The sequence below is a fragment of the Pseudanabaena sp. lw0831 genome (assembly GCF_016584665.1).
In the GTDB taxonomy this organism is placed as follows: Bacteria; Cyanobacteriota; Cyanobacteriia; order Pseudanabaenales; family Pseudanabaenaceae; genus Pseudanabaena.
Map to the genome: position 1 here is coordinate 1 of NZ_BBJB01000077.1, position 57,671 is coordinate 57,671.

A 57,671-nucleotide genomic window follows, 5' to 3' on the forward strand; every position below is an offset into this window, starting at 1 on the left:
TTGAACCTCATTTTAAGGATTACAAGTCTGGGGCTTTTGATATTGTTAGCTCTCATCTCCGCGATGCTCAAGCTCTCACTTGTTTATTTATGCTCCTTGCCACGGCTTCCTTGATTGCTCTGATTCTCGGTATCATGTTGGTGCGTTTGGGGCAAAGGGCTTGGATTGATTGGCATGACCACAGAGGCTTGAGTTTTCTGCAACTCGGTCTCCGTCATCTTCACAGTCTTCTTTACCAGCAAAAACTACTTCCTCAATTGCAGGTTTTGCCTAAAAGTAACCCTCCTCCTGCCTGTGCTTCTATTACCAAACGAGAAATGTTAGATTTTCGTATTGAATTTTCTCGTGTTACCACTGTCTCAGGATGAGACTCGCCTAAGTTTTCTGCACCACTAAGGATAATATCTTACATATCATCCAAAATCGGATTCACATCAAACCAACTAATCCCCTGATACTCATATTCAAAAACAAACTGACTCTTAATCAAAGTCTGATACTCCACCTCACCACGTACTTTCTTATCTTGTTTTACCTTTGTAATTAGTTCCCATTCATCTTCAGTAATTGTTTTAACCATCTTATTCCGTTCCTTGGCGATGATACTCTCGACCAACTTAGCCGTAATCGGCGGATCGTCCTGCTCCAAACAACCATACAACAATCGAAATAAATTACGAACATGACCACCACTAGCTTGACATAAGCGATCGAGAGTTTGGGGCGTATCAAATACTTTATTCACAAACTCATCGCCAATCCGCTGCACCGCACTTATATTCGGGAACGCCCTCGCCATCACGATCTGTCGCAATAGCGCCATCCCCGCCTCGCACGCACTGCCATCCTGCAACCGAGCAGGAACCATCGGCAAAGTCTTAATATCCGTACCAAATCGACTCGTCACGATCGCAGCATCATTAGAAAAAGTCAACAACAACGGAACCGTATATACCACATGACAATCCATTCCCCGTAACTGATCGCCCCGCTCCACAAACAAATATCCCGCCCGTGACTGCTCCTTAGGATCGATACGATTTTCAATGCGATCGAGGTTATCAACAATTACTACTAATCCATTCAGCCCTTTGGCTTTCAGTTTTTCCTTCGCAGGAGCCAGTAACTCCTTATTAATCGAATTGATAATGCTACTTGTCCGTGACTCCAAACGTTCGCGCATCTGCCGCCGCAATGACGGACTATTCTTCGCCTGCGCTGTAATCTCGGCAATCCCCACGGATAGTTTAAAATTGGCGCTTAAATCAAGCTTTGTTTGCAAAATATCCTTCAGTTCACCAAACAATTTCTTGAAATATTCTGGGATGATGTTGATCCCTTCCTTTTCCAATCCTTTGCTGAGTTGTCCTGCGATCGCTAACAAAATATCACTAGCATCAACATCGCTCAGTTCCAACTGGCGATCGCATTCAAAATAAGCCACATGGAACTTTTTCTCCGTCAGCTCATGCTTTAGTCGTAAAAGCTCCGTCGATTTGCCGCAACCGATATGCCCGGTAAATAATTGACAGGTCGCCTCGTCAGGCGAAATCCGCACAATCTTGCGCGACAAACTTTCAATCAGCTTTTCGCCGCGCACTGTTGAAAGATCGACGTAATAGCTACGATCCTCTTCATTACTGGAATCAAGCGGATGTGTAGGATTGCAAGCTTTGTAAAATCGAGAAAGTTCAAGATCCATATTTGAATTAATCGACGACTGCGGATGTCCTGATTATTCGTTATTGTAAGTCATCATCTACCAAAAACTAATCAGTTGCCCTGCATGGCGCGGCTCAATGCAAATAAGCCCTGCGAACTTGCTAATGCTATGATGCGAACTCAGATTTTGGTTTTATGGTCGAGGAGTCGTAGTTTGTGTGGTCGATCGCAGAGCGATTGATCCTTGCAACAAAGGTTATTTAATCAAATCGCTTAGATAACTATTTCTCTTTTTGAGAAACTCATCTAATAAATCGTAATAATTTTCGGGAACTGCTTGTTGCACAGATGGTCTTTCCAGCAAGGCTTTCCGCCAAGCATTAATCTTGGGAGTCCGATCGCTAAAGCCAAAATTTTGATAGCGATCGAAGGCGACAAAGTATCGAAAGATGGGCGCATAGACTGCATCGATCAGTGAAAATTTTTCACCAACAAAATATGGAGATGCATCTAATTGAGCGTCGAGGATTTCTAGATTTGCGATTAGATCCAAACGTTTTGTTTCAAAAGTCTCTTGGTCTTTAGCCGCATAGAATCCCGCAATTTTTGCAAGTAGATTTGATCCAAACTCAATCCAAGAGCGATGTTTAGCTTTTGTTAAAGGATCTAGTGGATGTAGAGAATCTGGGGTGATTTCATCAAGATATTCACAAATTACAGCAGATTCAAATAGGACTTCGCCATCAACGAGTAGAAGAGGAACTTTGCCTAGTGGCGAAATTTTAAGAAACCAGTCTGGTTTATTGCCAAGGTCAATATATTCGCGATCGCAAGGTATTTGCTTTTCGATGACGGTGATTAGCGATCGCTGTACATAGGGACAAAGAATATGGCTAATCAGTTTGAGTTTAGGCAACATGGCAAGAGTGTTATTAATATTTGAATATAGTTGCATTTACATTAATTGCAATTGCAACTAATATTAATCTAGCATATTTAATTGCAATTGCAATGACTTTTTCTCATACTGTTAACATGTCAACTAATTTAGCCTTAGATCCTTTACGAAATTCAGCTTGGCGAGCGCTTTTGACCGTCCATAGCAAGCTGCTCGATCGCATTGCCGAAAAACTCACCCAAGCCGATCTGCCGCCGTTGGAATGGTATGACGTAATGCTCACACTCAAAGAAGCTACTGATTACTCCTTGCGATTGAGTGAGTTAGCCGAAAAAGTTCTATTAAGTCGCAGCAATCTAACCCGCCTTGTCGATCGCCTTGAAAATGCAGGCTTTCTCTATCGCAAGTCCTGTCCTAACGATCGACGGGGGACTTATGCCGTCTTAACGGAATCAGGTTTAGCAATGCAACAAAAAATGTGGATGGTATATGCGGAGGGGATTTCTGAATATTTTGCTAACCATATCTCAGATGATGAAGCGAGAACTTTACAGCAAATCTGCGATCGCTTATTATGCCAATTCTCGAAAGCGTGACTACATTTTCCTATAGCAAATTAAAAACCAAAATAGAGTTGCGGCGCTTTGCGCCGCAAAAATTTCAAAGAAAAAACCCTACCAAAAGGTAGGGTCGAATAATCGTTTTTACTTTGTCTCAAAACATTTTGATTGGGAACGGTCAGTGCTTATACGTTAGCAAGCCACCAAATCAACCCATGCCCCGTAGAAAATTCAAGGATTAGCAAAGATACAAAACCAATCATCGCCAATCTGCCATTCAACAATTCTGCGTAAGGTGTAAAACCAGCTTTTTGGGTTTCTTCAACATACATCTTAGGTTCAACTGCGAAATTGTTGAGAACACCGCGCTCATCGACTCTATAACTGTTGCTCATTGCTTTGTCCTGTGTGTGACTTCCTTATGTAAAGAAATATAACAAAGTATTTCAATATATGAATCTAGCTAAAGGTATGCTTAGAAGCTTTGCCTTGCCTATACAAAGAGGTACGCCAAGAATAAGTGGTGCGGGGCGAAGCCCCGCACCACTTATTCTTGGCTTGAAAACTATTGGCGGGGCAAAGCACCGCCAATAGATTCTTGGGTTCATGATTTTTGAATTGTGTTTACCACACGGCGGCGTGTTTCTAAGATCTGACTGATTTCACGGGCAAAACTAGGCTGGCGATCGATCATTTGATTAACAGCATTAGCAGACAGCATCATCACTTCTAAATCCTCGATCGCTGTTACTGATATCGGACTATGCTCACCAGAAAAAAGCGTCATCTCACCAAAAAATTCGCCAGTCTTGATTGTTAAAAGCTCATGTTCGATATGCTCACGATCGCAGACGGACATAATCGCAGTACCAGCGATCACAATATACAGCGCATTATTACTGACTCCTTGCCAGATTACTTTCTCACCCGCGCCATAATGTTGCAAATCAATACCATCGGCAACAGAATCAGGGTTTTGTAATGGCACAAAAGCCGGAACAGATTGCAGGCTCTCGGTAAATTTCTTGGAAGTTCCCTGAGCCTGTAAGGTAGGACCATTAAAATGATAAAGAGTGCGAATGGGAAAAGGAATCGTCAGGTTATTGCGTTGGGCGGCATACCAGATCCGACTCATAAAGCGATCGCGAATACTTTCAATGTTGCTGTAGTCATCGATATAAAACTTCACCTCGTAGGTAATCGCAAAGTCATCGTAGGAAATTGTAAAAATCTCTGGCTCTGGATCTTTTAAAATGCCTTCAGTCTCAAGAGCCGTAGTCAGCAAAACATGTTTGGCCAAATTGGGCGGATCGTTATAAGAGAATCCATGACGAATCCGTTCCGCATGAATAGCGATCGGGCGGCTAAAGTTGCGAATAATCGCATTGCCAATGAGCTTGTGTGGAATAATCACCATTTCGCGCTCGAAGGTTTGTAAACGCACGGCTCGCCAATTGATATCAATCACTTGTCCAGTCAAATCACCGACTTCCAGCCAATCACCGACGGAGAAAGGTCGCTCAAATATCAGTGCAATTCCTGACATAACGCTGCCGAGGGTATCTTGGAGCGCTAAACCAATCACAATCGAGCTAACACCTAGAGCAGTAACTAATCCAGCGAGATCGGCATTCCAGACTGTAGCAAGGACGATCGCCACACCCAAAAGCACTAAAAACAGACGAAAGAGATCGATTAAGAGCTTAGGAACTCGCGCTCGCCAAGTATCGGCTTTTGCTTGCTCAAAAATGATCGCATTCAGTAGCGATAACGCCGCGTGCAATACGAAAATCCAAAATAGAGTTTGGACACTTTTAACAAGGTCGTCACTAGCAGGACGTTGCAGCACATACTGGATAAACAACATGAAGGCGAGCATTGGTAGCACCAAATTTCGCACTACTTGCAATGTGGCGACGAGGGGGCGGCGGCGATGTTGTAAGCGATAGATAACTTCGCCAAGAATAATTACCGACAGTGCTAGTCCGACAATTAAGGCGATCGCCCAAATAAACAGATGATTGGCAGTAGGTTGCAGCATATTGTGATTTCCAAATGAAGTTAAGAACATGGGTTTGCCATGTTCTTAACTTGGCTTAATTTTGCTCGTGCTTTTCAGTTGCCATGCTTCTAAAGTGGTTTCACCATCCTCAATTTTGGTGGCTAGGGGTGCAAACTCGTAGAGGTCGCATAGGCGACTGTAAATTTCGTGAGACACTAAAATTGATCCTTCGGGACAGGCCGACTTTAAGGCGCTAGCAATATTGATCGTGTCGCCCCATACATCGTAGATAAATTTATTTCTGCCGACAATGCCAGCCACGATATCACCTGAGTTAATCCCTAAGCTGATATTCAATTTGAATCCACGCTCTTGGCTAAACCGTCGCACGATCGCTTGCATCTCCAGCGCAAAATCGATTGCCCTTTTGTCATGGTCGAGATAGGGCACTGATAGCCCACAAACTGCCATATAGCTGTCACCAATGGTTTTGATTTTTTCCATACCAAAGCGATCGGCGGTTTCATCAAAGCTCGTGACCAGATCGTTGAGAATGCTGACAATTTCGTAAGCAGTAAGAGAATCTGATAACTTCGAGAATCCCGTCAAATCCGAAAATAGCACCGTCACATTAGAAGCACTCTCGGCAATATTCTTTTCACCTTGCTTAAGACGTTTAGCGATCGCCGCAGGAAAGATGCTCAGCAATAATTGCTCATTTTCGCGATTTTTTTCTTCGACTAAGTTTGTCTGATCGTGCAAGCTCGATACCATTAAGTTAAAAGACTGCGCGAGTTCGCCAAATTCATCTTGAGTTTCTAAAACCGCGATCGCATCTAATTGACCAGAGGCCACTTTACGAGCGCTGGCAATTAATTGATTAATCGGTTTCACAAATAAAGAAGCCATCACCATCGCCAATAAAACAACTAACAACATTAATAGAGTTGCCGAAATTACTAACTGGCGCTCAAAATCATTAATTGGCGCATAGGCTTCTGCTAAGTTGATCTCCGATAGAATGGCCCATTTTAATCCTTCTATTTGTAAAAGTGAGTAGGAACTGAGAACAGGAATATCACGATAATCACGGATGATTTTAATACCTTGCTTACCCATCATGGATTCCTCAACGGCGGTAGTCCGAACAACTTGCGCCAAAACCGAGGTCTTGTATTGACGAATTCTATTAATCGTTTCGTTATTAACGCCTAAAGCAACTAGCGTTTGAATGTATTCTTCAGGAGTTTCGATCAAAAATCGCGAAACCGATCGCATTAAAAAATCTTGACCGACTAAATAGGTTTCACCACTTTTGCCCAAGCCATCACTTTCCCACTTGCGATTGCCCGTCATCACATTATTAATCTCATCGACGGGAACTTGAATTGCGAGAACGCCAATAAATTTATCTTGATTATAGATAGGTGCAGCAATAAAGGCGGCCGGAGCGCCATAGGAAGGAGAATAGGCTTCAAAATCGATAATTCGCGCATAGTCCTTTTCTTTAGAACGGCGCACTGATACGAATAGACGGGCAAGATTACTTTCGTTATATGCGCCAACGGTGAGGCTAGAAGCAAAATCTGTCTCTTTATAAACTGTATAAACTATTCTGCCATCAGGATCAATTAGGAACAAATCATAGTAACCAAATTTCTCAATAATATTCCGAAAGATCGGATGATAACGACTATGGAGGCGACTGTATTCGCTACTATCATTGGCTTTGTCTAAGAGATGCTTTTTGCCAATAGAATTAGAATTATTGGCGATGTAATGATATTGCAGATAATTACTAGCGATCGCTTCTGGTAAAAATGAATTCAAAACAGGAGAACCTTGCTCTGTTTGCGCCAACTTGGGCAGAAATTCATTTTGATAATATGCATTAATTTTGGGGGATGCATCGGCTGGTAAAGGTACATTCTCAAGCTGTCTGTATGCGTTCGTGAATTCGGCGATCGCTGTTCCCACTGAAGGATCGTTACTCAACGTTTGAATATGATTGCGAATTGTTTTGAAATAGGATTCGATTTGATAAGCCTTGGAAGCCCGCACGCTGGTTAGCTGATTAAACACGCGATCGGTCAAATTGGACTTCCCGCTTTGATAACCAAGATATGCAGTCACGAGGATCGAGCTACTGCTAACCGTGAGCAGCATCACAATCAGTTTCGACTTAATACTCAGCCAATTAAATTTTAACCATTGCATATAAAAAATTTATAAGCTTATAGATAAAAAGTGCCACGCACTTTTTATCTATAAGTTCACTATTAAGAGCAATGTATTTTAGGTTAGAAATTTATAGAAAAATGTTAGTAGATAACTCATGTCAGTGTCTAGCAGTAAAATAAACAACCAGTTTTTTGTGGCGCGGCGAAGCCGTGCCACAAAAAACTGGTTGTTTATTAAAAGAAAGGCAGCACATCGTGCTGCCTTTCAACTAAGAATAAGCTTCAATCAAGCCATGTTGTAACGCATAACGCACCAATTCAGTGCGGCTGCTAGTACCAGTTTTGCTAAAGAGCCGACTGACATATTTCTCAACATTACGAATAGTTGTGCCAAGACGCTTAGCGATTTCTTTATTCATTAAGCCTTCAACTACAAGCTCTAAAACACTCTGTTCACGAGGTGTAAACTCAATCTTGATCGGTGGTGGGGTTACCTTAACCTTGATTGCTGCCTTCTCTTTCAGCAATTCCTTGATTTCTGCAAGTTGACCCGCCAGATCCGTTATTTCTGAAGTATTACTATTTGCTGTAACTGCTTGGATCGCTCGACGGGCAATCAAATTTTCCGCGATCGCGACTAGCTCATCAGGATCAAAAGGCTTGGACAAATAGGCATCACAACCCGCGTTATATCCCTCGATCCGATCCTTGGTCATGCCCTTTGCTGTCAAAAACACCACAGGCAAATTTAAAAAACGCACATCTTCGCGCATTTGCTTCAGAAATTCATACCCACTCACCTGTGGCATCATGATGTCCGAGATCACGAGATCGGGTGTGGTTTGCTCTAGCATTTGCCATGCATCGCGTGCATTGTTGGCAACTTGCACAGCAAAGCCACTATCTTCGAGATAGGCTTGCACCGCCTCTCTCAGACTTGGTTCATCATCCACAAGCAGGATATGTCCTGACATAGTTATCCTTATAGTTATGCAGTTATTTTGCGATCGCAATAGTTAGCTAATCTCAAAATCTGTACCGCCTGCGTAGCGGGCGGTACAGATTTTGGTTCTGGTTTTGTAATTATGCTGAGTTACTCATCTACCAATATATATCAATCCTAAATCATTTATGCCGTTACCATAAAACCGCAAAAAAGCGAGTGGTGGCGCTTAGCGCCACCACTCGCTTTTTTGCGGTTTTATGCACTAACTAATACTTGTCCATTCTCAATTTTGGCAGCATAGCGTTGCAGGGGTTTGTCTGCTGGCCCTTGGCGCACAGCACCGTCAGCCGCAAACTTGGCATCATGGCAAGGACAAACAAATTCTTTGTTTGCCGACTTCCACGCTACCGTGCAGCCTTTATGGGTACAAGTCGCATTAACAGCCAATACCTTTGTTGCATCATTAGGATTACGTACTACAGCAATTTTTTTGTCTGAGGAGACCAAAGCACCGTCTTTGTCCAGTTGAGCAACTGTACCGATCTCTTTAAAATTACCACTAGGTGCAGCAGCTACACTTTCAGGTGCTGATGTTGATGTAGGCGCTGATGCAGTAGGGGTATTAGCTTCACTACATCCAATTAAAGATGAGGGAAGAAGGCTAGCCAACCAGCCTAAACCAAACCAAGAAAGTAACTTACGGCGATTCAGATTCATATGTGTTCTCTGTGCGTCAGCTAAATATTTAGTGCAAACATTAACTCATTCTAGATAACCAGTATAGCGATCGCTATTCAAGACTTGCCATTTTAGGATGCTTTATGATGCATATAGCAATGAGGAACATACTTCATTCCCAGTGAATAGGTGGGGCGCAGCGAAGCCGCGCACCACCTATTCACTTTTAACGCTTATTAACTGAAAAATGGGGACGCAAGCAGCCATAATGCTGTATACAAACGATTACCCTGATCGCTATACATGATTAATGTTTACTAAGGTCGACATATGTCCATGCAAACACTTACACAGAGTGTCGATCGCATCCAAGAAGGAAAGATGAGCGTACAGCAAGATACAGGGCTTGATACTTGTCTAAAGTTTGTGATCGATCCTCAAACTGTCGGCTTACTTGAAAGTGAATTTACTCAAGAAGTTTTGACGATCAGAGCCTCTCACATTATGCCCGTACCGAATAAACCATCTTGTATTTTAGGTATATTAAGCCGTCGTCGCCGAGTTTATTGGGCGATCGATTTAGCAATGCTATTGGGTTTGCAACCTCTAGATCAAAATATTGGACTCTATGAAGTAATTTTGATATCAGTGCAACAACTTTCACTGGCGATGATCGTGCCTAAAATTTGGGGGGTTGTCCATATTCCAAATGACACCCTTGACCAAAATATTAGCTCTGTGCCAGCGACATTGAGACCATATCTTAAAGGGTATATTAACGATAAGGGAGAATGTTCTTATTTACTAAAAGCTGAAAATATTGTGCAATCGACAATTCTACATTCATAATTATATCTATCCCCAAAATGGAATCCTGCCGCAATGTTCTGCTTGAATTTGTTTCTAGAGAAGCTAATGCTCAAATTCAGAGCTTAGGCAGTGGGATTAGACATAAATACAATATTGACGAGGTGATTGCCTATACATTAAATCGTCTGCCATCTATGTTTGCATCGACGGATGTTGGCTTGCAGACAAAGAGACAAGAATGTACTGCTATGCAAGCCGATATTACGAAGGTAACTCGTCAAGCATTGTTAGCAGTGCGTCGCGATCCTTTGCGGGAGCCTCAGCCACTGGAAGCTATAGAAGTAGCCAATGCACCCCATGCTTTGCTAGATGCCCAAGACAGACTAGGTCGGACAAATCTCATGTGGTGTGACTTGCCCAGAGCCTTAGAAGACAATTTAGAAAATGCGATCGCTAAATATAATTCTGGTAACTTATCGCCGCGTGTCAGTAAATATGGCTCTTTGGGGCAGCGACAGATGAATTCGCAAATGTATCTTGGTAAGTCTAAGTCTACGCAAAAATGCAGCGTTGCCCCTGATTCTAAACAGAAAGAATATGACGTTTATATGATGGAATCTCATCAGCTAGTCCATTCTTTGGAGCGACTGGTGATTAGAATGGCGCAAAACCGAGCACAAAGTTTTCCCCCATCCGATCTGAGGTTCATTCGGCTAGAAGATGTACTAGCACGAACTTTAAATCGTCTACCGTCCTTGTATGCCACGTCAGCAAAGGGACTTGCTCATTTGCGTTATTACGCACAAATGAATATCGGTTCGGAAGTTGCCATCATTGTGCATGAGTCGATGCTAGAAGCTCGTAATGCCAGTTATCAAAAAATCGATCCCCTGATGTTCTCTAAAATTCGTCATGAGAGAGTACAAGCTTTAGCTAAAGTCAGTAAGTTACTGTTTGATCGGCAAGTAACATGGCAAAATTTGAGCGAATCTATATCAAAATCCCTAGAGCTTGCTAAAGCTGGAAAGGTTTGTTGGGTGCGATCGCAGCATAATGCGCCTAAACAATAAAGGTGGTGCAAAGCACCACCTTTATTGTTTAAGCATCGTAAACAATTTCAACTACTTCTAGTTCTTGTTTTGTACCAACAAAAGGATTATCTTCAGTCAGAAACAACATACAGTGACATTCTTTGCGTTCGCGCATTGGCACACAAGGGCAGTTCCAGTAGGTATCTTTGACTTCAGCTTCCTTGTCTTCATAATAGCGACAGGGACATAGAGGAGAGCCTAAATCATCTTTGTGTTTAGCTAAGCCCTCAATAACGGCATTAGTTACGCTAGGATCGACACAAAAGAATGTGCCTGTATTTTTTGCGTACCTTTCGGAGAATTTTCGCATTGCCTCAAAACTTTTAGAGGATGCTTTATTTTCCCCACGATCTGACTCTGACTCTGGGTTAAGGGACATGATCTAACAAAATACCAAGAAACTATTAGTTACTACCTATAGCATGAAATCGCTACACCACTTTATCTTAAAACCCTAAGAGGTAGAGGTAATCCAAAGCGTTAACTCTATCTCTTAGGTTTAATTTGTCTTACTTTTGTCACAACAAACAAGAATTTTTGCTAAAGTAGAAACAGAAGAAACAAGCCATTTCCAGTAATGCTGTATTAGGTGCATGTATGGCAACTAGAGTTAACTTTTGTATATCAATTGGTAGCGCGATCGCGGCAAGCTTTTTCAGTGCGATCGCCTTTGCTCCTGCCGCCCGATCAAATGATACTAGCAATCAAAAATTAGGCACAATAAGAACATTACCCAGTCTCCAGACAAGAGCACATCCACCTTTACAGCCTGATACTTTACATTTGGGCATGTTAGAACCGCAGTTTTTTAAGTATGCTCAGGACAATAACTGGGCTGCGATCGCGACGATTCATCGCGATGCATATACGATGCACCAGTTACAACCAGGCGGCGAGGGCTTGTATGCCTTGCCCGATCGCAAACTGGTTTATGTTAGGGGCTTTACTGCCAATATTTATTTTGAAAGCGATCGCTTAGTGGGGATTAGATTAACTCCTGATAACCGCGATCGCGCTCTGACAGCACCAGAGTTACTTATGCTTGTTCGGGCTTGGTTTCCTGATGATGTGCTAAGTGTGATCTATCAAGTCGCGCCATCCGATCCGCGCAAGAGTATAGTCGAAACGCTAATTGGTACAATACCAAAAGCTTTTGAGCAGGATCTGGGGAATGTCAGCTTGCCTTTTTGTCGAGCGATCGTTTTCCCCTCGCCTGTTCCTGTAAATACCTTGTCAACCTGTAACCTAAATATATAGAATCAGCGCTTCGCGCTGATTCTATGATGTTATACATTATCAACCTTTCAAATATCAAGTGAGCGCAAAGCGCTCACTTGCATGATCTTAAAAATCCCATGCAAAAACGAGTTTTATCTGGCGTACAACCGACTGGCAACCTTCACATTGGCAATTATTTGGGGGCAATTCGCAACTGGGTAGAGACTCAGGCTGATTACGAAAATTTCTTTTGTGTTGTCGATCTACATGCGATCACGGTTCCCCACGATCCGAAGACTCTAGCTAGCAACACTCGCGATATTGCCGCTCTATATATTGCTTGTGGCATTGATCCCAGTATTTCCACAATTTTTGTGCAGTCCCATGTTTCGGCACATGCCGAGTTAACTTGGCTGCTCAACTGCATCACACCGCTTAATTGGTTGGAGCGAATGATCCAATTTAAAGAGAAGGCGATCAAGCAAGGCGAAAATGTGGGCGTAGGGCTGCTGGACTATCCTGTGCTTATGGCGGCGGATATTTTGCTGTATCAAGCCGATCTAGTGCCTGTTGGTGAAGATCAAAAACAGCATTTGGAATTAACGCGGGATGTGGCAGGAAGGTTTAACGATCAATTTGCGCCAGTTTTGAAAGTGCCTGAGCCATTAATTCGTAAGGAAGGAGCACGAGTGATGAGCCTCACCGATGGCACAAAAAAAATGTCCAAGTCCGATCCTTCGGAAATGAGTCGGATTCATGTGTTAGATAAGCCTGATGAGATTGCTAAAAAAATCAAGAAATGTAAAACCGATGCAGTACGCGAGTTAGCTTTTGATGATAGCGATCGCCCTGAGGCAAATAATTTACTTGGGCTATACGCAATTTTTGCCAATAAAACTAAGGAACAGGTTCAAGCTGAGGCGGCGACATGGCGCGGTTGGGGTGATTTTAAGACTGTGTTGACTGATGCTGCGATCGCGCATCTTGAGCCGATTCAAACTAAGTATGATGAAGTGGTAAAGGAGTCAGGCTACCTTGATCGCGTATTACATGATGGGCGCGAAAAAGCTGCCGAGACTGCTTTTAAAACTCTGAATGCAGTCAAAGATGCAATGGGTTATTTACCACCGTTGTAAGTTTGCCAAACCACATTCAAAATCATTGTAAATCTAGGCTAAATATAGAGTTCAGAAACTATCAAAAAACTTATTTACTCACCAAAATAATGTCAAATTCTAAACGAAATATATTAGGACTATGGATACTAACTAATACATTTGGATTTGTCTTGGGTATGATATTCGCGGTATTGAGTATAAGTGTATCTTGGGCTCTTTATTCTAGTAGTATTCCTTACTATAATGTATTTCATTCTTTTGTTTCTGTACTGCCAGCTTCAAGTGTTGCATTTGCTGCTCAGTGGCTAGTACTAAGAAGATTTTTTACTGGATTAAGATGGTGGATACCAGCATCTGTTGGAGGCGCAATCCTCGGTTGGATTATTTTAACTAATCCTGAGAATAGCCTTCTTAAGATTTTTGTTACTCTTCCCGTTGGATGTATGCAATACCTGTGCATTTATCAGAGTTTTGAAAAGAAAATCTTGTGGGTGCTAGCTTCCACAATTGGCTTATTCTCAATTTTCATCACAGGTCCTGTCGGCGTGGCAATTTATGTAGTATTAACGGGAACCTGTCTAACTAAGTGGGAGCGTCAAACTATTGAAAAAAATAATGGTTAGAAAGTATTTATTTACAAAAATGTAATAACTCATGAACTCATTTGAAGATGTGCCATTCTCAAGTCTTTATTGAAAATAAACCCCAAGATTAGTAGGGTGAACAATGCCCACCCTACTAATTTCTTTTGGGAATTGATATGAGCTACGATTAGAGAAGTAACTTTGAGATGAAAGTATGGCTACCGTATCAATCTTGCCAATTTCTGATCCTAAAGGTGAAAAATCATATCGCGCCCTTGCGGGTGACAAACACTCTGAGGGTAAAACTGCGGGGCAGGCCTTAGATGCATTAACTACTCAACTAGGTGAAATAGAATTTAGTGCGATTGTTCTTATTCAAAGCTTTCAGCCTGACTCAATTTTTGGGGCTGAGCAACAAAAACGCTTATCAGAATTAATGGACTTGTGGAGACTTGCACGAGATCAAGACCAAGAATTACCAATCAATCAACAACAAGAGTTAGATCAATTAGTTGAAGCTGAGTTAAAAGCAGCAACAGCACGTACAGCCATCTTGATGCCGCAACAGAATTAATGAATCCTTACTATGTTGCGATCGCTAAACGTGCAAACCATCGCTGTGAGTACTGCCAAGCACCTGAGATCGTTTTTAATTTTCCCTTTGAAGTTGAGCATATCATTCCAATTTCTCGACAAGGTATAAATGCGCCAGATAATCTAGCTCTTTCATGTCGTTCTTGCAATCTTCGCAAAGGAAGCCGTATTACTGGAAATCTAGCTGCTCTCAATAGTAATGTCGCTGTCTTTCATCCGAGAAACGAAAAATGGCATGAACACTTTTATGTCAATACCGAAATCGGCGCGATCATAGGAATCACTCAAACTGGAGAAGTTACAGTCAAGTATCTCGAAATGAATAGTCCTGCTCAGGTGGGAGCAAGGCAACTATCGATTCGTCTAGGTTTGTTTCCGTAGTTAAAACTCAACCAAACCTATTTCCGTTTGAAATAAGCACGATACACGGGTAAACCTTGAGAAATGACTGAACTTTCGCGCTCGGTGGGAATATGTTCAGGGAAAATCGAATCATCGGCAAAGTTTCCTGTCCCAGCGAGATTAATAAAATTTTCATTTGCATCAAAATGTTGGCGCATATCTTCAGCTACTTCCAAAACATCTGACTGCAAGAATACATCGGCATTAGGCACAAGTAACTCAGCTAAAGTCGCCACTAATTCGGGTTGGACGGCGCGGCGTTTTTGTTGGCGACGCTTAAACCAAGGATCGGGAAATTGGACTGTGACTTCATGCAATGATTCTTTAGTTAATAATCCTGCTAGCGACACATTGGCATTGCAAAAAATGTAATGCAGATTTTTTAAACCTAGTTCATCACGGACTTCATTGCAGCGATCTACTAGCGGCTCCCGAATTTCTAAACCCAAAAAATTCCAATCTGGCTTGAGTTGCGCCGTCTGCAAAATATAGCGTCCTCTTGCCGAGCCAATATCCAAACTGAGTGGCTTTGAGCAATCAGCATAAACTTCTGTCCAGACTGGCGGCGCGATCGCAACGCTGTATTTTTTGGCTAAAGGGTTAACGTGTTCACGTACACGCGCCCGCGGCGACACATTTTCATTGCTAATGTTGACAATGATTTCGTTTGCGGATCGATTGGATTGGGACGTTGAGGAGTTTTGCATATTATTTAAGAATACCTCAGATAGAAGCTGTGGCGCTTTGCGCCGCAGCTTCTATCTTGTCCAAGCAACTGACAAAAAACGACTTTTGGTTTTTGGCAAACACTTTTGATCCCTGCTCTGCGATATATCTGGATAGAGCTAAAAATTAATCAATTTATCGATCGCTATGCCTGTCGCAGATTGGTCTCTAAAGCATGTCCCCAATATGTCTGACCATCTTTTTCCCATAACCTATTCCACCCTTGCAACGCAAGCATTGGTAGATCGAGTGTTATGCCGATATGCCGTGGGCGAAATTACCAGTTGTGTCTTCTGGATGCGGGGACTGAGCGACATCTATCTCGTAGAAGCAGGCGATCGCCGCTATGTACTGAGAGTTTCCCATGCCCATTGGCGCTCTAAAGCAGAAATCGAATTTGAATTAGAATTATTAGCGTTTTTGCACAAAAATTATATTCCTGTTGCCCATCCCCTCACAACTAATGATGGACAACTAGCGATCGAGATTCCTGCCCTTGAAGGTAAACGCTATGCTGCTTTATTTACTTATGCCGCAGGTCAAGTTGCTATTGGGGATCTGAATAAAGCACAAGCGCAAAAATTAGGTGAAACTTTAGCTAATCTCCACGGCGCTGCTCAAAATTTTTACTGTCGGATCGATCGCCCCCATTTGACGATCGAATATTTACTAGATGACTCACTACATGACTTGTCACCGTTTTTGCATGGTTCAGCGCGATCGTATATGAATGATGCGATCGCCCAAATCAAAGAACAAATCTGTCATCTTCCACAAACTTTCCCGATCTGGAGTGTCTGCTGGGGCGATCCCCACAGTGGCAATGTCCATTTTACTGACACCAACGAGATCACCCTATTTGATTTTGATCAATGCGGCTATGGCTGGCGATCATTTGACATTGCCAAGTTTCTGCAAGTGACTTTGCAAGCAGGGATCAGTCCTAGCGTCCGCAAAGCTTTTTTGCAAGGCTATCAGTCATCACAGCCACTTGAAGACATTGAGTTAAGTTGTATGCAACCCTTAATCCAAGTCGCGCAGATCTGGTCATGGGCGATCAGTGTCAAATCTGCGATCGTGCATAATCACAGCAAGCTCGATGCTAGTTACTTCCACCAACGTCTTGAGCATTTTAAGATGTTGCGATCGCCCGACTGGAAACCTTTTTAAAATTAAAGCCAAAAAAGCAGATGGGGCGCAAAGTGCTCCATCTGCTTTTTTGGCCTTACAAGAAATGCTATAACAAAAGAACTTTTGATCTAAATAATTCTAAATAATTCTCAATAAATCATGAAATATTGGCGATTCATCACCAGCATCATCTTAGCCACAATCATCTTTTTAAGTCCATGCCCAGTCCAAGCTGCTAGCTCCTCCAGCGTTACTCGCTCCATCTTGAACGAAGCAGGAAGCGAAGACTTCTCTGGAAAAAACTTAATTCGGGCCGAATTTACTAGCATCACTTTAAAGGATGCAAATTTTACAAATGCTGATTTACGAGGCGCACTCTTCAATGGCGTTTTATTAGATGGAGCCAATCTACATGGCAGCGATTTTAGTTCGGGAATAGCTTATGTTACGAGGTTTAAGAATGTTGATTTGAGTGATGCAATCTTAGCTGATACCAATATGTTGCGATCGACCTTTGATAATGTGGATGTCACAGGTGCTGATTTCACCAATGCACTGCTAGATGTTCAGCAATTAAAAAAACTTTGTGTTAATGCATCTGGCACAAACTCTAAAACAGGCACTGATACTCGCGAATCTCTAGGCTGTTAATAAAAAAAGGAGCGCAACGCGCTCCTTTTTTTATTCTAAAGGTTCAACTGATACGCCTCGAATGATCCGCGATAATTCTGATTTTTCATCCACAGATACCCTCGTTGGCGATCCACTCAAAATCCGCTCGAATCCTTGGAATGAATCCTTAATTTGTGCGCCTTCATCGGTAATGACATATTCACGAATACGGCTGTCATGGCGCGATCCCCGCATCTTAAACACATTGACCGCACGCGACATTTGCCCGCGAATTTCTACATATTGCAACAGAATAATCGTGTCTGTAATTGTCGAAATATGTGACTCTGTAATCGAATGTGAACCCATGAATTGATCGGTGGTGTTTGTAAATAAGCCTGTGATTTCTTCTTGCTTGACATAGCCTGTTAAGCCGATCACAAATTGGCGGAAGGTGTTGTTACTTACGCCTCTCGCCAATGCTGAGAGGGAGTCGATCGCAATACGAGAGGGCTTGAATGTTTCGATTTCCGACTTAATTACCTGTAAATGATCCTCCAATCCTGATGACTCAGGGTAAACACAGATAATTTTTAATAAGCCAGAACTTTCCCATTTATCGAAATCGGTTCCCCAAGATGAAGCATTGCGCGTAAGCTGTTGGCGGGACTCCTCATAGGCAAACAAAATCGCCCGTTCGCCATTTTCACAACCATTTTCAATAAACTTACTAACCATCAGGGTTTTGCCCGTACCAGTTGCCCCAGTTGTAAGAATAATCGAATCCTTAAAATAGCCACCACCACACATTTCATCAAGTGTAGTAATACCCGAAGAGACTCTGGTATTAGATGATTTTTGGGTAAGGCGCATTGCGCCCAAGGGAAATATATTAATGCCTTTGCTGGTCATCGTAAATGGAAATTCGCCCTTCATATGGGTTGTACCCCGCAGCTTTAGAATCTCGGCGGTGCGATGGCGACGCTCCCCATCAAGGACATTTCTTAAAATAATTACATTATCGGAAACGAATTCTTCTACCCCAAATCTTGCCACAGGGCCATATTCTAATTCGCGCTCAGTGGTCATGACTGTGGTTACGCCCAGAGACTTAAGTCGAGCGATAATCCGAAATATTTCGCGTCGGACTAGGCCAAGCGAGTCGTATTGCTGAAAGATAGCGGTCATCGAATCAATGGAGATCCGTTTCGCTTTGTATTTGATAATTGCGTATTGAATGCGCTCGATCAGTGCTGACAGGTCAAAATCGCCAACTACTTCTTGACCTTCAGGATCTGGAGAAGCATCAAGGATAAATAAGCGCCCTTCATCGATCAGTTTTTGCAGATCCCAATTAAAGCTATGGGCATTTTTAATAATGTCAGACGGCGATTCTTCAAAAGTAACAAATACGCCATGCTCGTCTAAGCCCGTAATGCCGTTATAGAGAAACTGCATTGACAAAAGAGTTTTTCCAGTACCTGATGTCCCACTAACAAGAGTCGATCTCCCTTTGGGTAGTCCTCCATGAGTGATGTCATCTAACCCCTCGATCATGGTGCGTAACTTCTGCACACCTAGCTCTTGTCTTTTGGTATCGCTGCTATCGTTATTTATTTCAATTGATGGGCTAGTCATTGCCAATTAATTCCTCATATAGTAGATCTAGTCCGATTAAAACTTTTTCGCGATCAGACAGGTCACCAATAATTTTCCTAACTGGCGGCGGTAAAACCTTTGCTAAGGTGGGAGTAGCAAGGATTTTATCTTCTTCAGCTAGTTGCGGATTTTTAAGCACATCAATGACTTTCAACGTATAAACGCCTTGAAATTCTTTCTCAAGGATATCGTTGAGCATTTTCAGTGCTCTCACCGAATTTGGCGTGTTGCCTGCGACGTAGAGTTTTAGGACGTAAGTTTTACGAATCATTTCATTAATTGTGGTTGCGTCGGCTATTTATAACGTATCTCTTAAACTTCTATAGAATTAATCTTTGCATTTGCTCTATTGTTTTAGGATCGGGGAATAGATCGTCGATATAGCTCACATAGGTGGGCAATCATGTCAATTAGCGTAATTCGATAATCTAGTAAAATTTCATCATTTCTGCCTTCTAGTCTTAATTGCTTGGCAAATTCATCCATCAGTTCCATATGAATCTCTAGAACCTGTGACACAGAAATATCAGCAAAAAATGAGAGATTAACGAATTCATCAATCTTTTGGTTTAAATCATCGTTTTTTTCGAGAAAGTACTCTAGGATGATTGACCGATATATGTTCTTTAGGCGATCGCTATATTCTTTCCTATCCTCAGGAGATAGGTTACGCAGGAATAATCGTGAATCGCGTTTGTAATACACCCCCAAATACCCCAATCTCTCATTTAGCTTTTGAGCTAGCCTTTGTTGTTGAACACTTAAAGATTCGGAAGCATCGCTGCATGGAATATTGACATAGACTTGGTGTCTAACTTGTGGCGAAATCTTGATAAAAGTGGCGATCGCTTGATCGATAATCGTTGGCAGATCTTGAAGCTGAGCAAGATTAATACTGATACTGGCTCGATAAAAGTCTTTTGATTCGATCTGTTCATAAGGGGGTTCGCTTTGTTCATAAAGATCTTCTAGGACTAGGATGGTCGGCATGAAAATATTTAACATGCCAAGATGATCGACTACAGCCTCAACATCTCTCTTGACATCTTTAAATATAACTAGACAATCTTGGGCATTTTGGGTTTTTGTTAATAAACTTACAAGTCCTTCTAATTCGGAAACAACTGTAATTGTGTATCGATCCTCTGGCAAAAACTTCGCAAGAGTGGATTTGGTTTGGTTGACATTATCTTTAGCCACCAAACAGCATACTTGTAGATTAGAAATAACAGGCACGGGCTATTGGTGGTTGGTAATGGCTGAAATTTTATCTTAATCTTTATTTTCGCACTTAAATGACGAAACCATGTGAAATTGGTGATCGTACTATATAGAAATTTATAGGTTGTTAGTGATAAATGACACTTACAGTACTTTCCGCTAATATCCGAACTAATAAATTTTTTTAAAGTGTTGCTTGGCAACATTTAAAAAAATTTATTGGGTTTCGTCCGATCTGTGCTGTATTAACCATAACCCGTAAGCATTTCAGCATATGGACTCTCTCACCTTAAATCAGTCTTTAGAGATATATGGACAGTCGCTGGTAGCAATTTGCCGACTGCCCACCCATACTGCTGAGGCGTTAAGCCTTCTTCAAAAAGGATGGTCTAATGTTGTGGTGTTAGATAAAAACGATTTGCCTCAGGGGTTATTTAATACAAGATGTTTATTAAATTGGCAATCGCAGACAGATAATTGCGCGTTTGTAGCGCCATCGATCGCGTTAGAAGATATTGATCTGGAGCCATTACCTGCGATCTCGATCTCGATGACGATCGCTGATTTTTTGCAAAGAATTTCGCAATATCGGCATTCGGCGGAAATATGGGCTTTAGTTGATGACTATGGGAAATTTACGGCGCTTTTGGAAGTCTCAAAATTATTGCGATCGCTGGTGCAAGTTGAGCAAAGCCAAAGCCCAACTGTAACCTCGTTGTTATTGCCTCTGATCTATCAATTACCACTACCCGTGATGATCAGCGATCGCGATGGGGCAATCGTGGGGATGAATTCTGCATGGCGAAATAGCTTACACGAAAGTTTACTCAGTAATGCTGCGGCATATATATCGCCAATAGCTGAGACTACTAGCAAAATATCGACTAATAATCATCATGTTGAGAATAGTCCCCAAGTACTTGAACCAAATCTACCAGTAACTCACCAGTTCTGTACTACTGATGGTGCATCATTTACTTGGCAAGTGATTAGTGTCGCCCTACAAGGCAGTCTGCAAGGACTAGATCTAGCGATCGCCTACGACATCACTGCCCAAAAGAATCTCGCTCAAGAGCTAGCGGGGCTAAGTCGAGTCAAAGATGAATTCTTGACCTGTATCAATCATGAGTTAAAAACGCCCTTAACTTCCGTGATTGGGATTGCTAGTTTATTGAGTAACAATACTTTTGGAGAACTGAATGAACGCCAAAGTCGCTATGTGAAGATGATTCATCAAAGCGGTCGGCAATTAGTTTCGATTATTGATAATATTTTTGACCTCGCCAAAGCCGAGTCAGGACAACTAGAACTATATGCCGAGACTGTTTCTGTAAAAGATATTTGCCTAAAAAGTATTCAACAGGTTAAAAAGCTCGTTCAACAAGATTCCACGATTTTCCGAAACTATCACTTTGAGGAAGGTTGGGAACTGGATATTCATTTAGATATCGATCCAACGGTGCAAACAATTTATGCGGATGAAACTAGGTTGCAGCAAATGCTCATAAACCTGCTTTCCAATGCTTTTAAATTTAGTTTTTTTCCATCGGAATTAGTTGATGATGTACCGTCTACACCTCCCAAAATAGGGGTTACGGTGCGATGGTGGGAAGGCTGGCTCGCAATCACTGTCTGGGATCAGGGGATTGGCATTCCTGAAGAAAAACAAAGCTTAGTATTTCAAAAATTTCAACAGGTCGAAAATGTCCTAACTCGACGCTTTGAAGGGACTGGATCAAGCTTGCTCTTAACTAGACACCTAGCTCGTTTGCATGGTGGCGATATTACCTTTGTTTCACAGGTAGATGTGGGCAGTCAGTTTACAATTTTGTTGCCTCCTGAGACTAGCCGTAATCTTGAGCAACTTGAAAAGCGGATTGACATCAGTCATGGTCGCTTAGTATTGATTGTGGAAACTTCTATGGAGGCTGTGGATTGGCTAAGAAATACTCTGGCGGATTTCAATTATCAAGTAGTAATTGCGCGATCGGGAACTGAAGCTCTAGAAAAAGCAAGACGTTTGCAGCCTTGCTTAATTTTGTTAAGTCCAAATGTGCCAATGTTATCGGGCTGGGATGTTTTAGCATTACTCAAGGGCGATCCAATAACGCAGCATATTCGCGTAGTAATGATGAAACATGCTGATGAACCCAAAATCAACTCCCATCAAGCGGATGGAATTTTGATCAAACCGATCAAATCGGAAGAACTTAGCGTGTTTCTGCCCAACTACGTGGCAGCTCCGAAATCTCTCAAATTCTTATACTTAAATCACAATCTGGAAGACCCTGTAATTGGTTTACTTCAAGATCTTGGTCATTGTCTACTAGAAGCCGAAGACTTGCCTCAAGGAGATGCGTTATCCAAAATTTGGCAGCCAGATTTGGTTCTACTTAATGGTGACAATCAGTTTTTATTGAAGTATCTAGAAGATATTAGTAAGTTAGAGTTACTATCCAGTTTGCCAATCTTAATTATTACTAAGTCCGAGATCGCTGAAATTAATTGGCTTCAAAATCGATTTATAAACCTGAATTTACATGATTGCCTAAGCCTAGATTTAGACAATGTAGATATAGCTAGAACTGAGATTTTGTTGGCTTTGCATCAGTCGATCACTAATGCTATATGTTATGTTATTCCACATTCTTTTGCGAATACAGCAAGCATAAGCCGCGATCGCTAATTTTTTAAATAGCGAGTCTATTTAGGATTGTTATATCTAGATTTTGAGCCATTTCGCGGAACATATTTGGCAATAGATTAAGCTAGATTTAAGAGGTATTATAGTTAGCTATTAGATAAAAATGAGTAAGTGAGAGGCGGCGCAAAGCGCCACCTCTCAGTAAATATATCAAGTTTAAGGTATGGAGTATCGACCAATGAATCGAGAGGCTAAGTCCTTAAATATTGAAAGTAATAGTAGGACTGAAGTCATCCGAGTCGGCGTGATGCACTTTCCGAGTGTCGTTATGGGCACTGGCGATGCGCTGGTTAAAGATGCAACCTTGATGGCGATCGCAGAGATTAATCAATCGGGAGGCATATTAGGAAAAATTGTCGAACCAATCGTTGTAGATATCGCTTCTAATGACTACAACATTACGGTACAAGCTCGATACCTACTATCAGAATTGAATATTAGCAACTTATTTGGTGGCGGATCATCTTCATCTCGAAAAAGTATTATTCCCATCCTCGAAAAACATCAAGCTCAACTTTGGTATCCCTATTATTACGAAGGGCTAGAATCTTCTAGGAATGTATTTTATACGGGTGCTTGCCCCAATCAGGTTGTGCAGCCAGCAGTTAATTGGCTGCTACAAAACAAAGGAAATAGCATTTACTTGCTCGGAACCGACGGAATTTATTCACGTACGGTTAATAAAATTATTCGCGCTCAAATCAAGCAGCAAAATGGCTTGATATTGTGTGAAGACTATATCCCGCAAAATGCGTCCGAATATCACGATAGTATTGCCAAAATTAAGCATATAGTCCCTGATGCTGTCATTAGCACATTGAATCCCGAAAAATCAATAGCTTTTTTACAGCAATATGCCGAAGCTGGAATTAAAGCTGAAGATATTCCCATTTTATCAATGCGATTAACGGATGTGGAACTGTGGCAACTCAGCCAAAATATCGATCCATCTGCGATCGCAGGTCATCTTGCTTGTGCAAATTATTTTCAAAGCATAGAGACAGCCCAAAATCTTGATTTTCTGCGTAAATTCGCCATTTGGTTTGGATTAAAGCAGGAGCGATCGCTAGCAGTTAATGCGGTAATGCAATCCGCCTATACTCAAGTATTTTTGTGGAAGCAAGCAGTTGAAGCTGTCCAAACTTTTGATGTATTACCAGTTCGTAAAGCTGTCTACGATCAAATCTGTTTAGCACCTGCTGGCAAAATGATGATTGCGCTCAACCATCACATTGCCACAGCCTGTCGTGTTGCCGAAGTTAATTCGACAGGAAAATTTGAAATCTTATACACAGTCGATCCGATTAAACCACTGCCTTGGTTGGGAGCAGAGGAGTTAAATCCAAACCAATCAATCGTAGTAATTGAGATGCTTATGGAAATTGCCCAAGGCATTCAGCGAGGCTGGAAATTTGAAAAAGAAGTTCAAGATCTGGAATTTACAATTACACGTCTATTAGGCCGTGGTCAGAGTAAAGGTCGTAACCAACTAGCTCCTGAAATTACTCGCGCGGCGATGTCTAAAATGTTTAAAGCAAATCAGCGCTTACTCAAAGCGCAATCCGATCTGTTAAATGTTGAAGGTGAGTTGCGGGATGCCAATGAATTATTGGAACGGCGGATTGAGCAACGCACGCTCCAATTACAAAAGACGATCAAACGTTTGCAAAATGAGGCGGCGGATCGCCAGCAAGCAGAAGTACTGCTACGAGAAAGTCAGCAAAGATTTTCTGCGATCGCAGACAATGTGCCGGGGGTCGTCTATCGCGCAGTTTTACATCCCGATGGTAGCGTCTCGATGCCCTATATCAGCCCTCGTACTCAAGAAATATTTAGCATATCCGTTGAAGAGTTTACTGAGCATTTGGAATGGGTATTTGATATGGCTCATCCTGAAGATCGCGCAGCACTCAGTGAGATGGTAAGAATATCAGCCGAAGAACTGATGACTTTTGAGCATGAATATCGAGTCTCTAGTTTCTTTAAGAAAGTTAAATGGGTGAGAATCATTTCTCAACCCCATCGCAATCAAAATGGTGATACGGTCTGGGATGGTGTGATTATTGATATTAGTCATCAAAAACAGATCGAAGAGTCCCTTCGCCAAGCGGAAGAGAAGTATCGCAGCATTTTTGAACATGCGATCGAGGGCATTTTTCAGGCGCAAACTGATGGATGTTATATCAACGCTAATCCTGCGCTTGCGAATATTTATGGCTATGAAACTCCTACACAGCTAATGACTGAAGTGGCGGTCGATCCATATCGGCTATTTGCTGAACCACATCGTTATCAAGAATTTCTGCATCAAATTGAAACTGACGGTTCTGTGGCAAGCTTTGAAGCTTTGGTATATAAAAGCGATCGCAGTATCATTTGGATTTTGATTAATGCTAGAGCTAACTATGATGAACAAGGAAACTTTATTGGCTATGAAGGACTTGTTCAAGATATTACAGAGCGCAAGAAAGCGGAACAAGCTCTCAAAGCCGAGCAAGAAAAATCTGAAAATTTATTGCTAAATATTTTGCCAAAAGAGATTGTCAATCAACTGAAGATCGGGAATAATGCGATCGCTTCAAGATCGGAAAATGTCTCCATATTGTTTGCGGATATTGTGGACTTCACAGCGCTCTCTTCGCAAGTTTCCCCTAATGACTTAGTGACTATGCTCAATGGAATTTTCTCTTCTTTTGACATGCTTGCCGATCAGTTGGGATTAGAAAAAATTAAAACAATTGGTGATGCCTATATGGTAGTTGGAGGATTGCCAACTGCCCGCTCCGATCATGCAGAAGCGATCGCTGAGATGGCTCTAGCTATGCAAAAATCAATTTCTAATTTTAACCGTGGTGACGATACTCCCTTCCGTTTACGAATTGGGATTAATACGGGTGCAGTTGTGGCAGGGGTAATTGGCATCCGTAAATTTATTTACGATCTTTGGGGGGATGCTGTCAATGTCGCTAGTCGGATGGAATCTCATGGTTTAGCAGGGGGGATTCAAGTCACACAGACAACCTATGAGTTACTCAAAGATAAGTATAACTTCTGGCATCGCGGCAAAATATTTGTTAAGGGCCGAGGTGAAATGGATACCTATATGTTGCTTGATAGTAAGTCTCAACTAAAACCTGATGTATTGGAATTAAGCCAAGAGGTGTCGCAAAGCATCTCTGCTTCGGTATAGTGATCGATATATTAGAACCTATTTTCAGCACTTTGGGCTCAAAGCAGAACCAAAAAAACTTGTTAAAAGTGTTGCTTTGCAACACTTTTAACAAGTTTTTTTTGGTTCGTTTGGTCGGAAATTACTATGTTTTTTTTGCCTTCCATTACTAGTAAAATATGGGCTTTAAGAACTAATGTGTAGATTCTACTTGATCTCGCAATACATATCCCACGCCGCGTACTGTATGTAATAAACGTTTAAGATTGCTTGCTTCTAATTTGATGCGTAATGCGCGAATATAGACTTCGATGATATTTGACTCACCCATAAAGTCGTATCCCCATACAGACTCTAGGATTTGATCACGGGTTAAAACTTGATGTGGATGTCGCAACATAAATTCCAGAAGATCGAATTCTTTGGCAGTTAGTTCGATCTTTTGATGAGCGCGATAGACCTCGCGGGTGAGGCGATTAAGAGTTAAATCGGCAAACTGTAAGTTGTCAGAAACGTCAGAAGACATTCGACGTAATCTTGCTTGGATTCTAGCCAGTAGTTCTTCAATACTAAATGGTTTAACTAGATAGGGCTTGCTGAAAAAGAGACTAAGCGGAAAGTAGTGTGCAAAGAGGAAGAAGGTAACACTTTGACGGGTGCGACCTTCATATGATACCTTCTCAAATTAGCGAAATCCTTGCCTAGTAAAGCTTTCATCAAATCCATTCAAAAATTATTTCCTGAATTAGGGAAAGCCAGAATCCTTACACAGTAACGGGTTATCAAGTGGAGGTCGCACCCACTTTGACTGTCTACCAGAAAATAGCCAAGAAAGAGAACTAAAGCTAAAGAGTTGTTTCTCAAAAGGAAGAAGAAAGAGTTGCCAGCAAAACATAAGCAAAGAAAAACCGAAAAAAACAAGCCGCTTGAGCAGCGATTCCAAATTCATCACCAAGAAATTGATAGCGATCGCGGTTTCCGAAGTATTGGCTAACTTAGTCATCACGCAGTCTAAGCCAAAGCGACGCTTAGCCTGCCCAAACTTGCCTTCAATGTGATTGCGAATCTTAGCATCTTCAAGAGATTGCTTGCGAATGACCGCCAAATCATCGGGTACAGGTCTGCCCAAAGGCGGAGCCGTAATCCGAATACCCAAATTTCGACAATAGGCGCGATTGCTGCGAGTGCGGTAAATCTGGTCAAAGTAAACCGCTTCAGGGTAATGTCCAAAGCGAGATTTAAACAATTCTACTTGATGCTGTAAATCCCCCGATTCATTGAAGTTATCCCAACTGAGATGGTCGAGAAATACCTTGCCATCAACACAACTAACCGAGAGTTTGGCTCCAAACTCTACAGGTGTTCCCGCCTTGCCTCGAACAATGGGACGCACATGGGGTTGAGTGAGACTAACGATACGAGCTTCAATGCGATGACAACGTTGGTCATACATCCATTGTTGTTGTCGAAATACTTCACTGACCACCAACAAACTCCGATAAAGATGCTTGCTCAACTCTGTCAGTAATGCACCTGCGGATACCAAAGAATCAATATGACCGAGATTGCGACGTACATATCCCAATTGTTGCCGAATTGCTTTGCGTAACTTTTTGCCCTTGGTTTGGCGTTGTTTGGTGATGGCTAGATAGGCTGTCCTTGCTTGAAGACGATAGGTGCGCGGTTTCTTTGGTAATTGGGCTTTCACTTGTTCGTAAAGTGCATCAACGATCTTTTCGGTGACTACTCTTGCTTGATTCAATAGGTTGATGTCAGTGGGATAACGAATATCGGCTGGCGCGACTGTTGCATCTAGTAGCAATTTGCCTTGGTTCGGTGGTTCTTCTTCTTTCTCTTTCTCTTCTTCTTGACCTTGACCTTGTCCTTCTTGCTTCGATTCGATTGACCGTTTTACGATCTGTTCGTTGATTCTGCCGATGATCTCTAGGTTCAATCGTTTGCGAAAGTGTACCATCATGCTGGCTTCAAAGGGGGCTTTGTCGCTGTATTCTGATATCCCTAGAAAGTATTGCAAATATGGGTTCTCGCGGATCTGTTCTACTGTCTCTTCATCGCTTGTCCCTAATTTCTCTTTGATGATCAGCGCTCCCAGTGCCATCCGAAAACTCTTGGCTGGCGCTCCTTCTCCTGCACTGAATTGTTCTGCATATTCATTCTCAAAACTTTCCTATGGGATTAGTTCTGCTAACTTTACCCATCGATTCTCTCCTGATAGTTTCCCATTAAATGGAAGATAGAAGTTCTCGAATGATAGTTGTCCTTTGGCGGAACGTCGGCACATAAGATTTTATTGCTGCAAGGCTTTTTCTTGCTTTTATGCTTTTTCCTTGCATTTTATCAGTTTTTATCATCCTTGAAAACCATTAATATCAACTGTTTCTGCCTTTCTCAGCAAGCCCTATCTAGATCGACCCTTTGTGACTGGCGATTACATCCGCCTACCAGGAGGAGAATTAGGCAAAGTAGAAAGTATTGGTTTGCGATCGACCAAAATTCGCTCACTTGGTACTGGCACAATTATTGTCATGCCCAATTCGATTTTAGTTAGTGTCGAGATTGAAAATGTGACTCTTGCAAAAAAAATTATGGTGTTACTATATATGGATTTTGCGGCAGTTTTAGGGGAACGCGAACACGCTCTGGTGCAGCAAGTAATTATGGAGAAAACCTCTTCATTATCAGGAATTGATGCGAATAGCACTAATATTTCTGATGCTGATGGCACGGGTAAACGATTGCGCGTTAGCTTCGCAATTCTCGGCTCTCAAGATAATGCGATCGAGGTGCGTAAACGTTTACTAGAGCTAGCAAGTGTCGAAATTGCGAGATCTCTTTCCGAACAGGGAATTGTTTTTACGATGGAAGATCCGACAATCTATGTCCAGTCACCACTTACCATTTGATTAATGTGATAAATTAGGGATATCCCTTTGAGAAGTCGCAAAAAGAGAGTGGCGCGGCTTCGTGTCACTCTCTTTTTGTGTTATGTTTCTGTCAACCAGTAAAACTGATAACCTTGCAGAACAATGCACTCATCATGTTGAGATGGCTTCTTACCGCTATATAAATCGATAAACTGACTATAGGCGCTAAAACCTGTGTGACTTAAATCTGACAGGTCTAAATATTGCGGATTGACATCAAAATTAGCTAGAACAAGCACTTTCTCGGATGGACGCTGATGATCGAATCGAATAAAACCAAGTAGATGTTCGTTCTCTAATTGCAGTAATTCGCGGTTATTAAAGTCAGCAAATGCAGAGATTTCTTTGCGAATAGAAATCATCTTTTTCATGGCAGTGAAGATTGCATACTTTTCTGTGCCTTGTTTTTTGCGTAACTCCGCTTTTTCCCAATCAATTTTTGGACGGTGCACCCAGCGATTATCATTGCATTTGATAGGATCTTCACTAAAGCTGTAATCATTAAGTACGCCTAATGCATCACCGTTATAAATCATAGGAATTCCACCAAAGGAGAGAATAATTCCATGCAGCAAGAGAATTCGATTAATAGCTTCGGAAATCAATTTTTTATCTTCAGTCTGTAATGCGGATTCTAACCCGACTAGGGAAGCCAGTGAACCACAGATACGCCCATCACCAGTGGATTCATTGTGCATAAATTCCAATCCTCTCGCTGAACCGTCAAACTTACCGCTAAAGTAATCAATTAAAAAGCGTCTGTGAGAATGAGGTTCGTAGCCTGCTAAGCGAATATCATTGTCGTCAAAGCCAAAACCAATGTCATCATGACAGCGTACATAATTCAGCCAAGTCGCTCGTTCCAATTTATTGGGCAAGCTCTTTATACCTTGACTGAGGAGCTTTGTGTTTTTTGTAGCAACTCCATCCCAGAGTAATGCCATTAAAGTTGCATTATAGGCAATTTCGCACTCTTTGGCAACGATCGCATCTTCGCCAAAATACTTAATTACTTCAATGGGAGCAACGATCGCTTCGGCAATAAATAACACTCCTGGGGCAGTCACCTGACAACAGTCCTTCATTAACTGCAAAATCAGATGTGCCTTGCGCTCATTTTGGCAAGAAGTTCCAATCTTTTTCCACAAAAAGGCTACCGCATCGAGGCGCAACACGTCCACGCCCTGATTTGCCCAAAACAGAATAATATCAAGCATTTCAATGAATACAGTGGGATTGCTGTAATTCAAATCCCATTGATAATCATGGAAAACTGTCATCACCCATTTTCCCATTTCAGGATTCCAAGTGAAATTCCCTGGATCGGTTGCAGGAAAAACTTCTGGCATACTCTGCTCAAACATATCAGGGACTTCTCGACCTTCAAAAATATAGTAATAGTCTTGAAAACGACTATCGCCCTTCATGGCTTGCCTTGCCCATTCATGTTCGTCAGAAGTGTGATTGAGAACTATATCTAGAACCAGCAAAATATCTCGCTTGCGGAAATCTTCGGCAATAAGACGAACATCTTCCAAATCACCCACACTCTCATCAATTTGGCGAAAATCACTGACCGCATAGCCACCATCGCTTTTACCATCAGGGCATTTCAAAATCGGCATAATATGCACCATATTGATGCCCAATTCTTGAAAATAACTGCTTTTGCTCACTAGATCGCTGAGGTTGTCAGCAAATCCATTGGAATAAAGCGCCATCCCCACCCATTTTTGGGACAAAAACCAGTTGTGGTCTTTTTCTCGCTGAATATCCAAACGCTCTAATTCTGGAGAGCGATCGATGTAGCCTTTCGCCATAGTTTCCACTAGACGCAACATTTGCAATTTAAAATCATCGCGATGTCCATACAGTGTATAGAAAAGCGAATGGATTGCGTAGAAATTTGCCCCAAGACGAGTATAAAAATGTCGCAAATCTTGGCGACGAATTTCAGGCTTTAAATCGTCAAGGATAGAATTTAAAAGTGAGTGAGAAATCTGCTCGTACATGGAATTGTCCTCGAATCTTCTGTTTTGCTAATTATTTTTTTGCTAGAACTTATACAAGTAATTTTTGTATGTCTGGATGGTAGTGGGCAATCCCTTCCAAAATTCCTCCGCTGTAGTTCCCATTCATGCCCAAAAAACCACCCTTGGCTAAATACAAATAGTTTGTATTCCCTAGTTCCTTTGCTTGCCTTTGAGACTGTTCAATAACATCCTCATGGGCATTTGCAACTAAAATAGAAGGCACGGAACTAATCAACAATGGCATATCATTACCACTGTCACCCGCAAACACTGTATTGCTGTAATCAAAACCCAGTTGGTTCATCAGAAATTCCACGGCATGAAATTTAGTTGCATGAGCTGGCAATATGTCTAATAAGCCGATCGCTTTGGCTTCATCAACGCTATAGATTAAACTGGCGGCAATATTTTGTTCTTCAAGGCGAAGTTTGATGTAATGCTGTAAAGACTCTTTTTCGACCTCTAAGGGCAGATAATAACTGAGTTTAAAACGGCTTTGTTGATCGGGTTCTTGTAAAATCAAATGCGAGATTTCGGTTAAATCCAGAAACAATGGCTCTAAGTCTATAGCATTTAAACCTTGCCAATCCCCCGCGATCTTTTTTGACCAGCTTTGCCAAGATTTCCAGCGATCGCCATCGAGTTGATAAATCGTGCTACCAACATCGCCAACAACCCAATGAGGTGCTGGTAAATCATACTCTTGAATTGCTTCTTGGATTAATGTCAAATTCCGACCGCTCACATATACCAAACATACTTCTAGACGGCTTACAAAAAGGTTAAATATTGACCGCGCTTCAGGGGATTCTGGTTGGTTTCCATTCGGTAATAAGGTGCGATCGAGGTCAGTACAAATCAATAATTTCTGCATAAGTTGTGTTTGAATTGGTTGAAAATTTTATAGTAAGGATAGCCCCGCCGAAAGCGGGGCTATCCTTCTATAAATTAAAGAAATCATAGTGGGCGATCGCCTCTAAAATTCCACCAGCATGGGCGCTATCCGCAAAATAAACGCGATCGGTATCGTTCAAGGCTAATAACTCTTCACGGTGAGGATTATCAACTACTACACCCAAAGTATTACCGCGCAGCATATCTGCATCGCCACCCGATCCACCATTTACCAAAACCTGCTCCAATGGAATATTCCATTGTCTAGCGACATATCGCAAAGCCAGTCCCTTAGAAGCTCTAGCAGGTACAAAGTCTAAATATTGACCAAAGGAAAGAGTTGTATTCACAGACAACTCCTGTTGACGCAATAGGGTTAAAATTTCCTCCATTGGCGGTGCAATGTTCGCATCGTAGTAATAGGAAACCTTAAACCGACTTTGCTGATCCTTCTGTTGCAGCGTTATACCTGGCAAGGGATCGATAATGCGGCGTAATACTTGCGGTGTCCATAAACGATCAATATGATAATGCCAAGCAACATCGGCAGTAAATCGAGGCGGATAGTAAATCTCGGTGCCTAAACTGGTAATTAAAACATCAGGAGTGGGAATACCATAGGTTTTCAAAATTTTGAGAACGGAATCTAAGCGGCGACCTGTGGCGATGCCAAATAAAAACTTCCGATGTTGTTGGCGAACAAGTTGAATAAATTGCGACAACGCTTCCGCATCCCCCAATAGGGTATTGTCGATCGCTGTAAAAATCGCCCGCTTGCGATACTGACTTGATTTGGTTAGTAATGCTGGCTTTGGTAAAGGCTCCTGTTTTAAGATTAACGGTTGAATCTTTTGGATATAGGCGTGAGCGTGAGCATCCCATGAATAGAATTTGGCAACACTTTTTAAACCATTTTCGGAAAATTGCTGCCAAAGCGTAGCATCTTCGAGGATTTTCAATAATGCTTCAGCGATCGCCTCTCCATTGAGAGGATCGACCAATAAACCGTTATGACAATTACCAATGATATCTACTGGACCACCATTTTCTGTGGCAACTAAGGGCAATCCACTCGCCGCAGCTTCTAATAGAGTTAATCCAAAAGGCTCAGTTAGAGCAGGATTCACAAAAATGCCTTTGGAGTTAGCCGCTAATCGATAAATATCCGCAACTTCACTAGAGCTATGATGTTTCGGTAAAGCGACTAGCCCATAAAGATCATAGCAATCCATTACCAGCAATAACTCAATTAAAACATTTTGCGCCCCTTCATTCAGTTCCCGAATATCGTCGCGATTGCCTGCCACAACTACTAAATTAGCTACTTCTTGAAGACGTGGCGATCGCCCATAAGCTTCTAGAAGTGTGACAATATTTTTGCGCTCATCGGGTCGGCATAGGGCAAGAATAATTGGCTTATCAGGATTATTGAGAAACTTTATTAAAACATCCTTGAAAGCGATCTCCTCATTGCGATCGGTCGATGGATAAAACTGCTCTAAATCGGTTCCAGGAGGGATAATCGCCATTTTTTCTGGCGTATAATAATCGTAAAGTTCGTACTGATCTTCAATTTCATTACGAGTGCTAGTAATTACCAAATCAGCATTACTTAAAGTATCTTCTTCCGCACTCACCCTCTGGAGCATATGATAGCGCTCTTCGACCTGTTCTAGCGTCATCCCAGAGGCAAGCAATCTTCGCAGTTTATCCCGTCCCAAAGAATGCCCTGTATGGATTAGCGGCAAACCTGTTAAATGGGAAAGGCGCACTCCCACATATCCCGCATCGGCGTAATGACTATGGATAATGTCAGGCAATCGTCGCTGTTCGAGTAACCATGTAAATAGGCGATCGGTAAGGCTATCAAGATGACTCCATAATTCTTCTTTGGGAATATAGGCTTCAGGACCTGCTTCAATCCGCACAATCTGGACATTCTCTGCTAAATCTTCAGTCACTGCGCTATAGTCAGCATCCACAGCATCATCAATGATCAGCCTCGTGACCAAATCAACGCGCTCTACATTCGATTGCTTGCCAAGAGCTTTAGCTAGTTCCACAACATATTTTGTCTGTCCTCCAGTATCGGCATCTCGCCCTAGTTCCAGATTTTGACCTCTAATCAATCCATGAACGCTGATGAGCAGAATATACAATGGCTTGTTCTCGGAGTTGTTGAACATAATTCGTCAACCTAAATATAAACGACAACAAAATTTGGGCGAATAATTGGGGCGATCGCACTAAAAATGCTTGATAATCAACGCTTAACACGCCAATTTCGCAAATATGCTCCTAAAAAATTACTCAATAATAAATTACTCAATTCACCTTAGCATCTGAACAAACTAAAAATTTAGAACTCACGAATCCTCTAACACCATTTTCATCAACTACTTCTGTCCAATATCCCACAAAGCCTTTGTAAGTAACAATAGCACCTGTTCGCAAAGGGCCAATTATTGGGGATGACAAACTAGCAGATTGGCGGATGTTCAGATTTGAACCATCTAATGTTTTGACTCGCATTGTCCCATTAAATGTTGAACTTTCATCGGAACTTACTCTCAAATCTCTAGTCCGCACCCATCCTGTTAGCCCTCCCTTTAGTCTGATTTCCGACCAATCTCCAGTTCTATCAGAGATTTCAAAAAGAACTTCAGTTCCAGCAGAGACAAGTTTAATAACCTCAGCACCGCGATCGTCAGCATAGTAGTTTGGATGTTTAAAAACTTCTGCTCCACCCTCAACATTTCCAATAATTCTAAAGGCAGTATTACAAATATTTGTCGGCTCATTTTCTCTCAAAGCCTCCTCAAATCCATTAGCACTTGTGGTAATGGATAAAGGCAAACAGACTAAAAAAGCAAACAATAGATTAAAATATAATGGAGATTTCATGTTGTTAGTCTTGATGTTTACAATATTTACAACAGACTTTATTTTTGCCTATTAATCTAGATTAACGCAAAAAAGCTCAAATATTTATTAAGTAAGTAAGACTCAATTGGTATTTCAGATAATTGTTTTAGATTGAAAGACTGTAATGAACGTTTTACAATAAGTTTATCCGTAGCGACCTCCAATGTTTGAAATTTCTATCACGCAAAACTCGCACAAACTTCGATCTTTTGATTGAGGCTGACATCCATCAAAGTACTATCAAGCCAATACTTTCCAAGCCAAATCTCAGAACTAGAGAACATAATGAAATCACTTATTAATCTGCTTTTTAAACCTAATCAAAAGATAAACAAGAATGAGGAATTTATCTTAATTTTTCTAATAATTTCATTGGTGGGTTTGATTGCGATTCTCGACTATTTTACTGGTTCTGAGATCAGATTTGGATTAATGTATGTAATACCAATTCTTCTGTCTGCCTCAATTAATAGACGTTTCGGCTTCATCATTGCTATTGTTACTGCGCTATTAGCCCTTTCCATGGATTTATATTTGCAGCATTACTCCGATCGTCATATTTACTATATTTGGGAATTAATTACACGAGGGACAATTTTTACTCTTGTTGCTCATTTACGATCAAACTTGATGTATTTCATACTGAGAGAAAGTGAATTAGCCCGTACCGACCATCCAACGGGTGCTATGAATTTGCGTGCATTTAGCGAACAGTTAGAAACTGAAATCTATCGAGCAAGTAGATATTGTTGTCCACTGACGATCGCTTACATTGATATTGATAATTTTAAGACGATCAACGATACGCTTGGACATAGCGAAGGAGATAGAGTTCTTTGTGCTGTGGTTGCAACAATCAAGTAGCACATAAGAAAGTCAGATATAATATCACGGCTAGGCGGTGATGAATTTGCAATTCTATTGCCAGTTGCAGATTGGGATGATTCGCATACGATCGTCAATACGCTCCGAGATCATCTAATGGATAAAGCCCATAAAAATAGTTGGACTATAACATTTAGTATCGGCGTTCTAATTTGTATCGAAATACCTCCTAACGGAGAGCAATCGATCGAAGCCGCCAATAGTTTAATGTATAGCGTCAAGCAACAAGGAAAAAATTCAATCAATTATTCCCTATTCAGTAAAAATAATTAGAAATTGGAATTCAAAAAATGATAGAGCCAGGTTTACAAGAAATATTAATCGAAGAGAATCTTAAGCAATTCTTACTAGTGCTTTCGGTCTCACTGAGTGTGGCAACTTTGCCACAAATTTTTAGTTGGTTTCGCAAAATTCCCTATACATTATTATTGGTGATTGTTGGTCTAGGACTAGCATTAGCCGATGTGCGGTTGATTAATCTCTCTCCCCAATTAATTTTGTTGATTTTCTTGCCGCCTTTACTATTTGAAGCTGCTTGGAATTTGAAATGGTCGAGATTAAAGCAAGATTTAATTCCCATTGGACTCTATGCGGTTGTGGGCGTTGTGATCGCGATCGCGGGAATTGCGCTTAGCCTCAATCAATTTGCCCAGATTGCTTTACCAACTGCCTTACTAATTGGCGCTAGTCTGTCCGCAACCGATCCTGTATCCGTGACGGCTTTATTTCGAGAGTTGGGGGTGGGCAAGCGTCTAACTACTTTGATGGAAGGCGAAAGTTTATTTAATGACGGGATGGCAGTAGTTGCCTTTGGATTTTTGATTGCCTTTTCCCAAGGAACAGCCAACTTGACATTTCAGGCGATTTTCACGCAATTGCTGCTGGTCGTGGGGATTGGATTGGGAACTGGAGGGTTGATTGGGTTTGGCATTTCCTATTTGACTCAGCGTTTCGATCTACCTCTAGTGGAGCAATCGCTAACTCTGGTGGTCGCCTATGGAACTTACCTAATCACAGAAGAATTAGGCGGATCGGGAGTAATTGCAGTAGTAATTACAGGATTGATTTTAGGTAACTTTGGTTCTCTAATCGGAATGAATCCCCGCACCAGAATCATTGTTAGTGAGTTTTGGGAATTCTTAGCCTTTTTTGTGAATTCCATTGTTTTCCTATTGATTGGCGATCAGATTCGCTTTGCTAGTCTCGGTGAAAATATTGGCGCGATCTCGGTAACAATCGCCGCCGTAATTGGCACAAGGGCGATCGCGATTTATGGACTGGGTAGATTGAGCAATCGCTTTGCGAAGTCAGAGATTCCCATTGCCGAGCAAACGGTACTTTGGTGGGGTGGGCTGCGAGGCGCAGTGTCTATTGCCTTAGCATTGAGTGTCCCTGAAAGCTTTGAGGGGCGGGAGTTGGTGATTGCGTCTGTATTTGGGACAGTGCTATTTACTTTGCTCGTCCAAGGATTGACGATTCAGCCTGTTCTCCAGAAGCTAAATCTACTCCAAAAACAACCGATGCGCGAAAGATATCTAGAAATTATTGCGCGTCAGGCTGCGCTCAGTCGAGTTTTGCAACGACTGACTGAAATAGAGCAACATCCAAGGGTTGAGATTGAGTTCTATAACTATCAAGTGTCTTTGGTCAAGGGTGAGCTAACTCGACTCCAAGAGGAAATCGATCAGCTTAAAACTGAGTACCCTGAATTGTTGCCATTTATTACCGATCAATTGCGTGAAGAACTATTAGCGATCGAGGCTGACACCTATGCTGAGTTTGTGCGTACAGGTCGATTAAATCAAGAACTTCCACTATTTTTAGACGGTGAATCCCTAGAATCTTAGATCTTGAGACTTCTGTAACAAACATCAATCAGCGATCGCAATACCGCAAAACTTACAATTGGTCGGCGATCGCCTAACATCAAGACTCACAGTAATAGCGATCGGCTTGAAAAGATAGATGTTAATGCGATCGCGTTTGACTCAGAGTCAGATCTGCTGTATTTTGTCTTGAATATCTAAATTAAAATCTCAATTACATAATTTAGGAGACTGTATCTTGCTTACACCGCAGCTTAGAGGGCTTGTACTAGAAGAGATTATCTTAATCTTACTTAGCAAAGCAGGTTATCGAATCTTAAAATCTGGAGAAGATACTTCAATTAGAAATGGGAGATCAGGCTTAGAAGTAAAAGGACGGGGAGAATGGCATCAAGTGGATGCTCTAGTTGCCAATGATCATACATCTCCATTTTTGTATCCTATTAGGCTCGGTTTGGAAGCTAAAGCAAATTTTCCAACACCTCGTTCTAACGGGAGAGTGGGAATTGAAGTAATCCGTAATGCTGTTGGTGTAGTAAAAGATCTTAATGAAAATTACTTCTCTGATCGTGAACAGACTTTTAAACTGAAAAGATACAACTATGTTTATTCAATATTTTCACTTTTTGGCTTTACAGAAAATGCTCAACGTTATGCAATAGATCATCAAATTTATTTGATTCAGTACTATCATAATCGCCTTTTTGAGAATATCAAAACTTTACTTAGACAATTAGAAGGGACGAATGCAAGACAAATTAGTCAATTAAATATTAGAAGAGAGTTGAGAAATTTTTTCGAGAATCCAAATCAAAACATAGAGAATTTACAGCAAATGTTCGGGAATGAGGCTGTTTTAGTGAGAAACTTATTAGAAGAGACTCGCCAAATCAGCAGAGGTTCATATTTTGGTTTATTGAACGGTGAATATCCTATTCATATTATCTCTGAGCCTCCTATTGAAAGACTTGATGAAGATGAATATCGGGTGGAAATACGGTTGGATGAAAATGGAATGGTTATAATTAGATTAAGACAGAATAATCTCTATTTTGAATTACCTGAAGTTGTAGCTCAGACACTAAAGGAAGTGTGGCAAGATCATAGAATGGTCGCTGATTTAAAGAGAAGGAATATATCTTTCATAACTCTATCTGGAATTATAGGAAATGTTAGACGCACTATAAAGTTAATATTAGATACAAACTGGTTAGATGATTATGTATCTGCACAAAGAACTATTGAATAAAAGACGATAAATTCAAAATATTCGATAAGAGCGATCGCCTAGAAATTACGACTCACAGTCATAGCGATCGCCTTGAAAATAGATTGTTGAGATGATCGCCTAAAAATCACGACTCACAATAATAGCGATCGCCTACAGCAAACTCTTTAGCAGATGGATAATTTAGGCGAACTAATTATACTTAGAACGTTCGCGGTGAAACTAATAAGGTGTTGATATGTCGCCGCACGAGATATTTTTGCTGTTCCGCTAAAAACTGCTCAGGACAGATGACAATTCCCGAACCAATGCCATCTACAAGAGCGATAAGTGAATTGGCTTCAAAGATTAAATCTAGCTCAGATCGAATCAGCTTAGCTGTTTGTAAGGCTGCTAACTCTTGATAAATAATCTGCCGTAACAAATCATAGCGTTTTCGATGTTCCTTAACTAAGTGTTCTCGTCCAACAGAATAACCCAAGAACGCCAACCAAACCTTCCAATCATCTCTATCAGTCCCATCCAAAGGTAAAGCCACAAAGATCATCTGTTCTAGTCTATCAACTCCATTCTGCTCTTCAACACAAGCACTCATGAATTCTATGACATTTTTAAATACTTGTTCTAGAGCAAACAGAATGAGTTCTTCTTTATCTCGAAAGTAGTGGGTGACAACCCCAGTAGAAGAGCCAAGTTCTTGCGCGATCGCCCGCATACTAGTGCGATCCAATCCTTCGCGAACAATTACCTGCCATGCTGCCTTGGCGACTTCAATGCGACGATCTTCATAACTCATAGGTTTACAGCAACATGAAATAATTATCTTGACATTTTATCATAACAGTTGTTATGTTTGCATTATAATAACTGTTGTGATGGAAACAGGATTTACAATGATTAGATTAACTTCACAAGATGACACAACAGCTTTGATCTCTTTGGCAGAGGCGACTGGTTTATTTGAGCCAAGTCAAATAGGGTCTCTCTCTCAAATGCTTATTGACCACTTCAACGATAAAGCTAAAACTCAAGACTTCTGGTTTACTGACTACGATAACGAGCCAGTGAGTATGGCATATGTTGCGCCAGAACGAATGACTGAGGGAACATGGAATTTATATTTGATCGCTGTGCATCCTCTTCATCAGAGACAAGGTCGCGGGAAGTCAATGCTGCAACATGTTGAGAAGATGTTAACGAAAAAAAATGAGCGGATATTACTAGTGGAAACTTCTGGAACGGATGATTTTGAGTACGTTAGGGAGTTCTATCGCAAGAGTGGATACGAGGAAGAAGCGCGGATTCGAGAGTTTTACGCGGCTGGAGTTGACAAAATCGTTTTCCGTAAGAGGCTGAACTAACTTAGAGCGATCGCCTAAAACTCACGACTCAGAGGAATAGCGAGAGTTATTTCGGTATATTTTAAGAATTTAAACAATATTGATGTTTCGACAGTCAAAGTGAAACAATAGCATTTGAATATCTTATAGCGATTTGCAGTCGATTTTTTAAAAGCCTTTAAAAATAAGGCTTTTCCTAAAAGATTCAATGCTCCAATTTCCCAAAAACGTTAAATATCAACAAGAGTAAGGATTATGAAAAGACTCATTGTATGCTGTGATGGAACTTGGCAAAAGCTAGAAAATAATGGAGCTAGCAATGTCGTCAAAATCACACAAGCAATTCGGGCAAACGACGATCCAGGTACGCATCAAGTCGTTTTTTATGATGAAGGTATTGGCACGGAAGGTGATTTTCTGGAGCAATTTGGAGGTGGTGCGTTTGGCGTGGGTATTGATCGCAAGATTAAAGGCGCCTATCGTTTTTTAAGCTTGAATTATGAGGATGGTGATGAAGTCTATCTGTTTGGATTTAGTCGTGGTGCTTATACAATTCGCTGTTTAGCGGGATTTATCTACTGCTCTGGACTGCTAAGGCGGCAGTATATTCGTAAGGCTCCTGAAGCCTATGAACTCTATCGCAATCGCGGAGATGACGCCAAACCAAATAGCGATCGTGCAATACAATTTCGTCAAAATTATGGAGATCGAGTACCAATTCGCGCATTATGCTGCTGGGATACTGTAGGTTCCTTGGGTATTCCCGATTTAATTCCCTTCTTTCCGTTAGATAACTGGATCAATAAACAATACGAATTTTTTGATACAAAACTCAATCGCTATATCCAAAATGCTTTTCATGCGATCTCGATCGATGAAATCCGCAAGTCATTTCCTGTAACACCAATGAACCTTAGTAAGGATGCTGACACTAAAATTCAACAATTGTGGTTTGTAGGCGAGCATGGCTGTATTGGCGGAGGTACTGAAGCTACCTATGGTTTATCGGATATTACTTTAGATTGGATGATGAAACAGGTTGAGGATCTGGGACTATCTCTTGATCGCCACCGTCTTGAATATAAACTCAATCCTCGCTTTGATACATTCTTTGATAATCAACCTTCTAGTGTATTCAAATTGGATGGAAAAGTTTGGCGAACAGTGGAAGGTGGTATTTTGGCTTTGCATGAAACGGTAAAGCTCCGTTGGAAAAAGGATTCCCTTTATCGACCAGAAAATCTGTTGCATTTGAGTAAAGAGCTTGATGCATAGATAGTAGAGGCGATCCATGAATCGCTTCTACTATATTGTTAAATTATTACTCCCTTCCGATTGAATAATTAGGCGTGCGCGGCTTCGCTGGGCACGCCTAATTATTCACTTTATAATGCCTGTTTTTTGGGTGAGAAGGGAGTAAGGCAGCATGTAAAAATAACTTAAGCAACTTATTTGTTAGATTTATTTCATATATTGCTTGCCTGCCATACTCGTCCTACTTTCTGAAGTTCCATTGGAAATAGTAGTTCTATCTCAAAATGCTTAAGTTGTTTTTACAAGATTCCTAAGAAAGCACACTTTTGGTAACGAGCATTATCCAAAACGAGAGTAATGGGGATAGTCAAACCCAAAGCCGATAGGCTCTATAGGTGTTTCGGGGAGTTCAAACATGATAAACGGCTAAATGCATTTAATGACAGGTGTTTCAGGCATCAAAGACATCCGAGGCTAAAACTATTACACATCAGGCATTTCAGCTATTTAAGCTAAAGCACCTCCCCGAAACACCTATTGAGCCAAGATGTTTTGGGGTCGTCGGTGAGAGCAAAGTTTTGAGCAGATTCTGGAGTCTAAAATGAAGTTACATTCACGATCTAAATAAAGCTAGCTTATGCAAGACCCTAGACAGGAAATTAATGCCAGAGCTTCTATGCCTTTGGAACAGCGAAGGAATTGGTATTCTCCTGTTGCTGATATCTATTACAACGCAAGACCAAACTATCCAAAGGAATTGGTCGATCAATCCGTCGGTTTAGTTCAGCTTTCCTCAGAGGCATCGATTCTTGAGGTCGGCTGTGGTCCAGGAAATGCAACAGTGGCTTTTGCTCAATTTGGTTTTTCGATGACGTGTCTTGAGCCAAACCCAGATTTTTGTCATTTGGCAAGACGCAACTGTATGCTGTACCCGAATGTTGCAATCCACAACACCTCATTTGAGGAATGGAAACTAGAGGAAAAACAGTTCAATGCCGTTCTAGCTGCCAACGCCTTTCACTGGATATCGCCAGAGATTCGGTATGCCAAGGCTGCGTTGGCATTACACAACAACGGGTTTCTGATCCTGCTTTGGAATTTGACCCCTGAACTGAAATACGAAGTGTATCAAGAGATCGAGGAAGTGTATCAAGCTTATGCTCCCTCATTTGTCCGATATGAAGGCGCGGAAATTCAAGCGGAGACTTTGCGGGGATTTAGACAAGAAGTTTTAGACTCTGGTTATTTTAAGGAGTTAATTTTCAAGCAAACCGCGTGTGAAGTCACCTATGGCATTAATGATTACCTTAAGCTGTTAAGTACCCATCGGGGACTAGAGCCACAAGCGGAAGCGCTACTATTTGCAGGATTGCGGGAGAAGCTAGAAAAAATGGGAGATAGTGTGCGACTCTCGTTTCTTTCGGCTGTTCATGTAGCTCGCAAAGACAAGTAATTGACAAGCGATCGCCTAGAAATCACGTTTCACAATAATAGCGATCGTTAAAACCAACTAATTCTCATCTTTATTTCTGGCTCTCCAGAATTTTCTTCGCATTCAAAAGCCCTTGATGTTGCTCTTTACTGAGCGTAGGATACTTGAGATCCAGTTCCTTTAACTGCGTGTAAATGATACCCGCCACAACCAGACGAGTAAACCATTTGCGATCGCTGCGAGTATGTGGGCGATCGGGCTTACACCTAAAGAACATAGCGATCGGTTTAACGGGGCTGCAAGTATTGTTCTCCCATATTTGATAGGCATCCACTTGAGCGATATACAAGCGAAATTAGGTAGATAAAGCCCAAATTCTTGTACCGCCTACCACGCGGGTAGTGTAATATTTTCGGTTTTAAGTTTAGACTTGAGTAGAAATCGCGAAGGGAAGAGCGCAAGCACCCATGAATAGACCCGAAGATATTCCCACCCTATGGCAAAACTCTCGTAATTGGCTTGGAATGCAGATGGGCGTAGACGAACATCGTAAAGCCGAGGTGTATTTAGAAATCTCACAGGCTGCGACATTACGCGATGCTTCCTACTGGCTTCAGGTTGTTTTTGCGGCTGGTATCGCCACCCTTGGGCTGATTCTCAATAGCCCCGCCGTAATTATTGGCGCAATGCTAATTTCTCCCCTCATGGGACCGATCCTCTCCTTAGGGCTTTCCCTCGCAACTGGGGATTTTGTCTTGCTGGCGCGGGCGATCGCTAATCTAACTTTGAGTTGTACGGTTGCGATTAGTTTTGCGGTCATTCTGATTTTCTCGTTGCCTTTTAAGGAAATTACTAGCGAAATCGTCGGACGTACTCAACCAAACACCCTCGATCTGGTAATCGCCCTTTTTTCGGGAGCCGTTGGCGCACTAGCAACCTGTCGTCCTATCAAAGGCGTGGTCAACTCCATCCCAGGAGCCGCGATCGCCGTTGCCCTCATGCCACCTCTATGCGTAGTTGGCTATGGCATCGGTACTGCTTTAAGCCTAAATCTATCTGATGGCTTCCAAACTGCAAGGGGCGGAGGATTGCTATTTCTCACTAATCTGGTAGCGATCGCCTTTTCCTCATTGCTTGTTTTTCTTGCTCTACATATTGATACAGATACAGTGCGGGAAAAAGTGAGGATTTGGGAAGCAAACGATCCTGAAAGCGACAACATTCAAAAATTTCTTGGTAACTATCCATTTTTACAAAAATTACGCCCCATCGGTAGCTTGCCAGGAAGGTTGCTGGTAGGTTTGTTAGCGGTTCTAGCGCTTTTAGTTCCCCTCAGTAATGCCTTTGGTCGCTTAGGTAATGAAGTCGCTCAAAAACAACGGCAGAACTTTTTACGGCGCAATGTCACAGAGATCTGGCAAAAAGATTTTGGCACTCTTCCCGATGGACAGCCTCGCTCTACAATTGAACGAGTTTCTATTCGTGAACAGGATCGGCTGATCAACTTACAGCTAAATATTTTCACCAGCAAACTTTACTCACCTATAGAAAAAGAACAATATATTAAAGAACTTGCTCAAAAAATTGACAAAGAACCAAAACAAATTCGATTTACGCTAAACGAGATTCCGATTGCTTCCAACGAAGTTCTGACTAAACAAGAAGAAGTTCGCGCATTAGTAGAAACTCCTACCCCCAATTTCAAAGAATTACAGGTCAGTCTCTTCCAAAAGCTGAATGCTTCTCTCAGCGATCTTGCCCTACCGCCGCAGGTTAATTTATTAGACTATGCTCTGACTACAAGTAAAGCCCAGTCAATGCTAGTTGTGATTACCTATCTCAGCGATCGCGATATGAGTGATGATGCGCGTTCGTTAGTGATTCAAGATATTCGCACTCGATTAGATATCAAAGATGCGAATGTCAAGTTAGAACATATCAATACATCAGCAGGAGAAATTCTATTTGAAGAGGATAAATCTATCCTTCCATTATCGGCAAATAGCACATTAGACAAAATCGGCACTTTACTTAAAAATTATCCTTCACTCAGCCTAAACATATCAATTTCTCGCCGCAGTTCAGAGCAACTCGGTTTCGAGAAATCACGATATAACGGGATCGCCTTATATCTATTTACAAAATGGCAAATCGGACAAGAACGGCTCAAGTTATCCTTCTTGTCAGGACTTTCTAGTGAATTGATTCCCATCAAATTACCGCAGGATGGTAGAACATTGTTACGTTTAAATGCAAACAATTAATTCCTAGAGCGATTTGCACCTCTTACTTAAATGAAATAGATTCTAATGCTTCAAAGCGATCGCCTGTAAAATGTACTTCAGAAAATTTCTGTAATTGCAGTTTGTCAATACGTCGCTGTACTTGTGCCGAAGTCGTTACAATCCAAACTTGGCGATCGCGGTTCACTGCATCTAAAACTATTGTTTCTATCGCTAGAGTAGCTGATACCCCAATTGCAGGCACTTCACTCAAGTCCAAAATCAAAGCTTGATAATCTTGAACGATAGACATACTCTGAGAAATATTTTTTGCAGCCCCAAAGCTCAGAGGTCCTCCCAACTGAAACAGCAAAATATTACCCTCAGCAAGAGCTAATAATTTCTGTTCTTCAGGTTTAAGGTCGTGGGCATGAATGGGATCGGTAGTAGCTTGGATGCGATCGCGCTGTACATCAGTCAAACGCTTGATTGTCAATAGATTGGCAATAAACGCACCCACAACAACAGCATGCTGAAGCAGTGGCGGCTATGGCTTTAGATATGCAAGAAGTAATTAAGCGATTCAAGTTCGACGGACATAAAGAGTTGGAACTGCGAATTGGCATTAATACTGGAGTTGTAGTTGCTGGTGTAATCGGGCTACGGAAGTTTATCTATGATTTGTGGGGAGATGCGGTTAATATTGCTAGTAGAATGGAATCTCATGGGATTCCTAGGGAAATCCAAGTTTCAGAAGCTACTTATCAACGACTCATGCACAAGTATGCTTTGGAAGAGCGCGGACTAATTCAGGTAAAAGGAAAAGGTGAAATGAAGACATATTTTCTGCGATCGCAGATCAACCAAATTAATCTTTCCGATCAAAAAAGCTTGCAGTTAGCCAAGGAATCTTAGCTAAACATCAGTACTCTAACCCAAGTTGCTACCTATTAGTAAGGTGGGCAAGGCTCACCCTACTTAATCCATATTTACACCAAAAATTACTAGATATTTAAATAAAAAATAGTGGCATTCTGGAGTCCATAGGCTAGTGTGAAGCTGATTTTCTGCAATTTTTTGTAGGTAGCAACTTGGGTTACGCTAAGTAATATCTCTATGTGCATAAGGAGCAAAAATTTAATAAAACCCAAAAGAGAGTTGCAGCGCAAAGCGCTGTAAATTACGATAGTCCGCAAGATTTCCGCATTAAATTTTATTTGAGCTAATCATGACAACGATTGCTTACCTTGGTCCCGCAGGTACATATTCAGAAATAGCAGCTTTGCAATATATACAACTTAGCCATCCAGACTTAGAGCATGATCCTGCGCGGATGTGTCCCTATCCCACCATCCCCCAAGCAATTAATGCTGCTGAGCATGGCAATGTGGATATTGCGGTAGTACCTGTGGAGAACTCGATCCAAGGTGGTGTAACCATGACTCTTGATAGCCTCTGGCAATCGGAATCTTTGCAAATCCAACAGGCGATCGTCTTGCCGATCGCCCATGCGCTGATAACCCGTGCTCAGGCTTTTACAGATATCAAAGTTGTCTATTCCCATCCTCAAGGTTTAGCTCAATGTCAGCAATGGCTCGATCGTTATTTACCCACTGTGCAACAAATTGCCACCGACTCCACCACCGATGGCTTGCATATTGTCGCTGAAGATGTGACTGTGGCTGCGATCGCCTCGCAACGCGCCGCTGAAATTTACAACTTACCAGTTCTGAAATTTCCGATCAACGATCAGCCTGATAATTGCACCCGTTTTTTAGTCTTAGGGCGGACTGCACCCACGACTAAAGGCACACATTCATCGCTTGCCTTTAGTCTCAAACGCAATATGCCAGGAGCCTTAGTCAAACCTTTATTAGTATTCGCCGATCGCCAAATCAACTTAAGCCGCATCGAGTCCCGACCAACTAAGCGATCGCTAGGAGAATATATTTTCTTCCTCGACATCGAAGCCGAGATCGATGATCCTAACTTCAGTGAGGCCTTACAAGATCTTCAAGCCGTTACCGAAAATCTTAAAATTCTTGGCAGCTATGCCATTACCTAAGTAAAAAGATTGCGCAAAGCGCACTCTTTTTATGTTTTAGATTGGGCAAGACGCTTATTCCGCATCAGTACATTTGCACCTTCATTAGTTTGCTCAATTACTAATAACGGTGTTGGTTTAGCCGTTTGATCCCAACTAATCACCGCTAGCCGCCCCTGAATTGTGGGTTGCCAATTTCGATTAGCATCCGAGGCAACCACAAAATTTTCCAAACCTGTTGCTAATTCCTTGAGAATACTTTGTGAGCCATTGACAGGAATTTTCGCGAGCTTTACATGTATGCGAAAAAGTGTACGAATTTGTGAGTCATCGCGATGTTCAGGTTGATACGACACATCAAAGACCACATCGATTTTACGAACATTACCGCTTTCTTCTTCGGTTGGCATCAGCGCGGGAGCAACTTTTTGGCGGAGGTTGACTTTCATTTGAGCCAAGATAATTTCACAAAAATGTGGCTCCTCCATTCTCATACTGAGATAGTCAAGATTAAACTCACGAGAATGGATCAAATCAGGATTAAGCTCTTGCTCATCGATAGTATGCAGCGCTAGTTTAAGCTTTTTTGCAAGTTCGTTAGTTTTCAACCTTTCAATCTTCAATAGTTGTCGGTTTTTTCGCAATTGCCAGTAGTAATAGGCGGTCGCGCCGATCGCTCCCCATAGCAAGACCAAAAGTAAACTCACGCCAACTGTATTTTGCAGTGGCAGAGTTGATTGTTCGATCGTTCCTAGTAAACCTTCGCGATCGCTGGTTTTCACGGATATCACAGTTTTTGATGCGTACAACATAGCAAAGCCCCAATCATTTAAATCGAAATATCAGAAAGCTAACTTTCTTTTCACTCCCCTCTTATTACTATTCCCACAAAACTCAAGGAAATTAATTGCCGTAAAAGAGAATGGGGTATTCCTAAAAAGGAAAGGATTTAAATAGGTAAGGATAGGCGGCGCGAAGCGCCGCCTATCCTTACCTATTTAGCACTACCGAGAATGGGACGCTTTGCGTCCCATTCTCTTTTAATTAACTTTTGTCAAATTTGCAATTTTCCATTTGCTATTTTCAAAAATTAACGTACAAATATATCTACCTCTTGATGGCTGAGACTGTGTGCGATCGATTTTGCCATTGACATAAAGTGTCGGACTCTCAAAGATCTCTACAGTTATATTCGCTTGATTATCTTGAATACCAAACGAACCTGCGCGGCTGACCGTAAATTCGCCATAGCTATAAAAAGCATTATTGCTTTGCAACCAATCGATCGATCCCTTGCGCTTTTCGTAGGCTTCACCTGTAGTTAGTTCGGCAAGCAATTGACGATCAAAAGGTGGGGCAAACATTTGATTTTTACTAGCTACCAAATTATTCACGATCGCAACGGCATCAGCCTCAGACAAAGGCTCGATCGGCACTTTTGGTGAAGCTTTGGGCGTAGGACTAGCCGAAGCTTTGGCAGTAGGAGAAGGCGTGGGACTAGCCGTAGCCGTAGGTTCAATAGCTTGCGGACTAGCTACATCTGTCGGGCTAGGACTTGGGGTAATAGCAGCATTGTTAGAAGAAGAATTAGGAGTGGTCTTCTCGACAATCGGTTGAGGATTTGGCTTTTGAGTTGCGATCGCCACACCGATCGAGATCGCAGTCGCAAAGGCTCCACCCCAGACTGCAATCCATAAACCTTTATTACTGTGATTACTGCCATCATTACTATTGGGTTGTGGCGCATAAGCCTGCACAGTTTGCGAAGATAGCGGCTCAGGTGCGGGATGGCGATTTACAGGCACAGTATGGATCGGCGAATTTGGAACTTGCCATGGCTGGATCGGTTTATAGACCTCAGTTGGTGGAATTGTTGGCGGACTATTGGACAACAATTCCGTACCCAAATCGCTATTGTTATTTACACTGACAATGGTGGACTGAAGACCATTTGCCGCGTTACTTACTGGTTGATTTGGTAATTGGCGATCGCTTAATGTTGTCAAAAGCTTGCGAATCTCGGCCGCTGATTCATAGCGATCTTTGTAGTGATAGCGAGTCATCTTGGCTAGCACATCGACTAATCCCGACTTGTTTGGGACAAGATGCTGCCAAATTAATTCCCCCGTTTGATAATCTTCTTGCAATTCACGGGGCGGTAAACCTGTCAGGGCTTGAATGCCGATCACCCCGATCGCATACAAATCACTATTCGGTCGCGGTTTGCCTTGAGCTTGCTCACTGGGCATATATCCCAAAGTCCCGATCGCCACTGTCGCCGCAGTCTGCCCCTCTTGATTAAGCTGCGTTTGCACCTGTTTAATCGCGCCAAAATCGATCAGCACCAACTTGCCATCAGATCTACGACGAATAATATTATCTGGCTTGATATCGCGATGAATTACGCCGTGGCTGTGGGTATATTCCACAATACTTAACAAGTCATCTAATATCTGAAAAACTTGCGTTTCACTAAGCCGATAGCCGCGTACTAGCTCTAACTCTAGCGATCTCCCCTCGACAAACTCCTCCACCAGATAAAACTCACCCGCCTCCTCAAAATAGGCAAGTAAACGCGGAATGCGATCGTGATGCCCTAACTGAGCGAGGGTTTGCGCTTCACTGGTAAATAATCGATTTGCGACTTTTAGATATTCGCGATCGCTACTAGCAGGCTTGAGATGTTTAACTATACAAAGCGGCTCATTCGGTATCCGCGTATCATGGGCTAGATAAGTATGACCAAATCCACCCTCACCCAACTTGCTAGCTATGCGGTAGCGTCCATCAAGTAATTGACCAATCATGCTTGACTCCATCTCTGCAATAAATATAGCAACCGCCAAGGCGGTTAAGACATAAAATCCCAAAATTAGAGGTGTCACAAAGTGACACCTCTAATTTTGGTGTTCCTAAAAAGGAAAGGATTTAAATAGGTAAGGATAGGCGGCGCGAAGCGCCGCCTATCCTTACCTATTTAGCTCTACCCTAATTTTGGGCTTTTAGAAGCCCCAGAAATTTCATGCTTCACGATTTAACGACACCTTGGTTTATGATGGATAAGCTGTAATGCCTAATAACTGAAATTAAAGTGTTAATGTCAAAAAATGACATGGCGCAGAATAGACATATAGCTTTTTAGAGATAGTTTGTAGACAAGGACTAGTAAACTGCTAGCCGAACCAGTTGTTTTGATGATTTATGGCTAGATACACTCAACATTTCTTAGTTGAAATCGCTCCCGAAAACCTACATTCAACGATTCTTAAAACGTTGGAATCTTGTAGCTTGGTAATTACCTATGAAACCGACGACTATGTAATTGCTCAAGAAATAGAGACTAATGCTTCATTCGCCAAAATGGTAACGGTAGAAGTCTTGATTCATCGTTCTGAAATTGAAGGCAATCAAGCAAAATTGACTAGCGTCACCAAAAACGCTGAGCTGCCCCTGCGGCTTAATAATCACTGTCACGGTATCTCTGATCGCGTTTCTAAAGCATTCTGTGACAGTCCAGAATGGAAGCTATTAGAAGTTACATCAGGATATTAGACAGTATCAATGGGAATAAATGGCAAATTACTATCGTGTACTCGCCGAGAATCGGCAAGCTAGATTTAATTACGAAATCCTCGAAACTCATGAAGCGGGTATCGAGTTACTTGGTACTGAAGTAAAAGCAGTCAAGGGGGGACAAGCAAATCTAAGAGACGCTTATGGGATCGTGCGGAAGGGGCAGATTATGCTGCTAAACATGTATATTCCGCCGCACCGCACTACCAGTGTGTATTTTAACCATGAGCCAACGCGCACACGCCGCCTGTTATTGCATAAAGATGAAATCCGCAAGTTGATCGCTGAAGTCCAGCAAAAGGGTTTAACCTTAGTCCCGCTCAAGGTTTATCAAAAAGAGGGCTGGATTAAAGTGGATCTTGCTGTTGTGCGTAACAAAAAATTGCATGACAAACGCGAAGACATGAAAAAGCGCGACGATAAACGCGAAATCGAACGAGTCATGAAAAATCATTAAAAGCAAAAACGGCGCATTGCGCCGTTTTTGCTTTTAATGGGTTGCCATCATTTCTAATTCGTAGAGACTTGCGTACAAACCTTGTTTAGCAATCAGTTGATCGTGAGTGCCAGATTCGACTACTTCGCCTTGCTTAAGTACGAGAATGCGATCGACATTGCGAATCGTCGATAGACGGTGGGCAATGATGATTGTGGTGCGATTAATCAAAAGTCTATCTAAGGCTTGTTGAATCAAAAACTCGGTACTGACATCAAGGCTAGCCGTTGCTTCGTCTAGAATTAAAATTCTAGGATCGCGAATGGCGGCTCTGGCAAAAGCTAGCAATTGCTTTTGTCCACCAGAGAGATTTGTACCGCGCTCTCGGACTTGCGTTGCATAGGCTTCGGGTAGATCTTGAATGAAGCGATCAACATTCATCAGTTCGGCAGCTTCAACCACTTGCTCGATCGCATAGTCTTCACCGAGCGTAATATTGTCTTTTATATCACCAGAAAACAAAAAGGCATCTTGCAAAATCACACCCACACAACGCCGTAATTCCGCTTGGGGAATTTCGCGAATATCAATGCCATCAATCAAAATTCTGCCTTTCGTTGGTTCATAAAGACGAGATAACAACCGAATAATTGAGCTTTTACCAGCACCCGTGGGGCCAACGAGGGCAATTTTTTCACCTGCTTTGAGGGTGAAGGTAACATCCTTAAGGACATACTCATCAGGCTTGTAGCCAAACCAGACATGGTCAAAACAAATTTCGCCAGTGCCATCAAGGGGAAGAGTTTTGGGATATTCAGGATCGCGAATATCGATCGGTTCTTGCAAAATGGCGTTAATACGTTCAACCGCCGTAAATCCTGCTTGAATTGTGGTGAATTTCTCAGCTAGTTGACGAATTGGGTCAAAGAGACGCTGTGAGAACAGGACAAAAGCTGATAGCTCACCGAAAGTAAGATTTTTCTGGACAATTTGTCCACCTCCTAGCCAAAGTACACCAGCGATCGCTACTAGAGCAATCCATTCCAACGTTGCTGATACGGCGGAGTCATGAAAAACTGTGCGGTTTACCTCAGCCACATATTGCTGATTGACTTTGAGGTGTTGCGCGGAGTTAAACTTTTCGCGACGAAATAACTGAACGATACTCGCGCCAATAATATTTTCTTGAAGAATCGAGTTGAGTTCCGACAGGCGATCGCGGGCTTTGAAATTGGCTTTGCGATACTCGTACTGAAAATAAACAATTAATGCTGTAACTGGGATGACCATTGCTAAGAGCAACAGCGCTAAATCCCATCGCAGCAAGAACATAAATATCGCGATTGTCCCAATCGCTGCAAAATCGCTAAGGACACCCACCGCACCAGTCGCAAATACATCACCTAACGCTTCGACATCACTAGTTAAGCGTGTAATCAATTTGCCAACAGGTGTGCGATCAAAAAAACTAGTTGATAAGGAGGTAACGTGACGGAACAAATCAGTGCGAATATCCGCCGTAATTTTTTGTCCGACCTCTTGTACCAAGTAGCCCTGCCAAGACTGAAACGCAAGACGGACTGCGATCGTCAATAGAATGACTAAGCATATCCACCGCAAACCCAACAAATCGCCGCTTTTAATTGGACCATCGATGGCTTGCTGTACCAGAATTGGCTGGACGGCACTAGCGATCGATAAAGGCACAAGTAAAAGCAGTGATATGACAAGCTGTTTAGAATTTTGCTTTGCGTAAGGCAATAAGCTCAACATCAATCGCCAGTCATTACTTTTGACTAGCTTTGAAGGCTGAGATTTGGCAGAGCTAGCGTTGGAAGTGTTGATCACTATTCGAGATCCCTGTTACCTGGGTTGCGAGATGGATCGCTATTGAGGAAGCCAAATACGAACAAGCTGATAAAGAATATGACAGTGATGTAGACCACTATTTTTAAAGTGAGCATAAATAAATAATCTCCGTATAAATATCTAAAAATTTATCCTATGTTCAATCTTATAGGAAAAGATGGGAATTCCTTATACTTGCTTAAGATCCGCTATTTACTATTAAGTATAAATACTTAAAATCTAGAATTAGGGGAAGTCTGTCACATTGCTTTTAGGTTGGAAAGACTTGTCCTAAAAGTTGCGATCGCTCGATATATAGGGATACTTGAGATGCGATCGCCTTTAATAGCTTTTCATCTAAAGCTGAATAAGCAAGGGTAATTTCTTGCACATTCTCCGCTGTAATTGAAATATCTTGAACTTTACGATTTATTAACTGAAAAACCCCGATCGTACTTTTTTGCCAGTCAAACATGGGAACGGCTAGAACAGAGCGGGTGTGGTATTCAAGATCATAATCAAACGTCTTGTGGTGTTGATATATCGCATCATCTGGTAAATCATGGGCATCGGATAGATTCAGCGTCTCGCCCGTCATCGCCACATAGCCCACGATACTATCTTGATTTAGTGGAACTGCAAAGTTGACCAGCGATCGCTCAGGCTGCGAGTCATTTTGAGCAACTTCAAAGCAGACTGTATGGACTGGGGCAGAGCGATCGATTAGATAAATACTACCTGCGTCACTTGCCGTCATTTTGCGAGTTGTCGCTAATGCTAACTCTAAAAAAGCTCTTAAGTCATTACTACTAGATAAAGACATGGATAAAGCCAACAGATCATCAAGCAAGCATTTGTAATAATGCAGATGCTCTAAGACCTGAAGATTGGAGGGGGAAATATCTTCAGATGTATCTGGTTGCCAGCCTAAATCAGGAATCATGGATCTCGCCAATATCTTTAATAATGTCCCGCTCAGCACAAATAATACCTATTCTCAAAACGGCGTTGTCATTTTGAGAATCCAAAAACCTTAATGAGCTTGTTTTATAACAAAATTTTGGAAATTTAGTCTTAGCAGCACAAGCTATCCGAATAATACTAGCAAAATCACATCAGAAAATTACTAAAAACATAAAGTAAAGGGCAAGCGCTTGGTGCTGCCCTTTACTTTATTTAGTCTTCTTCGTCATCATCAAATTGCAGATCATCGATTGGATAGACATCTGGCCAAGCCGATGCACCATGTTCGTAAACATCAATACCAATGCGATCGGCTTCAGGATTGACTCGTAACAGTCCAACAGCATTGAGTGCGCCAAACATTAAAAATGAGAATATAACAACAAAGATGATAATCGCTACTTCACCACCGAGTTGTACTCCGAGCAAATCAAAACCTCCTCCTAGGAATAGACCAGCTTTTTTATTCATCGTTAATGCTGGGTGTCCAAATAAGCCAACACAGATTATGCCCATCATGCCGCATACGCCATGCACCGCAAATGCGCCAACAGGATCGTCAATTTCAAACCATTCAATAACATCTACAGCAACGAGTACAAGGACACCAGCCACTGCGCCAATTAAAGCTGCCGCCCAAGGCATGACATAAGCACAGCCTGCCGTAATCGCGACTAAACCAGCGAGTGAGCCGTTTAGTCCACAGAATAAGTGCCACTGACGAATGCGAAAGTAAATGTAGAGAAATGCGGTCATCGCCCCAGCCGAAGCAGCTAGAGTCGTATTAACAACAATCAATCCCGCTAGTCCAGGATTACTGAGCGTCAGGGTTGAACCAGCATTAAACCCATACCAACCAAACCATAAAATCATCGTGCCAATCGTGGCATAGCCTAGATTATGAGCTGGTGGGATTTGTCCCCATACCCGATCGGGGCGAGGACCGAGAATATATGCACCAACCAAAGCTGTCCACCCACCCACAGTATGTACGGCAGCATCTCCTGCAAAATCATGGAAGCCGAGCTTATATAACCAACCACCATTGTTCCAAGCCCAATGCACGACTATGGGATACATTACAGCTCCCATGATAAAGGCGTAAATTAAGTCGCCTTTAAAATCAGTCCGCTCAGCCATTGACCCTGTGGTGATCGTACTCGCGGTTGCGGAAAAAGCAAACTGAAAGAAGAAAAGGGTGAATGTACTAACTGGCGCAGTCGAACCGCCCGCCCCCATTGCATATTCGATCGCGCCATTACTGATCGTCAATGCGTTATTTAAAAAGAACCCGTCTGTCCCAAAAAAACCATTGCTAGTTGTACCGAAGGCGATCGCAAAACCCGTAACCCACCATGCTAAGAGGGTAATAGCCGCATCAACAAAGTTTTCGGCAAGTGTATTTACAACCCCAGTCTGTCTGACTAGCCCTGCCTCCAGCATGGCAAATCCACATTGCATAAAAAACACTAAAAACCCTGTGATTAGTACCCAACCAGTATCAACCGATAGCTTTAGCTCATTTGTGCTTTTAGTTAAAGATTCCAATGTCCCCGTCTCGATCGCATGGGAGATCGTTGGCGTAAATGCAGCAAATATCGCTGCCCCGATCGAGATCGCTAAAAAACGCGCCAAATAATTCTTTCTTTTTGTTGTCACTTTTGCCATGATTTAGATCCATACACCACTATTTGGATTGTTGAGTATTTAAATCTTGTCTTGAAGATTTTAGATTGGCTGCTAAGTACCCTAAAACAATTAAAAATTCATAGCCAAAATCTGTATCGCCCGCATATCTGGGGGCAAAGATTTTTGGGTTTTATATTTAATTGTTCTAGGGTACTTAAAACATCAACGAGATTAATCATTGCAGGATGATGATTTGATCGGTTGATGCTTTTTATAAAGTTTTATTCCCCTAAAATCTGTTAATCCGTCGCTTATCCCCTTAATCAAATTTTCAGAGGCTGCTAGAGAAATAACAGCAAAGTTAATTTTGCAAATAGACGTAAGTTTAACCCTACTTTCTTATACGTTTAAAGGATGATCTATGAAAGTGTCGATAAGTACAGTCAACCTTGTGGGGGTTGCAACGATAGTCTGCAGGTTTTACCAGTACGTGTGATCGATGTCACAGTAAGCATGTTTAACGATCGCAGTTTTGTTGTGAGCTGAGTCACTACTAACAGCAGAAAAAAGAAAGATACTCTACTCACTAGCGACGTATCTACATAATTTCTCCCCGCAAGAATGCCTCCTGCGGGTTTTTTATGTCAAAAGATAGAGACTGCGCTTTGCTCAGTCTCTATCTTTTGGATCGTAAACAATTCGTTACAATATTATGTAGAAATTTACCAACGCAAAAAACTATGTACCTAACATGGCTAGACAGTAATTCTTGGCTGATCGAGATTGCAGGCAAACGGATCTTGCTTGATCCTTGGCTAGTTGATGCCCTGATGTTTGGTAATGCTGCGTGGTTTTTCAAATCTGAGCGACGGACACCAAGAGAAATACCAAAAAATATTGATTTGATTTTGCTGTCACAGGGCTTGCCAGATCACGCTCACCCTGCAACGCTTAAGCAACTCGATCGCCAAATTCCTGTGGTAGGTTCACCGAGTGCTGCCAAACTAGTTAGGGAATTGGAGTATAAGCAAGTTACAGCTCTTGCTCATGGTGAAGTATTTAGCATTCCCAATCTTCTAGAAATTAGAGCCGTTCTGGGTTCTCCCACTGGGCCAAACACCTTTGAGAATGGCTATATTTTGAAGGATCTCGTGGAAGGAACTTCTATTTATTACGAACCTCACGGCTATCATGCCGCCGCAATTCAAGAATTTGCACCTGTTGATGTGGTGATCACACCCACAATTGATTTGAAGTTGCCTCTAATTGGTACAGTCATCAAAGGACAGCAAGGTGCTGTGCAGGTTGCGAAGTGGCTGAAGCCTCAAGTAATGTTGCCAACTGCGGCAGGTGGCGATTTGACCTATAGCGGGTTCTTGCTAAATATTTTGAAGGCAGAAGGAACGATAGATTCTTTGCGATCGCTATTTATAGAAAATAATATTTCCACACAAGTGATTGAGCCTAAACCTTGGGAACGCTTTGAAGTCAAGCTCCAGAAATTAGCCGTTATATAAAAAAGGGAGCGCTAAGCGCTCCCTTTTTTATATTTTTAGAACTTGACTGAAGCAGTTTTCTTTTCAGGTAGTTGCGTGTATTCGGCAACGATTTTACGAAACTCTTCGCCGTCTAAAGTCTCTACATCTAGCAGAATATCGACTAGGCGATCGCACAAGTCACGATTTTCTTCGATCAAGCGCTTGGCGGTGTCGTAACAGGTTTGGGCAATCTGACGAATTTGACGATCAATGCGATCGCCTAGTTTGACCGAATAATCATTTTGAGGCATCATATTGCGTCCCAAAAAGACCTCGCCGCTTTCGCTTTCGAGTGCGCCCAAACCCAAATCAGACATGCCAAATTGAGTCACCATCAATCGCGTTAGCCTTGCGACTTGCTGAAAATCGCCCGATGCACCTGTGGTAATTTCAGCATCACCAAAGACTACTTCTTCGGCAGCTCTACCACCGAGCATCATTGTAATTGTGTCCAGAATCTGCGATCGCGACTCTAGACCATATTCTTCATCGGGCACACCTTTGGCAAACCCACCAATACCGCCAGAGCGAGGCACGATGGTGATTTTGTCGAGCAAAGATGCATTTTTAAGCAAGGTCATTACTAGGGCATGACCAACTTCGTGATAGGCAACCAAACGTTTTTTGGAGCTATCGAGCATTGGTTTCATGGTTAACCCAATGGTAATGCGATCGATCGCATCGGCAATTT

Annotated in this window: 50 protein-coding genes and 4 pseudogenes (1 of these 54 running past the window's edge); 26 read left to right on the forward strand and 28 right to left on the reverse strand. The window is 41.9% G+C overall.

Annotation, left to right across the window (positions count from 1 at the left end; translation table 11 throughout):
- A pseudogene (locus APA_RS16115) lies at positions 1–368 on the forward strand (IS4 family transposase); the annotation flags it as partial.
- A gap of 38 nt (positions 369–406) precedes the next feature.
- Here the strand turns inward: APA_RS16115 and APA_RS16120 are convergent.
- Positions 407–1,702: an ATP-binding protein gene (locus tag APA_RS16120; protein WP_201323282.1), complete on the reverse strand. Its 1,296-nt coding sequence runs from the start codon at positions 1,700–1,702 to the stop codon at positions 407–409.
- Positions 1,703–1,918: 216 nt separating this feature from the next.
- Complete coding sequence (locus APA_RS16125) at positions 1,919–2,617, reverse strand: glutathione S-transferase family protein (RefSeq protein WP_201323283.1); 699 nt, start codon at positions 2,615–2,617, stop codon at positions 1,919–1,921.
- Positions 2,618–2,697: 80 nt separating this feature from the next.
- Between APA_RS16125 and APA_RS16130 the strand changes: the two genes are divergently transcribed.
- Entirely contained in the window at positions 2,698–3,156 is a 459-nt protein-coding gene (locus APA_RS16130) for a MarR family winged helix-turn-helix transcriptional regulator (protein WP_201323284.1), read from the forward strand.
- A gap of 149 nt (positions 3,157–3,305) precedes the next feature.
- Here the strand turns inward: APA_RS16130 and APA_RS16135 are convergent, their stop codons facing one another.
- The 5 genes from APA_RS16135 to APA_RS16155 form a co-directional block, all read right to left on the reverse strand.
- Positions 3,306–3,515: a chlorophyll a/b-binding protein gene (locus APA_RS16135; protein ID WP_142654359.1), complete on the reverse strand. Its 210-nt coding sequence runs from the start codon at positions 3,513–3,515 to the stop codon at positions 3,306–3,308.
- Between the two features lie 209 nt (positions 3,516–3,724).
- Positions 3,725–5,161, reverse strand: a complete 1,437-nt coding sequence (locus APA_RS16140) for a mechanosensitive ion channel family protein (RefSeq protein ID WP_201323285.1) — start codon at positions 5,159–5,161, stop codon at positions 3,725–3,727.
- 45 nt (positions 5,162–5,206) lie between these two features.
- Positions 5,207–7,339 (reverse strand): adenylate/guanylate cyclase domain-containing protein, encoded by a 2,133-nt coding sequence (locus tag APA_RS16145; RefSeq protein WP_201323286.1) that lies wholly within the window; start codon positions 7,337–7,339, stop codon positions 5,207–5,209.
- 232 nt (positions 7,340–7,571) lie between these two features.
- A complete protein-coding gene (locus APA_RS16150; protein ID WP_201323287.1) occupies positions 7,572–8,276 on the reverse strand; it encodes a response regulator transcription factor in 705 nt (234 codons plus the stop codon).
- A 227-nt stretch (positions 8,277–8,503) separates the two neighbouring features.
- Positions 8,504–8,965 (reverse strand): ubiquinol-cytochrome c reductase iron-sulfur subunit, encoded by a 462-nt coding sequence (locus tag APA_RS16155; RefSeq protein ID WP_201323288.1) that lies wholly within the window; start codon positions 8,963–8,965, stop codon positions 8,504–8,506.
- 291 nt (positions 8,966–9,256) lie between these two features.
- On the opposite strand from APA_RS16155, the gene APA_RS16160 reads away from it, so the two are divergent.
- On the forward strand, positions 9,257–9,775 hold the full coding sequence (locus APA_RS16160; RefSeq protein WP_201323289.1) for a chemotaxis protein CheW: 519 nt from the start codon (positions 9,257–9,259) through the stop codon (positions 9,773–9,775).
- A gap of 17 nt (positions 9,776–9,792) precedes the next feature.
- A complete protein-coding gene (locus APA_RS16165) occupies positions 9,793–10,806 on the forward strand; it encodes a late competence development ComFB family protein (RefSeq protein WP_201323290.1) in 1,014 nt (337 codons plus the stop codon).
- A gap of 28 nt (positions 10,807–10,834) precedes the next feature.
- Here APA_RS16165 and APA_RS16170 read toward each other — a convergent pair whose 3' ends face one another.
- Positions 10,835–11,206, reverse strand: a complete 372-nt coding sequence (locus APA_RS16170; protein ID WP_201323291.1) for a ferredoxin-thioredoxin reductase catalytic domain-containing protein — start codon at positions 11,204–11,206, stop codon at positions 10,835–10,837.
- Positions 11,207–11,424: 218 nt separating this feature from the next.
- Here APA_RS16170 and APA_RS16175 point away from each other — a divergent pair, with 218 nt between their 5' ends.
- The 5 genes from APA_RS16175 (at position 11,425) to APA_RS16195 (ending at position 14,722) form a co-directional block, all read left to right on the forward strand.
- Positions 11,425–12,084 (forward strand): hypothetical protein, encoded by a 660-nt coding sequence (locus APA_RS16175; protein WP_201323292.1) that lies wholly within the window; start codon positions 11,425–11,427, stop codon positions 12,082–12,084.
- Positions 12,085–12,182: 98 nt separating this feature from the next.
- Positions 12,183–13,181 carry a tryptophan--tRNA ligase gene (gene trpS, locus APA_RS16180; RefSeq protein ID WP_201323293.1) on the forward strand — a complete coding sequence of 333 codons (999 nt, stop codon included), beginning with the start codon at positions 12,183–12,185 and terminating at the stop codon, positions 13,179–13,181.
- A gap of 89 nt (positions 13,182–13,270) precedes the next feature.
- Positions 13,271–13,786, forward strand: coding sequence for a hypothetical protein (locus APA_RS16185; RefSeq protein ID WP_201323294.1), 516 nt, complete (start codon positions 13,271–13,273; stop codon positions 13,784–13,786).
- A gap of 175 nt (positions 13,787–13,961) precedes the next feature.
- Positions 13,962–14,321 carry a hypothetical protein gene (locus APA_RS16190; RefSeq protein ID WP_201323295.1) on the forward strand — a complete coding sequence of 120 codons (360 nt, stop codon included), beginning with the start codon at positions 13,962–13,964 and terminating at the stop codon, positions 14,319–14,321.
- Positions 14,321–14,722: an HNH endonuclease gene (locus APA_RS16195; RefSeq protein ID WP_201323296.1), complete on the forward strand. Its 402-nt coding sequence runs from the start codon at positions 14,321–14,323 to the stop codon at positions 14,720–14,722. The genes APA_RS16190 and APA_RS16195 overlap by 1 nt, the downstream gene beginning before the upstream one ends.
- 17 nt (positions 14,723–14,739) lie before the next feature.
- Here the strand turns inward: APA_RS16195 and trmB are convergent, their stop codons facing one another.
- Positions 14,740–15,378, reverse strand: a complete 639-nt coding sequence (trmB, locus tag APA_RS16200) for a tRNA (guanosine(46)-N7)-methyltransferase TrmB (RefSeq protein WP_201323297.1) — start codon at positions 15,376–15,378, stop codon at positions 14,740–14,742.
- Positions 15,379–15,616: 238 nt separating this feature from the next.
- On the opposite strand from trmB, the gene APA_RS16205 reads away from it, so the two are divergent.
- Together APA_RS16205 and APA_RS16210 are read left to right on the forward strand one after the other, a co-directional pair.
- Positions 15,617–16,639: a homoserine kinase gene (locus APA_RS16205; RefSeq protein ID WP_201323298.1), complete on the forward strand. Its 1,023-nt coding sequence runs from the start codon at positions 15,617–15,619 to the stop codon at positions 16,637–16,639.
- Positions 16,640–16,759: 120 nt separating this feature from the next.
- Positions 16,760–17,251 (forward strand): pentapeptide repeat-containing protein, encoded by a 492-nt coding sequence (locus APA_RS16210; protein WP_201323299.1) that lies wholly within the window; start codon positions 16,760–16,762, stop codon positions 17,249–17,251.
- 30 nt (positions 17,252–17,281) lie between these two features.
- Here APA_RS16210 and kaiC read toward each other — a convergent pair whose 3' ends face one another.
- The 3 genes from kaiC to APA_RS16225 form a co-directional block, all read right to left on the reverse strand.
- Positions 17,282–18,850: a circadian clock protein KaiC gene (kaiC, locus tag APA_RS16215; protein ID WP_201323300.1), complete on the reverse strand. Its 1,569-nt coding sequence runs from the start codon at positions 18,848–18,850 to the stop codon at positions 17,282–17,284.
- Positions 18,843–19,142 carry a circadian clock protein KaiB gene (gene kaiB / locus APA_RS16220; RefSeq protein WP_009626105.1) on the reverse strand — a complete coding sequence of 100 codons (300 nt, stop codon included), beginning with the start codon at positions 19,140–19,142 and terminating at the stop codon, positions 18,843–18,845. Before kaiB ends, kaiC begins: the two co-directional genes overlap by 8 nt.
- Positions 19,143–19,225: 83 nt before the next feature.
- Positions 19,226–20,107 carry a circadian clock protein KaiA gene (locus tag APA_RS16225; RefSeq protein ID WP_201323301.1) on the reverse strand — a complete coding sequence of 294 codons (882 nt, stop codon included), beginning with the start codon at positions 20,105–20,107 and terminating at the stop codon, positions 19,226–19,228.
- Between the two features lie 259 nt (positions 20,108–20,366).
- Between APA_RS16225 and APA_RS16230 the strand changes: the two genes are divergently transcribed.
- Together APA_RS16230 and APA_RS25600 are read left to right on the forward strand one after the other, a co-directional pair.
- Entirely contained in the window at positions 20,367–22,778 is a 2,412-nt protein-coding gene (locus APA_RS16230; RefSeq protein ID WP_201323302.1) for a hybrid sensor histidine kinase/response regulator, read from the forward strand.
- Positions 22,779–22,974: 196 nt separating this feature from the next.
- Positions 22,975–25,986 (forward strand): transporter substrate-binding protein, encoded by a 3,012-nt coding sequence (locus APA_RS25600; RefSeq protein WP_201323303.1) that lies wholly within the window; start codon positions 22,975–22,977, stop codon positions 25,984–25,986.
- A 172-nt stretch (positions 25,987–26,158) separates the two neighbouring features.
- Here the strand turns inward: APA_RS25600 and APA_RS16240 are convergent.
- Both APA_RS16240 and APA_RS16245 read right to left on the reverse strand, forming a co-directional pair.
- Positions 26,159–26,554 (reverse strand): annotated as a pseudogene (locus APA_RS16240) (DNA-binding response regulator); the annotation flags it as partial.
- A gap of 156 nt (positions 26,555–26,710) precedes the next feature.
- A pseudogene (locus APA_RS16245) lies at positions 26,711–28,267 on the reverse strand (IS5 family transposase).
- An 85-nt stretch (positions 28,268–28,352) separates the two neighbouring features.
- Here APA_RS16245 and APA_RS16250 point away from each other — a divergent pair.
- On the forward strand, positions 28,353–28,889 hold the full coding sequence (locus tag APA_RS16250; protein WP_201323346.1) for a mechanosensitive ion channel domain-containing protein: 537 nt from the start codon (positions 28,353–28,355) through the stop codon (positions 28,887–28,889).
- A gap of 80 nt (positions 28,890–28,969) precedes the next feature.
- Here APA_RS16250 and APA_RS16255 read toward each other — a convergent pair whose 3' ends face one another.
- The 4 genes from APA_RS16255 to APA_RS16270 form a co-directional block, all read right to left on the reverse strand.
- Positions 28,970–30,922: an alpha-amylase family glycosyl hydrolase gene (locus tag APA_RS16255; protein ID WP_201323305.1), complete on the reverse strand. Its 1,953-nt coding sequence runs from the start codon at positions 30,920–30,922 to the stop codon at positions 28,970–28,972.
- A 49-nt stretch (positions 30,923–30,971) separates the two neighbouring features.
- A complete protein-coding gene (locus APA_RS16260; RefSeq protein ID WP_201323306.1) occupies positions 30,972–31,817 on the reverse strand; it encodes an HAD-IIB family hydrolase in 846 nt (281 codons plus the stop codon).
- A 67-nt stretch (positions 31,818–31,884) separates the two neighbouring features.
- Positions 31,885–34,023 (reverse strand): HAD-IIB family hydrolase, encoded by a 2,139-nt coding sequence (locus APA_RS16265; protein WP_201323307.1) that lies wholly within the window; start codon positions 34,021–34,023, stop codon positions 31,885–31,887.
- A gap of 139 nt (positions 34,024–34,162) precedes the next feature.
- Positions 34,163–34,741: an SH3 domain-containing protein gene (locus APA_RS16270; protein WP_201323308.1), complete on the reverse strand. Its 579-nt coding sequence runs from the start codon at positions 34,739–34,741 to the stop codon at positions 34,163–34,165.
- Between the two features lie 543 nt (positions 34,742–35,284).
- On the opposite strand from APA_RS16270, the pseudogene APA_RS25260 reads away from it, so the two are divergent.
- From APA_RS25260 to APA_RS16290, 3 genes and pseudogenes are all read left to right on the forward strand, one after another.
- Positions 35,285–35,920, forward strand: a pseudogene (locus tag APA_RS25260) (GGDEF domain-containing protein).
- 17 nt (positions 35,921–35,937) lie between these two features.
- The gene (locus APA_RS16285) at positions 35,938–37,494 is read left to right on the forward strand and encodes a sodium:proton antiporter (RefSeq protein ID WP_201323310.1); all 1,557 of its coding nucleotides are present in this window, start codon (positions 35,938–35,940) and stop codon (positions 37,492–37,494) included.
- Positions 37,495–37,711: 217 nt separating this feature from the next.
- Positions 37,712–38,722: a hypothetical protein gene (locus tag APA_RS16290; RefSeq protein ID WP_201323311.1), complete on the forward strand. Its 1,011-nt coding sequence runs from the start codon at positions 37,712–37,714 to the stop codon at positions 38,720–38,722.
- Between the two features lie 181 nt (positions 38,723–38,903).
- Here APA_RS16290 and APA_RS16295 read toward each other — a convergent pair whose 3' ends face one another.
- The gene (locus APA_RS16295; RefSeq protein ID WP_201323312.1) at positions 38,904–39,497 is read right to left on the reverse strand and encodes a TetR/AcrR family transcriptional regulator; all 594 of its coding nucleotides are present in this window, start codon (positions 39,495–39,497) and stop codon (positions 38,904–38,906) included.
- A gap of 97 nt (positions 39,498–39,594) precedes the next feature.
- On the opposite strand from APA_RS16295, the gene APA_RS16300 reads away from it, so the two are divergent.
- The 3 genes from APA_RS16300 (at position 39,595) to APA_RS16310 (ending at position 42,748) form a co-directional block, all read left to right on the forward strand.
- The gene (locus APA_RS16300) at positions 39,595–40,062 is read left to right on the forward strand and encodes a GNAT family N-acetyltransferase (RefSeq protein WP_201323313.1); all 468 of its coding nucleotides are present in this window, start codon (positions 39,595–39,597) and stop codon (positions 40,060–40,062) included.
- A 234-nt stretch (positions 40,063–40,296) separates the two neighbouring features.
- Positions 40,297–41,316, forward strand: a complete 1,020-nt coding sequence (locus APA_RS16305; RefSeq protein WP_201323314.1) for a DUF2235 domain-containing protein — start codon at positions 40,297–40,299, stop codon at positions 41,314–41,316.
- Between the two features lie 616 nt (positions 41,317–41,932).
- The gene (locus tag APA_RS16310; protein ID WP_201323315.1) at positions 41,933–42,748 is read left to right on the forward strand and encodes a class I SAM-dependent methyltransferase; all 816 of its coding nucleotides are present in this window, start codon (positions 41,933–41,935) and stop codon (positions 42,746–42,748) included.
- A 70-nt stretch (positions 42,749–42,818) separates the two neighbouring features.
- Here the strand turns inward: APA_RS16310 and APA_RS16315 are convergent, their stop codons facing one another.
- On the reverse strand, positions 42,819–43,076 hold the full coding sequence (locus tag APA_RS16315) for a hypothetical protein (RefSeq protein ID WP_201323316.1): 258 nt from the start codon (positions 43,074–43,076) through the stop codon (positions 42,819–42,821).
- A gap of 118 nt (positions 43,077–43,194) precedes the next feature.
- Between APA_RS16315 and APA_RS16320 the strand changes: the two genes are divergently transcribed.
- Positions 43,195–44,991, forward strand: a complete 1,797-nt coding sequence (locus APA_RS16320; RefSeq protein WP_201323317.1) for a DUF389 domain-containing protein — start codon at positions 43,195–43,197, stop codon at positions 44,989–44,991.
- Positions 44,992–45,013: 22 nt separating this feature from the next.
- Here the strand turns inward: APA_RS16320 and APA_RS16325 are convergent, their stop codons facing one another.
- Entirely contained in the window at positions 45,014–45,430 is a 417-nt protein-coding gene (locus APA_RS16325; protein WP_201323318.1) for an STAS domain-containing protein, read from the reverse strand.
- Positions 45,431–45,498: 68 nt separating this feature from the next.
- Between APA_RS16325 and APA_RS16330 the strand changes: the two genes are divergently transcribed.
- Positions 45,499–45,864 (forward strand): adenylate/guanylate cyclase domain-containing protein, encoded by a 366-nt coding sequence (locus APA_RS16330; RefSeq protein WP_201323319.1) that lies wholly within the window; start codon positions 45,499–45,501, stop codon positions 45,862–45,864.
- A gap of 313 nt (positions 45,865–46,177) precedes the next feature.
- Positions 46,178–47,014, forward strand: coding sequence for a prephenate dehydratase (gene pheA / locus APA_RS16335; protein WP_201323320.1), 837 nt, complete (start codon positions 46,178–46,180; stop codon positions 47,012–47,014).
- 29 nt (positions 47,015–47,043) lie between these two features.
- Here pheA and APA_RS16340 read toward each other — a convergent pair whose 3' ends face one another.
- Both APA_RS16340 and APA_RS16345 read right to left on the reverse strand, forming a co-directional pair.
- Positions 47,044–47,805 (reverse strand): hypothetical protein, encoded by a 762-nt coding sequence (locus tag APA_RS16340; protein WP_201323321.1) that lies wholly within the window; start codon positions 47,803–47,805, stop codon positions 47,044–47,046.
- Positions 47,806–48,033: 228 nt separating this feature from the next.
- Complete coding sequence (locus APA_RS16345) at positions 48,034–49,878, reverse strand: protein kinase (protein WP_201323322.1); 1,845 nt, start codon at positions 49,876–49,878, stop codon at positions 48,034–48,036.
- A 316-nt stretch (positions 49,879–50,194) separates the two neighbouring features.
- Between APA_RS16345 and APA_RS16350 the strand changes: the two genes are divergently transcribed.
- Together APA_RS16350 and smpB are read left to right on the forward strand one after the other, a co-directional pair.
- Entirely contained in the window at positions 50,195–50,545 is a 351-nt protein-coding gene (locus APA_RS16350) for a hypothetical protein (protein WP_201323323.1), read from the forward strand.
- Positions 50,546–50,564: 19 nt separating this feature from the next.
- Positions 50,565–51,023, forward strand: coding sequence for an SsrA-binding protein SmpB (gene smpB, locus APA_RS16355; RefSeq protein ID WP_103667036.1), 459 nt, complete (start codon positions 50,565–50,567; stop codon positions 51,021–51,023).
- A 33-nt stretch (positions 51,024–51,056) separates the two neighbouring features.
- On the opposite strand, the gene APA_RS16360 is transcribed toward smpB, so the two are convergent.
- The 4 genes from APA_RS16360 to APA_RS16375 all read right to left on the reverse strand — a co-directional run bounded on the left by APA_RS16360 (position 51,057) and on the right by APA_RS16375 (position 55,481).
- The gene (locus APA_RS16360) at positions 51,057–52,775 is read right to left on the reverse strand and encodes an ABC transporter ATP-binding protein (RefSeq protein WP_201323348.1); all 1,719 of its coding nucleotides are present in this window, start codon (positions 52,773–52,775) and stop codon (positions 51,057–51,059) included.
- Positions 52,776–52,849: 74 nt separating this feature from the next.
- A complete protein-coding gene (locus tag APA_RS16365; RefSeq protein WP_071590106.1) occupies positions 52,850–52,966 on the reverse strand; it encodes a photosystem II reaction center protein I in 117 nt (38 codons plus the stop codon).
- A 155-nt stretch (positions 52,967–53,121) separates the two neighbouring features.
- Entirely contained in the window at positions 53,122–53,793 is a 672-nt protein-coding gene (locus tag APA_RS16370; RefSeq protein WP_201323324.1) for a GAF domain-containing protein, read from the reverse strand.
- Between the two features lie 233 nt (positions 53,794–54,026).
- Positions 54,027–55,481, reverse strand: a complete 1,455-nt coding sequence (locus APA_RS16375; RefSeq protein WP_201323325.1) for an ammonium transporter — start codon at positions 55,479–55,481, stop codon at positions 54,027–54,029.
- Positions 55,482–56,182: 701 nt separating this feature from the next.
- Between APA_RS16375 and APA_RS16380 the strand changes: the two genes are divergently transcribed.
- Complete coding sequence (locus APA_RS16380; protein ID WP_201323326.1) at positions 56,183–56,959, forward strand: MBL fold metallo-hydrolase; 777 nt, start codon at positions 56,183–56,185, stop codon at positions 56,957–56,959.
- Between the two features lie 35 nt (positions 56,960–56,994).
- On the opposite strand, the gene ftsH is transcribed toward APA_RS16380, so the two are convergent.
- Positions 56,995–57,671, reverse strand: partial view of an ATP-dependent zinc metalloprotease FtsH gene (gene ftsH, locus APA_RS16385; RefSeq protein ID WP_201323349.1) — the 3' portion only. It continues 1,213 nt past the right edge of the window; 677 of the gene's 1,890 nt are visible here — the last part of the coding sequence; its start codon lies beyond the right edge, outside the window — the gene reads right to left on this strand; its stop codon occupies positions 56,995–56,997.

Bases quoted from the DNA above. Each gene is read 5' to 3' on its own strand.
- APA_RS16150 (WP_201323287.1), bottom strand. From the start codon at position 8,276: ATGTCAGGACATATCCTGCTTGTGGATGATGAACCAAGTCTGAGAGAG.
- APA_RS16120 (WP_201323282.1), bottom strand. From the start codon at position 1,702: ATGGATCTTGAACTTTCTCGATTTTACAAAGCTTGCAATCCTACACAT.
- APA_RS16190 (WP_201323295.1), top strand. From the start codon at position 13,962: ATGGCTACCGTATCAATCTTGCCAATTTCTGATCCTAAAGGTGAAAAA.
- APA_RS16375 (WP_201323325.1), bottom strand. From the start codon at position 55,481: ATGGCAAAAGTGACAACAAAAAGAAAGAATTATTTGGCGCGTTTTTTA.
- APA_RS16300 (WP_201323313.1), top strand. From the start codon at position 39,595: ATGATTAGATTAACTTCACAAGATGACACAACAGCTTTGATCTCTTTG.
- APA_RS16350 (WP_201323323.1), top strand. From the start codon at position 50,195: ATGGCTAGATACACTCAACATTTCTTAGTTGAAATCGCTCCCGAAAAC.
- APA_RS16210 (WP_201323299.1), top strand. From the start codon at position 16,760: ATGAAATATTGGCGATTCATCACCAGCATCATCTTAGCCACAATCATC.
- APA_RS16365 (WP_071590106.1), bottom strand. From the start codon at position 52,966: ATGCTCACTTTAAAAATAGTGGTCTACATCACTGTCATATTCTTTATC.
- APA_RS16340 (WP_201323321.1), bottom strand. From the start codon at position 47,805: ATGTTGTACGCATCAAAAACTGTGATATCCGTGAAAACCAGCGATCGC.
- APA_RS16295 (WP_201323312.1), bottom strand. From the start codon at position 39,497: ATGAGTTATGAAGATCGTCGCATTGAAGTCGCCAAGGCAGCATGGCAG.
- APA_RS16360 (WP_201323348.1), bottom strand. From the start codon at position 52,775: ATGTTGAGCTTATTGCCTTACGCAAAGCAAAATTCTAAACAGCTTGTC.
- APA_RS16165 (WP_201323290.1), top strand. From the start codon at position 9,793: ATGGAATCCTGCCGCAATGTTCTGCTTGAATTTGTTTCTAGAGAAGCT.
- APA_RS16185 (WP_201323294.1), top strand. From the start codon at position 13,271: ATGTCAAATTCTAAACGAAATATATTAGGACTATGGATACTAACTAAT.
- APA_RS25600 (WP_201323303.1), top strand. From the start codon at position 22,975: ATGAATCGAGAGGCTAAGTCCTTAAATATTGAAAGTAATAGTAGGACT.
- APA_RS16270 (WP_201323308.1), bottom strand. From the start codon at position 34,741: ATGAAATCTCCATTATATTTTAATCTATTGTTTGCTTTTTTAGTCTGT.
- APA_RS16380 (WP_201323326.1), top strand. From the start codon at position 56,183: ATGTACCTAACATGGCTAGACAGTAATTCTTGGCTGATCGAGATTGCA.
- APA_RS16305 (WP_201323314.1), top strand. From the start codon at position 40,297: ATGAAAAGACTCATTGTATGCTGTGATGGAACTTGGCAAAAGCTAGAA.
- APA_RS16260 (WP_201323306.1), bottom strand. From the start codon at position 31,817: ATGCAGAAATTATTGATTTGTACTGACCTCGATCGCACCTTATTACCG.
- smpB (WP_103667036.1), top strand. From the start codon at position 50,565: ATGGCAAATTACTATCGTGTACTCGCCGAGAATCGGCAAGCTAGATTT.
- APA_RS16160 (WP_201323289.1), top strand. From the start codon at position 9,257: ATGTCCATGCAAACACTTACACAGAGTGTCGATCGCATCCAAGAAGGA.
- APA_RS16195 (WP_201323296.1), top strand. From the start codon at position 14,321: ATGAATCCTTACTATGTTGCGATCGCTAAACGTGCAAACCATCGCTGT.
- trpS (WP_201323293.1), top strand. From the start codon at position 12,183: ATGCAAAAACGAGTTTTATCTGGCGTACAACCGACTGGCAACCTTCAC.
- APA_RS16255 (WP_201323305.1), bottom strand. From the start codon at position 30,922: ATGTACGAGCAGATTTCTCACTCACTTTTAAATTCTATCCTTGACGAT.
- APA_RS16265 (WP_201323307.1), bottom strand. From the start codon at position 34,023: ATGTTCAACAACTCCGAGAACAAGCCATTGTATATTCTGCTCATCAGC.
- APA_RS16285 (WP_201323310.1), top strand. From the start codon at position 35,938: ATGATAGAGCCAGGTTTACAAGAAATATTAATCGAAGAGAATCTTAAG.
- APA_RS16155 (WP_201323288.1), bottom strand. From the start codon at position 8,965: ATGAATCTGAATCGCCGTAAGTTACTTTCTTGGTTTGGTTTAGGCTGG.
- APA_RS16205 (WP_201323298.1), top strand. From the start codon at position 15,617: ATGCCTGTCGCAGATTGGTCTCTAAAGCATGTCCCCAATATGTCTGAC.
- pheA (WP_201323320.1), top strand. From the start codon at position 46,178: ATGACAACGATTGCTTACCTTGGTCCCGCAGGTACATATTCAGAAATA.
- kaiB (WP_009626105.1), bottom strand. From the start codon at position 19,142: ATGATTCGTAAAACTTACGTCCTAAAACTCTACGTCGCAGGCAACACG.
- APA_RS16310 (WP_201323315.1), top strand. From the start codon at position 41,933: ATGCAAGACCCTAGACAGGAAATTAATGCCAGAGCTTCTATGCCTTTG.
- APA_RS16130 (WP_201323284.1), top strand. From the start codon at position 2,698: ATGTCAACTAATTTAGCCTTAGATCCTTTACGAAATTCAGCTTGGCGA.
- APA_RS16230 (WP_201323302.1), top strand. From the start codon at position 20,367: ATGGACTCTCTCACCTTAAATCAGTCTTTAGAGATATATGGACAGTCG.
- APA_RS16170 (WP_201323291.1), bottom strand. From the start codon at position 11,206: ATGTCCCTTAACCCAGAGTCAGAGTCAGATCGTGGGGAAAATAAAGCA.
- APA_RS16320 (WP_201323317.1), top strand. From the start codon at position 43,195: ATGAATAGACCCGAAGATATTCCCACCCTATGGCAAAACTCTCGTAAT.
- APA_RS16370 (WP_201323324.1), bottom strand. From the start codon at position 53,793: ATGATTCCTGATTTAGGCTGGCAACCAGATACATCTGAAGATATTTCC.
- APA_RS16330 (WP_201323319.1), top strand. From the start codon at position 45,499: ATGGCTTTAGATATGCAAGAAGTAATTAAGCGATTCAAGTTCGACGGA.
- APA_RS16145 (WP_201323286.1), bottom strand. From the start codon at position 7,339: ATGCAATGGTTAAAATTTAATTGGCTGAGTATTAAGTCGAAACTGATT.
- kaiC (WP_201323300.1), bottom strand. From the start codon at position 18,850: ATGACTAGCCCATCAATTGAAATAAATAACGATAGCAGCGATACCAAA.
- APA_RS16125 (WP_201323283.1), bottom strand. From the start codon at position 2,617: ATGCAACTATATTCAAATATTAATAACACTCTTGCCATGTTGCCTAAA.
- APA_RS16135 (WP_142654359.1), bottom strand. From the start codon at position 3,515: ATGAGCAACAGTTATAGAGTCGATGAGCGCGGTGTTCTCAACAATTTC.
- APA_RS16175 (WP_201323292.1), top strand. From the start codon at position 11,425: ATGGCAACTAGAGTTAACTTTTGTATATCAATTGGTAGCGCGATCGCG.
- APA_RS16140 (WP_201323285.1), bottom strand. From the start codon at position 5,161: ATGCTGCAACCTACTGCCAATCATCTGTTTATTTGGGCGATCGCCTTA.